The sequence below is a fragment of the Actinophytocola sp. genome, assembly GCF_036002505.1.
Classification (GTDB): domain Bacteria; phylum Actinomycetota; class Actinomycetes; order Mycobacteriales; family Pseudonocardiaceae; genus DASYTH01.
Genome location: NZ_DASYTH010000121.1, coordinates 1 through 56965 on the forward strand (window position 1 = coordinate 1; position 56965 = coordinate 56965).

A 56965-nucleotide genomic window follows, 5' to 3' on the forward strand; every position below is an offset into this window, starting at 1 on the left:
TCACCGTGACAAAGGCCCCCTTCATCGCACGACAGCCGAGCCACGTTGAGATGGAGCCGATCCAACTCTCACTGGATGCAGAACTCGTTGCCTTCGGGGTCCTGCATGACCATGCAGCGGCCGGTCGGGTCGTTCGATTCGTAGAGGACCTTGGCGCCTGCGGCCACGAGGCGTTCCGTGTGGACGGTGACGCGGTGCCAGGCCTCCGCCTTGTCCGGGGCGCCGCGGCTGACGTTGAGGTCGAGGTGCACGCGGTTCTTGGCGGTCTTGCCTTCGGGGACCTTCTGGAAGAACAGCCGGGGGCGGGTGCGCTCGGCGTCGACGAGTGCGGCGTAGTCGTACCAGCGGTCCTCGGGCAGGCCGATCTTGGCGGCGAACTCCTGCCAGTTGTCGAAGCCCGGCGGGGGCGGCTCGAGCTGGTAGTCGAGCGCGATGGCCCAGAAGTCGGCCAGCTTCTCGGGGTCGGCCGCGTCGAACGTGACCTGGATGCCGATTGCCATGGTGCGGGACTTTACGGGCCCCGGCGGCGGGTGCGCAGGTAGTCGCTGACGACGGCGGCGCCCAGGCCGTCCAGGTCGGGCGCGACGACCCGGCCGCCGCCGCGTTGGGCGATCAGGTCGACGAACTTGGCGAGGCTGGGGTCGTCGCCGAGTTTGAACACGGTGACCGAGGCGCCGAGGCGGGCCAGGGCGTCCACCTCGGCGATCGTCTTGACCAGGGTGGTGCGGCCCGGCGGGTACTGGAAAACGGCTTCACCGTCGGGTTCCAGGTGCGCGGTGGGTTCTCCGTCGGTCACCACCAGAACCACCGGGCGGGCGTCGGGGTTGCGGCGCAGGTGCCGGCCGGCGAGCAGCAGCGCGTGGTGCAGGTTGGTGCCCTGCTCCCAGACTCCTTCCAGGCCAACGAGTTCCGCCAGCTCCACGGTCCGGGCGTGCCGGCCGAAGGTGATCAGCTGCAGCGCGTCGGTGCGGAACCGGGTGGTGATCAGCTGGTGCAGCGCCAGAGCGGTGCGTTTCATCGGAACCCAGCGGTTGTCCTGCACCATGGACCACGAGGTGTCCACGCACAGGGCGACCGCCGCCCGGGTCCGCTGCTCGGTTTCGGAGATCTCGACGTCCACAACGTCGAGCTGCACCTTGCCGTCCGAAGTGGACGCCGTGCGGAGGACCGCGTTGCGCACCGTGCGGGAGACGTCCCACGGCTCGGTGTCGCCGAACTGCCACGGCCGGGTCGCCCCGGTCAGCTCCCCCGCGGCGCCGGCCAACGCGGTGTCCCGCTCGCCCCGCCGGGACCGCAGCGAGCCGACCACGTCCTTCAGCGCGGTCTGCCCGAGCCGGCGCAACGCCTTGGCGGACAACCGAAGCGAGCCGTCCTCGGCGCGCTCCAGCAGGCCCGCGTTGCGCAGCTCCCGCTCCAGCTCGGCCAGCCGCCGGGCGTCCACCCCGGCCTGGTCACCGAGATGCTGCCGCAGTGACTCGACGTCGATGTCCTCCAGCCGCGCGCCCGGGTAGGACTGCGCGAGCTGCTCGGCCAGGGCGTCCAGCTCGGCCAGCTCCTGCATGGCCGCCGCGCCCTCGCCGAACCCCAGCGGATTCTCCCCGCGGAACCGGGCCGACCCGGTCCAGTCCTCGCCCGGGCGCAGCGCCCGCAGGTTCGCGTCCAAGGTGGCGATCTGCTCCAGCATGCTCGCGTCACCGAAGGCGCTGCCCATCAGCTCGGCGAGCTCCGCGCGCTGCCCGGCGGACATCGAGTTGAGCATCCGCTGGGCCGCGGCGGCGCGGGCGGCCAGCGCGTCGATCAGCTCCTCGGTGTTGCGCGGGTTCTCCGGGAAGAACTCGCCGTGCTGGCGCATGAAATCGGCGAACTGCTGCGTGGTGTCCTCGCCGCGCAGATGCGCCAGCAGCAGATCGTTGAGGTCGGCCATCATCCGGCGGATCCGCTCGACGTCCTCGGGCCGGACCGTCTGCAGCGCCTCCTTCATCCCCTCGAACCGGGACTCCATCAGCTCCCGGCCGAGCAGGTCGCGGATCTTCTCGTAGGCCTCCCGGGCCCGCTCCGAGCGCCAGTCGTAGTCGGCCAGCTCGCGCACCGCCGCCGCGGTGCCCGGGGGCAGCGCGTCCAGCTGCGCTTCCCGGAACCGCGCCTCGTCGTCGGGATCGGGGAACAGCGCCGCGCGCTCGGCCTCCAGCGCCTCGTCCAGCAGCCGGCGCACCTCCTGCAGCGTGCCGTCGAGGTTGTTGCGCCGCTGGATCTCCCGGCGGCGCTGCCAGAGCCGCCGGGTCAGCTCGTCCAGCCCGGTCAGGTCGCCGGTGCCCCGGCGCAGCAGCTCCTCCAGCGCCGAGCGGGGCGAGCTGCCGTCCATCACGTCCCGCCCGATCTCGTCGAGCGCGGCCCGCAGATCCACCGGTGGTGCGAGCGGGTCCGGGCCGTCGTGCCAGGGCCCGTAGGCGTACCGCTCGGCGAAGGACGACGTCACGCCACCACCTCGCAAGCTCGGTGCCGGCGAACCCGGCCGCCTCGTCCCTCGGCGACGGGGCAGTGTCGGTGGTTCGCTCCGCAAGCTCCGCTCACGGCCCGTACACCGTCATGCCGTCGTCGGAGTCCTTGGCCAGCTGGCGGCCCAGGAACAGCGACTCCAGGGCCAGCTCCACGGCCGCGGCGATCCGGCCCGGCGGGTCGCTGGCCGCCACCCCGGCGCGCGCCGCGACGTCGTGCAGCACCGGCAGCTCCGGCAGCGCGGCGAGCACCTCCGCGCCCGGCACCCGCTCCCCGGTGGCCACCAGGTTCCCGTCGGCGACGGCGGCCACCAGCGGTTTGAGGTCCAGCCCGCGGAACCGCTCCCGGGCGGTCTCGGCCACGGCGCGGCGCAGGTAGTGCGCGAGGTGCTCGAGCTCCCGGCCCTCCTCACCGGACTCGAACTCCAGCTTGCCGCGCAGCACCGCGGGCACCGTCTCCAGGTCGATCGGCCGGGCCACCGGCGGGTCCTCACCGGTCAGCGCCGAGCGCCGAAGTGCTGCCGCCGCAACGGTTTCCGCGGCCGCGACGGCGAACCGCGCGGACACCCCGGAGCGCTGGTCGACGGCGCTGGACTCGCGCAGGTGCCGGACGAACCGGGCCAGCACCTCCAGCAGCGGGTCGCCCACCTCGGCCAGCAGGCACGCCTCCTGCCGGACCACGGCCACCTCGGCGGCCACCGACAGCGGGTAGTGCGTGCACACCTCGGCGCCGAACCGGTCCTTCAGCGGCGTGATGATCCGACCGCGGTTGGTGTAGTCCTCCGGGTTCGACGTGGCCACCAGCAACACGTCCAGCGGCAGCCGCAGCGTGTACCCGCGGATCTGGATGTCCCGCTCCTCCATCACGTTCAGCAGCGCCACCTGGATCCGCTCGGCCAGGTCCGGCAGCTCGTTGATCGCCACGATGCCCCGGTGCGCGCGCGGCACGAGTCCGAAGTGGATGGTCTCCGGGTCGCCCAGGGTGCGCCCCGCCGCCACCTTCACCGGGTCCACGTCGCCGATCAGGTCACCCACCGACGTGTCCGGCGTGGCCAGCTTCTCGGCGTACCGCTCGGACCGGTGCCGCCACGCCACCGGCAGCTCATCGCCCAGTTCCGCGGCCCGCCGCCGGGACTCCGGCGTGATCGGCGCCAGCGGGTGCTCACCCAGCTCGGAGCCCTCGATCACCGGCGTCCACTCGTCCAGCAGCCCGACCATCGTGCGCAGCAACCGGGTCTTGCCCTGCCCGCGCTCGCCGAGCAGCACCACGTCGTGCCCGGCCAGCAGCGCCCGTTCCAGCTGCGGCAGCACGGTATGCCCGAAGCCGACAATACCCGGCCACGGGTCCCGACCGGCCCGCAGCGCCGCCAGCAGGTTCTCCCTGATCTCGTCCTTCACCCCGCGCGGCAGGTATCCGGCCGCGCGCAGCTCCCCCGCCGTGCGCGGCAACCCGCCGGGCGGCGTCAACACCCCTGTATCGGTCACGCCCCAACGCTACGTGGCCGCGGCTCAGGTTTCGACGTTGAGCAGCTCCAGCTAGTGCTCCTGGTCATGTTCGGCATGCCGGATCTGGTCCCGGTCGGCCGCGAACCGGACATACTCGAACCCGTTGAGCGCAGCCAGGATCCCGGCCAGCACGGCGAGGCTGACGATGGCCGGCGCGTTCGCCATGAGCGGAACCAGCGCGAGCAGCACGACCGCCACGACCAGCCGCTGCCGCTTGACCGCGCCGTAGGAGCGCCAGGCGAAGCCGACGTGCGCGAGCAGGTAGAGCGCCACGCCGGCGTACATGGCCCACAGCGGCGCCCCGTACAGCTTGTCGGACAGCGTGTGCTGCGCCTCGTCGCCGACGTACTCGAGCTCCTTCTTCAACCCCAGCGCCACCAGGACGATGCCGGCGACCATCGGCAGGTGGAAGTAGGTGTACGCGGTCCGGGCCAGCGCCGCGCGGTGCTCACCCCGGGCCCGGGACAGCGCCCGCTCGGCCAGCAGCGCGGCCACGTCGAAGTACAGCCACCACAGGCTCCCCGCCACGGACAGGCCGAGCACCGCACCCACCACGATCGGCCAGGACACCGGCAGGTTCGCCACCCCGACGCCGATCGCCACCACCGACTCGCCGATGGCCACGATGACGATCAGGCCGTGCCGCTCGGCGAAGTGCTTGGCCGAGTTCAGCCGCCAGCCGCGGGCCCCGATCAGCAGCGTCCAGCCGTAGTCGAACACCACCGCCGCGATCCACAGGCCGAGCTGAGCGTCGCCCGACGTGGTGGCCGCGATGAGCAGCAGGCCGGGCGGCACCAGGCAGCTCGGCGTCCAGAGCAGCAGCTGGTGGCGCAGCCCGGCGTCCTTCTCGCTGACGGCCCAGAACGCGCCCAGGTGGATCAGCCGGAGCAGCAGGTAGCCCACCGCGAACACGGCCGGCCCCCACAGCCCGCCGGCCCAGTCGCCGAACGCCTCCGGCACGGCGAACGCGACCACGAACATCACCGCCATCGCGGCGAACATCCAGATCCGGACGAAGCCCTCGTCCGCCTTGACCACGTTGGCCAGCCATGCGTACCCGGTCCAGATCCACCAGATCACGGCGAACACCAGCATGCCGCGCAGCACCGTGCCGGCGCTGACGCGGTCGGCCATCATCGCGGTGATCTGGGTCAGCGCGAACACGAAGACCAGGTCGAAGAAGAGCTCCAGGGTCGTGGCGGCGCTGGCCTCGCGCTGCATCTCGACCCGGGACCGGCCGGGGTGCGTCATGCGCCTAGTGTCGTTCCCGCCATGAGCAGCGATCAAATCGAGCTCACCTGGGATCCGACCCTCCGCGACTGGCTGAATGGGGTGCGGGCCGGATTCCCGTTCGTCCGGTTCCTGCCGTGGGTCGCCCTCGCGTTCGCACTCGCCGGCGGGGTGCTGCTGGTCCTCGGGCACGTCCGCATGGCGCTGGTCGGGTTCGGCTACGCGGCCGTGATCATCGTGTTGCCGGCGGTCATGGCCTGGATCTCCTTCCGGATGCACCCGGGGGCGAAGACCACGATGACCGGGCGGGTGGACGAGCACTCGCTGCTGATGATGGCCGTCGACGGCACCACCTACAGCGACCTCCCCTGGGAGGTGATCACTGGCTGGGCGGAGACCCGGCGCGGGTTCGTGGTGCGGACCGGGGCCGGCAACGCGATCGCCATCTACACCGTGCCGCACCGCGCGTTCGCCGGACCCGAGCAACACCAACAGTTCCGGGAGCTGGTCGGGCGCCGGGTTGGTCCGGTGGGCAAGTGATCTCCCCATGCACGGGCGGTCACCGACGTCGCGTACCCTCAGCCACGTGTCATCTCCGAGCGCGACGTTCGTGGTGTGGTCGTCGGCGTGGTTGAGCGGGTTCGCCGCGCCCGACGACGTGTTGGACGCCTTGCAGGACTGGGCGGAGCTGCACGAGGTGGTGGCCGCCGACGCGGGCACGGCTGACACTGTGGACATTCCGGAGCGCGGCGGCGAGCCCGGGCATCTGGCCGCGCTGCTCGCCGCGCTCCGTCGCGCCGGGGCGTCCGGTGGCCGGCTGGTGCTCCCGGTGCCGGGCGACGTGCGGGGTCTCGGCCAGTCCAGCAGGTTCGCCGCGGAGGCGCTGCACACCGGTGAGGCCGTGGTGCACGGCGCGCTCGGCGTCGTGCCGGAGCTGGTCGCCGAGAGTGTGCTGCGCTGGACCGTGTTCGACCTCGGCACGCCGCCGGCCGCCGGCGGATCCGTGCAGCTGAGCGAGGCGGAGCACGAGCTGACCGGCGCGATGCGGGTGGCCGCCGGCATGCTCACCGAGCTGGGCGTGGCCAAGCACCGCGCGGGCGTCCGCGAGGAGCTGCGCGACCGGCTGGCGGCGGCGCCCAAGCTCAGCTGGCCGGAGGGCATGCCGCCGCGCGCGCTGCGGGTGCTGCAGCGCGCCACCGAGGTGTCCGCCATCCTCGACCTGGCCGGCGAGGACGAGCCGGGCGGCGCGCTGTCCGCGTCGGCCGCGGCCAAGCGCGCCCAGGCCCTGCGGCCGCTGTTCGACGCGGTCCGGATCGCCCGCTGCGCCGCCATCGACGAGGCGGTGCGCACCCTGTCCAACCAGTCGGGCCGGGTCTGACCGCTGGTGCTCGTCGAGAAGCGCCTGCAGGCGGGCATTCGGGACGGCACCATCACGGTGATGTTCCGCCGCTGGCGGGCACGGCAGGTGACGGCCGGCGAGATCTACCGGACCGCAGCCGGGCGGATCGCCGTGGACGAGGTCCGGGTCGTCGACCCGGCCAAGATCACCAAGAAGGACGCCCGCGCGGCCGGATTCTCCGCACCCGACGAAGCCCGCGCCGATCTCCGCGGTGACCCCGCGGATCCCGTGTACCTGCTCAGGATCCGTCTCGTTGACACCCCGGATCCGCGGGACGAACTCGCCCGCTCCGACCGGTTGACACCGTCCGATGTGGACGAGATAACGGCGCGCCTGGCCCGGTTGGACGCGGCCAGCGGCGAGGGCCCATGGACGGCGGCCACCCTGGCGATCATCGCCGAACGCCCGGAGGTCCGGGCGCCCGACCTCGCCGCCACGCTCGGCCGCGACACCGCACCGTTCAAACTGGACGTTCGCAAGCTCAAGAACCTGGGGCTGACGCTCAGCTTCCCGGTCGGCTACCGGCTGTCCCCGCGGGGCGCGGCCTACCTCGCGGCGGTTCGCAGCAGTCCGCCGCACACGGCGCCCCGTTGACCGTGCGCCCCGCCGCCGCGAAGTCCGACAGCTTCCGGGCCGGCACGCCCGCCGTGTGCTCCTTGATCAACTCAACCACGAGCTCGGCAAACCGCGGGTCCTGACCCGGTGTGGCCGCCCGGGCGAACTCCATGCCAAGCTCTCGCGCCCGCTCCGCCGCTTCCGTGTCGAGGTCCCACACCACCTCGAGGTGATCGCTGACGAACCCGACCGGGCACCCAACCATCGCCGACGTTCCCTTGCCGTGCAACGCTTCCACGTGGTCGACGATGTCCGGCTCCAGCCACGGGACCTGCGGTGGCCCGGACCGCGACTGCCAGACCACGTCGTAGTCCGCCACCCCCACCTCGCCCGCGACCAGCCGCGCCGCCTCCGCCACCTGCCGTGAGTACCGCCGCCGGTCACCCGCCGGCCCGCCCGACTCGTCCGCCGCCACCGGCACCGAGTGCGCCGTGAACACCAACCGGTACTCCGTGAACGCCTTCGCCGCGTCCCGCACGGCGTCCGCGAACGCCCCCACGAACAGCGGATGATCGAAGTACTGCCGCAGTTTCACCAGCTCCGGCGCACCCTCCCCCACCACGGCCCGCGCCCGTGCGATGTCCTCGTCGTACTGCCGGCAGGCCGAGTACCCCCCGTACGCGCTCGTCGCGAACACCAGCGCCCTGGTGACGCCGTCCGCAGCCATCCGCGCGACGGTGTCCTCGATCATGGGATGCCAGTTCCGGTTCCCGAAGTACACCGGCAACTCCAAACCCTGCCGCCGCAGCTCGGCCTCCGTTGCCGCGATCGCCTCCCGGTTCAACCGGTTGATCGGCGACATCCCGCCGAAGGACAGGTAGTGCCGCTCCACCTCGTCCAGCCGCTCCGCCGGCACCCCCCGCCCGCGCGTCACGTTCTCCAGAAACGGCCGCACATCCTCCGGCCGCTCCGGCCCCCCGAACGACAACCACAGCAACGCCTCCGGCCCGTCCACGACCAACCCTTCTTCACAGCCGCCCATGTCATGCACCCGACATGATGTCGCAACGCCCGGCCACGCCCGGAAAGACCCCACCACCCAGGTGTGAAGCGAGTTGTCGGTGGTGCGCGCTATTCGACGCCGAGCACGAAACCGGGATACGCCCTGCCTTGGCCAGAATGGGACCATGCCACGGATGACGGGCTCGGCACCACGTGCCAAGCTGGCACATTGCCGGGTTGATTGATCCGTTGGAGTGGAGTTCGCGCGCGGCGCGGCGGGTTCGGCGGATGGGTCTCCTAGCGTGCTCAGCATGCGAAAGAGGTGGGATTCGGCGTGCTACCGGGAGCTGGGTGCTGAGCTGCGGAAGCACCGCAGGGAGGCGGGTCTGACCGAGGCGAAGCTGGGGCGCCAACTCGGCTGGTCGGCAAGCAAGGTGGCGCGCAGCGAGTTCGGGCAGGTCAAGCTGAGCACCATCGACGTGATCACCTACCTGGCCTTCTGTGGCGTCTACGGCAAGCGCAGCGCCGAGCTGCGCGCCATGTGCCGCGAGGCCGAGGCGACATCCGGGCACTGGCTGCGCCGGCACGAGTCCGGTCTGCCCGACGCGACCCGCGCGCTGATCTACCACGACAGCACCGCGAATGCATCGACGAGCTACGAACCTGAGCTCGTGCCAGGTCTCCTGCAGACCGAGGGCTATATCCGTGTCTTGATGGAGAAACGGTGGCCGGGCTGGGATCCGAAACTGGCGGTGCGCATTCGGAAGACCCGGCAGCGGATCCTGCACGGGCCGGATCCGGCCCGTTTCAACTTCTTCGTGCATGAAAACGCGCTCCAGCTGGCTGTTGGCGACGCCACGATCATGCACGAGCAGTTGCTCGCATTGCTGCTGCTCGACGGCCTGCCGCAGGCAGGGCCGTTTCAAGATCGTTTGAGCAGCGCCTCAGGTGGTGCTACCCGAGGCCGTTGGCGTGCCGGTGGTGCTGGAGCCGCGCGACACCTCAGTGTCCACTGTGGAGTGGGTGCGACGAATGCGTCCTTTCTCACGCCGAGCGTGAGGAAAGCGTCCTTCGTCGCACGACTTCGGAGCCACTGGAATACCTGGCGTCACCACAGTCCCATCAGCAACAGCAGCCACTCGGGTGATCTTGAAACAGCCGTGCTGCCGCAGGTGGCCCTCCGGGTCGTACCAGCCGGCGCCCTAGCCACAGTTGGCGGGCCGTTTGTGCTCTTCGAGTACACGAACCACGAACCACTGGTGTACCTGGAAGCCATGACGTGCGGGCTGTTCCTCGAAGACAGTGAGTACGTCGAGGATTACCGCAACCTCGTCTCGATTATCGCGGATGTTGCCCTGGGTGAGGGACACTCTCGGGAGTACCTTGCCGCACTGGCAAGCGACTACGACCGAGAGGGAGTCGACTCCGATGCCCACGACGGCGTGGAGGAAAAGCAGCTACAGCGACAGTCCCACGGGGAACTGCGTCGAGGTGGCCATCGGCCCCGTCGCGGTCGTCCGGGTCTCCAAGAGCGCTGAGGGGCCCGTGCTGACGTTCGATGTGCCGGCCTGGCATGAGTTGATCTCACGATGCCGGCGGAGCGGCTGAACACCGGCTCCGCGTCCCGGCGCAGTCGGGTAGGCCGAAGGCCGCAATTGTCCCCGGGGCCGTATCGCACACTGTGACTTCTCCACGACGATGCGGTCATGGGAATCCTTCACATACCGGGGATCCGGCGAGTTGTCAGCTTCTGGGTGGTCGCCGCCGCGGCGGTCATTCTGGCCACGGTCCCGGCGGCGCCGGCCACCGCGGCGGAATCGGTGGTCACCTCGGTGATCGTCATCAACCCGGGCGGTCGGAGCTTCGCCGACACCGAAGAGATCAGGATCCAGATGACCGCGCAGGGCGGCACCCTGCCCTACACGTGGTCCGCGACCGGACTCAGCGGCAGCAAGCTGAGCATCAACCCGTCGACCGGCCTCATCTCCGGGCCGCTGCTCAACTGGGTCGGCAGCTGGACCGTCACCGTCACGGCGACGGCCGCGGCCGGCGGCTCCGGCAGCACGACATTCGGCATCAGCGTGTTCCGGGAGTGCCGCACCTGCTGACCTGCTACATGCCGAGGGCGTGGACGCCGCCGTCGACCCAGACCATGGAGCCGGTGGTGGCGGGGAGCCAGTCCGAAAGAAGGGCGCAGACGGAGCGGGCGACCGGGGTCGCGTCGGACGTGTCCCAGCCGAGCGGGGCGCGTTCGCCCCAGGCGTCGCGGAGCATGGTGAAGCCGGGGATCGACTTCGCCGCCATGGTGCCCAGCGGGCCGGCGGCGACGAGGTTGACCCGGATGCCTTTGGGGCCGAGCTCGCGGGCGAGGTAGCGGGTGGTCGACTCGAGGGCGGCCTTGGCGACGCCCATCCAGTTGTAGGCGGGCCAGGCCATCCGGGCGTCGAAGTCCATGCCGACGATGGAGCCGCCGCCCTTCAGCAGTGGCAGGCAGGCGACCGCGAGCGACTTCAGCGAGTACGCCGAGACGTGCACGGCGGTGGCCACGTCGTCCCAGGGCGCGTCCAGGAAGTCCTCGCCGAGGCAGGACGGCGGCGCGTAGGCGATCGAGTGCAGCACCCCGTCCAGACCGTCCACATGCGACCCGACGGCGTCCGCGAGCCCGTCGAGGTGCTCCTGCTGGGTCACGTCCAGCTCCAGCACCGGCGGCGTCTCCGGCAGCCGCGCGGCGATCCGCTCGACCAGGCTCATCCGGCCGAACCCGGTGAGCACGACGGTGGCACCCTCCTCCTGCGCGATCTTCGCGGCGTGGAACGCGATGGACGAGTCGGTGATCACGCCGGTGATGAGCAGACGCTTGCCCTCGAGCAGTCCCGCCACGATGGTCCTCCCGCTGATCTCGCTGGTCAGTGCCCCATGCCCAAGCCGCCGTCGACGGGCAGCACAGCTCCGCTGATGTACCCGGCGGCGTCCGAGGCGAGGAAGGTTACCGCGGCCGCCACCTCGTCCACCTCGCCATACCGCCCGGCCGGCACCGACTGCAGAATGATCCCCTTGCGCTCCTCCGACACGGCGTCGGACATGTCGGTACTGACGAACCCCGGCGCCACCACGTTCGCCGTGATGTTCCGCGACCCCAGCTCCCGCGTGATCGACCGCGCGATCCCGATCAACCCAGCCTTGCTCGCCGCATAGTTCACCTGCCCCGGCGACCCCATCATCCCCGTCACCGACGAGATGAAGATCATCCGCCCCCACCGCGCCCTGAGCATCCCCCGCGTAGCCCGCTTCGCCACCCGGTACGCCCCAGTCAGGTTGGCATCCACCACCCGGGTGAACTGCTCCTCCCCCATCCGCATCAACAACGTGTCATCGGTGATCCCGGCATTCGACACCAACACCTCCACCGCCCCATGCGCGTCCTCCACCTCCCTGAAGGCGGCATCCACCTGCCCGGCATCAGTGACATCGCACCGCACTCCGAACATCCCCTCAGGCGCCCCCGACCCCCGATGCGTCACCGCGACCTTGTCCCCCTGCGCCGCGAAAGCCCGAGCAATCGCCAACCCGATCCCCCGGTTACCACCCGTGACCAGCACAGATCGTCCCACGCACGCACTCCTCGCCTCACCGCTCCCCCTGCCCCGTGAGGTTAACCCGCCTCTTCGCCCACCCCCTGCACCGGGTTCAACAGCTGTGGTATTCGTCGACGATCCACAAGATCATTCGCTGCACGAACCGTCCAGCGCGTCCAGTTGCCGCAGGACGTGCTCGGCGTCGGCGCCGCGGTGCTGGACCTCATACAGCCGTAGGGCCTGCCGCCACGCCGCGCGGGCTTCGTCGTGCCGGCCGAGCGCGCAGTGCGGCTGACCGATGCCGTCGAGGATCTCGGCCTCCTTGTACACGTTGCCCTGCTCACGGCGCAGAGTGAGGGCCTCCTGGTAGTAGTCGATGGCGTCGGTGTGCCGGCCGGTGTGGTGCGCGACGTAGGCCAGGGTGTTCAGCGCGGCCGCCACCCCATTCCGGTAGCCACGCTCGCGGTGCGCGGCAAGAGCGGCTTCGCTGTTGGCGCGGGCTTGGTCGTAATGACCCAGTCGGGCGGCATACCAGGCAACCGCGTTGAGTGCTTCGGTTTCCCGCATCCGATTGTCAAGGGTTTGCAGGCAGTGCAGGGCGCGGGTGGCGTGCTTCAGCGCCCGCTCATCATCACCTTGTCGCCCGGCGGCGACTGCGAGCATCCGATGAGTGTGCGCCTCGAGTCGTTGGTCACCGACATGTTCGGCCAGGGTGAGGGCCCGGTGAAGGTGATCCAATGCGTCGCCGTGGCGGCTCGTCAGGGCGTACGCCCGGCCGAGATGGTGGTGGGCGCGGGCGCGGTCACGATCACCGAGGTGCATGGCGGCAGCAAGCCCGGACCGCCAGGCGGCGACCTCGTCGTGGAAATGTCCCCGGCGACTATGGAAGGTGAACAAGGACCAAGCCAGCTGCCACACGGCCTGGTGCCAGCCGTGTGCGGCGGCGACCTGCTGGGCGGCCAGCACTCCGGGTTGCTCGGCTTCGAACCACGCCAGGGCCGCCGCGTAGTCGGGCAACGAATCGGGCCGGCAGCCGGGCGCCGGCGGATGGAGTTGGATCACCGGGCGGTCCGGATCGAGCAACATCTCGCCGGTGTAGGCAGTGTGCAGGTAGAAATCCACCAGCCGCCGCAGCGCCGGCATCTGGTCAACCCCAGCGTGGTCGGCGGCGAAGCGGCGGATCAGGTCGTGCACCCGGTAGCGACCGCCGGTGTCCTGCCCGAGCAGGGATACCTGGTCCAGCCCACGAAGCACCGCCCTGGTCCGGGGGATGGACCAGCCGGTGAGGCTGGCGGCCGCGGGCAGGCCGATGTCCGGTCCGGGAGCGATCCCGAGCAGTCCGAACGCCCGAGCCTGGTCGGCGGTGAGCGCGCGAACCGACCACGACAGCACTGCCGGCAGGCTGGCGGTCGGGTCGTCGTCGTCCAGCGCGTCCAGCCCAACTTCGCGCAGCTCCGCGGCGAACGTGTCGAGCGGCAGGTGAGAGTGGGTGCGGGCGCGGCCGGCGACGATGCTCAACGCCAGCGGCAGCCCGCCGCAGTAGGCGACCAACTCGTCGACCGCGGTGGGTTCGGCCGCCACGCGGTCCGCGCCAAGCCTGGCGGAGAGCAGGGCGCGGGCCTCCGCGTCGGTGAGGATGTCGACCCGGAGGTGGTGGGCGCCGAGCGCGGTGATGAGCCCCGGCAGGTGATTGCGGCTGGTGACCAGCACTGTTGTGGTGGAGCTGCCCGGCAGCAGCGGGGCCACCTGCGCGGCGTCGACGGCGTTGTCCAACACGATCAGCATCCGCTTGCCGGCTACCAGACTGCGGAAGAGCGCCGCCTGGGAGTGCAGGTCGACCGGGATGTGGGCGGTGTCGACGCCGAAGGCCTCGAGGAATCCGCGGACAGCGATCTCGGGCGGCATGGGCGTGTTGTCCGCGCTGAAACCCCGCAGGTCGACGAACATCTGACCGTCGGGGAAACGGTCGAGGTGCTCGTGCGCCCACCGCAGGGCCAACCAGGTCTTGCCCATGCCGCCGGCTCCGGCGATCGCGGTGATCACCACCGTGCCTCCCGCTCCGGCCGGGGCGTTCACGGCAGCGGTCAGGATGGCGAGCTCATCGGTACGACCGATGAACCGGCCCGGCGCAGCCGGCAACTGATGCGGCACCGGTCCCGCCGGTGGTTCGGCCGTCAGCCGCGTGGGGTCGGGCGGGTACGGATGATCGGGCAGGCCGACCCATGCCGTGGTCACGGTCTCCTTCACCGCGACCGTGGCGGGGAGGAACGACGCCGGATCGATATGCACACAATGCCGGATCACCTCCTCGAAGAACCACCCCGAGGCGATCACCGCCAGCACGCCTGGCGATTCGGCGAGCGCGGTCTTCACCGCAGGGGCGTCGAGGAGCCGGAATGCCAGGTTGACCGATGCCGCCGTCACGCCGTGCTCATCGTAGGCGACCTCGCCGGCGTGCAGCGCCATCCGCAACCGGATCCGTTCTTCCGCGCCATGCGTGGTGTTGTGCTCATGGAGCTTCTCGGCCAAGGCCCGCGGCAGGACCTCTGCAAACGGCGCCTTGGGCAGCTGGGCCGGGGCCAGAATGAACACGCCGTCGCCGCGGTCCTCGTGGTCGCAATCCGCCCAGGAGATACCGGCGGCGTCGAATGCCCGCCGCACGGCGCTGTACAGACCCTCCCGGACCGCAACCTGATGATGATTGGTGCGGTGTCGATCCCCGAACCCCTCGACATCCACCAGAATGATCGTGCGGTGAACAGCTGCCCGCGGGCGTTCCATACTGCCAATTATCGGGTTGGGGCAATGCCTGTCTCAGTCTCGGTAGCCGCGCACGAAGTGGGAACTCGCGTGCTGGAACCGGGGACTCGCGGGATTCTCAGGGGATGCGTTGGCTGATGACCAGGGCGCTGCCGGCGGCCAACAGGGCGGCGAGGGTGCCGAGCATGAGCCAGGGGCGGCTGGCGTCGGCGTCTTTGGTTTCGTAGCCGATCTGTTCGCCGAGGGTGTCGTAGACCGAGCGGAGTTGTTCGGCGCTGGCGGCTTTGTAGAACTCGCCGCCGGAGAGTTTGGCGATCTCGCGCATGGAGTCGTCGTCGACCGGGACGTTCTGGGACTTGCCGTCGATGTCGACGGAGCCGGTTTCGGTGCCGTAGGAGATGGTCGAGATCGGGACCTTCTTCTCCGCCGCCGCCCGGGCCGCGGTGAACGCGCCGCGCGGGTCGTCGCCGTTGGGGGTGGGGATGGTCTGCTTGCCGTCGCTCATCAGGACGATGCGGGCCGGGGGTGGGCCGTCGGGGCCGCCGACCACCTGGGAGAAGCCGTCGATGGACTGGATCGCGGCGAAGATCGCCTCGCCGGTGGCGGTGGACTGGGCGAGCTTCAACCCGTCGATGGCCGAGGTGACCGGTACCCGGTCGGTGGTCGGGCCGACCAGGACCGTTGCGGTGCCGGCGAAGGAGATGAGGCCGAGGTTGACGCCGGGGGTGAGGCCCTGGGCGAACGACTTGGCGGCCACCTGCGCGGCGGCCAGGCGGGTCGGCTGGACGTCGCGAGCCTGCATGGACAGCGACACGTCGATCACCAGCAGGACGGTGGCCCGGTTGCGCGGCACCCGCTGCTGCGCGGTCGGTCCGGCCATCGCCGTGGTCAGCAGCATCAACGCGCCGACGAGCACGATCGCCGGCACGTGCCGCCACCGGCTGGGCTTCTTCGACATCACCTTGTCCAGCAGCTCCAGATTGGTGAACCGCATCGTGCGCTTGCGCCGCATCCGTTGCACCACAACGTATCCGGCCACCAGCGCGGCGATCACCAGGAACAGCAGGAACCACCAGGGAGCGGCGAACCGCCCCAACGACAACCCGAACATCTCAAGCAACCCCTCCCGACCACCGGCGTTTGCGGGAGACCACGAACCGGACGGTGTCGGCGATCCAGTCCGAGTCGGTGCGCAGCACGAGATGGCCGCCGCCGGCCCGGCGGACGGCACTGGCCACCTCGGCCCGGTGCTCGGCCGCCGCGGCGCCGAACTCCTTACGCAGCAAGGCGGACGCGTGCACCTCGCGCTGCCGGCCGGTCTCCGGGTCGGCCAGCACGACGGTGCCGATGTCCGGCAGGTCGATGTCCCGCGGGTCGAGTATCTCGATGGCGACCAGGTCGTGCCGGGCGGACAGCGCGCGCAGCGGGCGCTGCCAGGTGGTCGGCCCGAGGAAGTCGGAGATCACCACGGCCAGCCCGCGCCGGCGCGGCGGCCGGCGCAACTGCTCGACCGCTTCGGCGAGATCACCGCGGGTGCCCTCGGGCGCGCGCGGCGTCTCCGCCACCTGCCGCACCAGCCCGCGGGCGTGGGCCAGCCCGCCCCGCGCGGGCAGCCGGACGGTCCGCTCGCCGGTCGCGATCACCGCGCCGATCCGGTTCCCGCCGCCCCCGGTCAGGTGCGCGACCGCGGCCACCGCGGCCACCACCAGGTCCCGCTTCTCACATGCCGCGGTGCCGAAGTCCAGGCTGGCCGAGAGGTCCACGACCAGCCAGGTCTCCAGCTCCCGGTCGGCCACGGTCTCCCGGATGTGCGGCACCGTGGTGCGTGCGGTGACCGCCCAGTCCATCCGCCGCACGTCGTCGCCGGGCTGATAGGTGCGGGCCTCCCCGGGCTCCGAGCCCGGCCCCGGGACCAGCCCGAGGTGGTTTCCCTGCAGCAGCCCGTCCAGCTTGCGCCGCACGTCCAGCTCGAGCAGCCGCAGGCCGGCCTCCATCCGCTCACCCTGCAGGATCGGCGGCGCCCACCGGGGCCGTTCCGCTGTTACACCGCGTCGCTCCGCTTTGCCCTCGGCCGCTTTCCCGGTCATGGCCGGCCGGAGACCCCCACCGGCGCCGGGTGCCCGCCGCCGACCGCGGGCCGCGCCGACACCTGCGGCAGCGGCACCGTCTGCAGCACCCGGGAGATGATGTGGTCGATCGGCACGCCGTCGGCCAGCGCGTCGTAGGAGAGCACCAGCCGGTGCCGCAGCACGTCCGGCACCACGTCGACCATGTCCTGCGGCAGTACATAGTCCCGCCCGCGGACCAGCGCCAGCGCCCGCGCCGAGGCCACGATGCCGAGGCTGGCCCGCGGGGACGCGCCGTAGGCCACCCAGCCGGCGACATCGGTCAGCCCGTGCTCGCCGGGTGTGCGGGTGGCCAGCACCAGCCGCACCGTGTAGTCGACGAGCGCGTGGTGCACGAAGACCGTGGACGCCACACCCTGCAGCCGGACCAGCTCGGCGGGGCTCAGCACCTGGCTCGGCTCCGGCGGGTTCACGCCCATCCGGTAGACGATCTCCCGCTCCTCCTCGGCGGTCGGGTAGTCCACGATGATCTTGAAGAGGAACCGGTCGCGCTGCGCCTCGGGCAGCGGGTAGACGCCCTCGTTCTCGATCGGGTTCTGCGTGGCCAGCACCAGGAACGGGTCGGGCATCGGGAAGGTCTGCCCGCCGATGGACACGTGCCGCTCGGCCATCACCTCGAGCATGGCGGACTGCACCTTGGCCGGTGCCCGGTTGATCTCGTCGGCGAGCACGAAGTTGGCGACCACCGGGCCGAGCTCGACGTCGAAGCTCTCCTTGCCCTGGCGGTAGATCCGGGTGCCGAGGATGTCGGCCGGCACCAGGTCCGGAGTGAACTGCACGCGGGCGAACGAGCCGCCGACCACCTTGGCGAACGTCTCCACGGCCAGCGTCTTGGCCACGCCCGGAACGCCCTCGAGCAGCAGGTGACCTTTCGACAGCAGGCCGACGAGCATGCGCTCCACCAGCCGGTCCTGCCCGACGATCACCCGTTTGACCTCGAACACGGTCCGCTCGAGCAGCTGGGCGTCGCGCGCCGGCGTGCTGTTCTGGGGCGCGCCGCCCGCGGGCTCGGTCAACTCGAACCTCCTCATAACCGGTGCAATTCACCAACTACAGCACACCTGATCAGCGGTGTGACCGCTGTGAAGACCCCTCTCAGGGTAGGTCGTCCGGGGTGTCCACGTCCGCGGACTCCCCCGGCCCGGCGGCCACCTCGGCCAGCGGCAACGTCCCGAGAACCGCGTGCAGCGAGCGCCCGGCAGGGTCCGCCGGCAGCACCTCGCGCAGCGCCGCCACCCGCCACACCCCGATCAGCCACTGCCGCCGGCCGCCCGGATCGACCAGCACCGCGCCGGCCCGGTCCCCGACGGCCGCCCGCAATCGATCCACTGTGGACGGTCCGATGTTGGGCAGATCGGCGGCCAGCACCGCGACTTCCTTGACCCGGCTGGGAAGCACGGCGATCCCGGCGGCCAGCGCCGCCATCGGACCGGAGCCGGGCGGTTCTTCGCGGGTCCACACGACATCGACCGCCAGCTCCCGGCGCGGCCCCACGACGACCACCGGGTCGGCACCCGTGACCGCGTCCAGCGCCCGGCCCAGCAGGCTCCGCCCGCCCACCTCGAGCATCACCTTGTCCACACCGGACAGTCGAGATGCCTTGCCACCGGCCAGGATCACCGCGGCGAAGGACATGACCGCATTAGAGCACGCCGGCGCCCGGGGTACGGTGGCGCCCATGACCGACAGCGAATACCCGTGGGAGCCACCGGCCGCCGGTACCGAGGTCGAGCACCTCCTCGGCGCGCTCGACCGCCTGCGCACGACGTTCCGCTGGAAGGCCGACGACCTCGACGCGGCCGGGTTGCGGGCTCGCATCGGCGCCTCCGCGCTGACCCTCGGCGGCCTGCTCAAGCATCTGGCCGTCGTGGAGGACCACATGTTCACCACGAAGTTCCGCGGCGAACCCCTCGGCGCGCCGTGGAACACCGCCGACTGGGACAGCCCGGACTGGCCGTTCACCTCGGCCGCGGGCGACACTCCCGAACAGCTCTACGCACTGTGGGACGGCGCCGTGGAACGGTCTCGGGCCAGGCTCGACGCCGCCCTGGCCGGCGGCGGGCTCGACCAGCTCGTCCACGCGAGCTGGCCCGACGGGCGGCACGCCAGCCTGCGCCGGCTCGTCTGCGACCTGATCGAGGAGTACGGCCGGCACACCGGGCACGCCGACCTGCTCCGCGAATCCGTGGACGGCCGGGTCGGCGAGGACCCGCCCGCCGGCTGGCGCCCCCGGAGCGGGTCGTTCAGCCTCGTGCTGTGAAGGGACCCATTGGGACGCTCAACGCCCTGAAGGCGTCTTTCATAGCACTTCATCCCTAGAGCACGCGGGTCGCGTAGGGCTCGATACCGCCGTAGCGGACCGGGGCGATGCGCACCCGGGAGCCGGAGTACGGCGCCTCGACCATCTGCCCGTTGCCCAGGTACAGGGCGACGTGATGGATGGCGCCGCCGTCGGACCAGAACAGCATGTCCCCCGGCGCCATCGCGGACAGCGGCACATGCCGGCCGGCGCGGGCCTGGTAGCCGCTGTAGTGCGGGAGCCGGACGCCGACCCCGGCGAAGGCGTGGACCATCAGGCCGGAGCAGTCGAAGCCGACCTTGTTGTAGTCGCCGAACGCGTCGGCCACGCCGCCGTCCCGGATGCCCCGGGTCGGCCCGTTCGCGTCGCCCCCGCCCCAGGCGTAGGGCACCCCGAGCTGGGCCAGCGCCCGCCCGATCACGACCTTGACCCGGCCGGCCGCGGGCACGTTCACCGGCCGGCCGCCGGCCGCGGCCTGCTGGGCCAGCAGCGCGTCCTCCCGCTGCTTGGTGGCGAGCCAGTCCAGGTAGCGCTGCCGCTGGTTCTCCAGCCCGCCGACCCGGGCCTGCGCATCGGCGAGCTGACGCTCGGCGTCCTCCTTGTCGGCCAGCAGCGCCCGCGCCCGGGCCACCTGGTCACGCTGGGCCTGCCGGGCCGCCTCGGTCGCCGCGTCCGCGGCCCGCTTGGCCCGCTCGGCCTCAGCCTGTTTGGCGTTGGCCAGCTCCAGCGCGGCCCGCGCGGCGGAGTCCTTGTTGGCCTTGGCCACCTTGGCCCGCTCCAGCACGTCCAGCGCGTCGAGCTCGCTACCGCTCACCGCGTTCAGCAGCTGGGCCCGCTCCAGCAGGTCCCGCGGGCTCACCGCGCCGAGGTAGGCCGACATCGAGCCGATCATGCTGCCCTGCTTGAAGCTGCCGGCGGCGAACTCGTCGAGCCCGTGGCGGGCGTCCTCGACCACCTGGCCGGCACCGCCGGCCTCGCGGGCCGCGGCGTCGGCGTCCGCCCTGGCCTGACGCGCCGCCTCCTGCGCCGACTGCAGGTCGACCAGGGCCTTGTTGGCCTCCTCCATCTTCCGCTCGACCGCGGCCTGCAAGCTGATCAGTCGGGACTCCGCGTCGGCCACCCGGTTGGTCAACTCGCCGACCTTGCCGGCCTTGGCCTTGGCGTCCGCGCGGCTGCCGCTGAGATCGGTGTCGCTCGGGTTGGGTGGCGGCGGCGGGACCGCGACGGCGATGCCCGGCACCAGCATCAGGGCCAGCGCCACGGTCACGGCCGCGACGCCCGCGGCCCGTACTCGTCGTCCCGGCACGACGCCCCACCTCCATTGCGGGCGCTCCTACCGCCCCACGACCAGGTCACTCTGCCACTCCAATGTGGACTAGTACCACCCGTAACACTGGAAACTTCGGCAACGCACGCAACTTTCACCCCATTGAAGGCATTTGGTCACCGACAGTGGCGCCTGCGAGCATGTGCCGGTGCGTCTGCGCCGAACCGTGATCGGACCGGCCGGCGCCGCCCTGGGCGGTGCCGGTCTGGTGCTCGTCGCCGTGGGAACGTTCCTGCCCTGGTTCCGCTCCGGGCTGGTGCTGCGGGACAGCTACGAGTCGATCAGTCTCATCCGGACGATCGGCATCCTGCGGGACAGTCCACTCCGGTTCGCGCTGGACGCCTGGACCATGATCGTTCCGACGGTGACGCTCTGCGTTGCGACCTATGCGTTCGGTTTGCGCCGGACAGCCGCAACGATGGCCGCGGTGGTGGCGATAATCTGCGGAACCATCGGTGCCGTTGCAACCGTCGAAAGCGGCACCGACGAGGCTTCACTCGGCATCGCCAGCACCGGCCCCACGGTCACGCTCATCGGGGGAGCACTGGCCTTGCTCGGAGTGGTCGGCGTCTTCACCGGCCGGCGCGTACGAACGAGGACAACCGCAGGAGGGGAACCGTGACCTATCCAGGTTCTGGCGGCCCGTGGCAGCCGAACGACCCGAACCAGCAGCCGGGCTACCCGCCGCAGCCGGGATACGGGCAGCAGGGCGGCTACCCGCAGCAGCCGGGCGGGTATCCGCCGTACCAGCAGCCTGGGTATCCCCAGACCGGACCGCAGCCGACCCAGGGCTACGGCTATCCGCAGACCGGGCCGCAGCCTGCGCAAAGTTACGGGTATCCGCAGACCGGTCCCCAGCCGACCCAGCAGTACGGACAGTACGGGCAGTACGGCCCGCCGGGATTCCCGCCGCAGCAGAAGAAGAGCCGCAAGGGCGTGATCATCGGCGCGATCGTGGCGGTGGTCGCGATCGCGGCCGGCTCGGTGGTCACCGTGTGGGCGCTGAACCGCAGTGACGTCAAGGCCGGCGCGCCGAACCCGACCGCGGCCGCGGACAACCTGGTCAGCGCCATCAACAAGGGCGACCTGGCCGGGTTCTTCGCCACCCTCGCCCCGGCCGAGGCGTCCGTCCTGGTCGACCTGAACAAGGACATGACCAACGAGCTCAAGCGGCTCGAGGTGTACAAGAAGGACGCAGACCCGGCGCAGCTCCGCGGCGCGGAGATCAAGACGGCCGACCTGAAGTACGACGAGGGCGCCGCCGAGAAGGTCAACGACCACCTGACCATCACGAAGCTGGTGGGCGGCAAGCTGATCCTCGACTCCGATGTGAGCAAGCTGCCGCTGACCGAGAAGTTCCTCGACGCCGCGTTCCCGCGCGGGCTGGAGGCCAAGCCCTCGCACGAGGAGATCGACATCGCCAAGGAGACCAGGAACGGCAAGAAGCCGATCCGGATCGCCACGGTGAAGGTCGGCGACCAGTGGTACCCGAGCCTCTTCTACACGATCGCCGACTACGCCCTGCAGGACGCGGGCAAGAAGTGGCCGGCCAAGGGCATCGCCGACAAGGGCGCCGGCAACCCGAAGGACGCGGTGCAGGAGCTCGCCCAGGCCGCCGCCGACGCCGACCTCGAGCGCGTGATCGAGTTGCTCCCGCCGGACGAGATGGGCGCCCTGCACGACGCCGGCCCGGTGCTGCTGCAGATGGCCGGCCGCCCCAAGCCCCAGGACATCAAGATCACCCGGTTCGACGCCGACACCCAGGACGTCACCGGCGGCAAGAAGGTCGTCATCAAGGCACTCGAGGCCGACGCCGACGGCCACCACCTCACCGTCCGCCGGGACGGCGACTGCTACAGCTACCAGGCCGACGACGAGAGCGACAAGTTCTGCGCCGACGAGGTGGCCAAGATGCTCAACGGGAAGAAGCTGTCGGGCGAAGCCCGGGATGCGTTGGTGCACCTGGCTTCCGGCATGCTCAAGAACACCGGCATCGTCACCACCAATGTGGACGGCAAGTGGTACGTGAGCCCGCTGCGTTCGTTCACCGATGTGGAGCTGACGGTGCTCAAGAGCTTGACGGCGGACGACGTCTACGCCTTGCTCAAGCTCGCCAAGTAGCGACATGCCTCAGGTGAATCACGGCACACCCTCCTTGAACGCGAATACAGGACAAGCGTACTGTTTGGCGCACGGGGGCCTGGCTGCAAGCCCGGAACGGGTGCGCGAGACTCGAACGGGTACCCGAGAACCGACTTCCGCTCACCGGCGAGATGGAGCTGGATGTGACCGCACCAACGAGCAAGGACAGCTTCGGCGCGCGAGGCACGCTGACCGTCGGATCGGCCTCGCACGAGGTGTTCCGGCTGGGCGCGGTGCCCGGTGCGGAGCGCCTGCCGTACAGCCTGAAGATCCTTCTGGAGAACCTGCTGCGCACCGAGGACGGCGCGAACATCACCGAAGACCACGTGCGCGCGCTGGCGGGCTGGGACCCCGCCGCCGAACCCTCCGTGGAGATCCAGTTCACCCCCGGCCGCGTGGTGATGCAGGACTTCACCGGAGTGCCGTGCGTCGTCGACCTGGCCACCATGCGGGAGGCGGTCACCCAGCTCGGCGGCGACCCGGCCAAGGTCAACCCGCTGGCCCCGGCCGAGCTGGTGATCGACCACTCGGTGATCGCCGACATCTTCGGCCGGCCGGATGCCTTCGAGCGCAACGTCGACCTGGAGTACGAGCGCAACCGCGAGCGCTACCAGTTCCTGCGCTGGGGCCAGTCCGCGTTCGACGAGTTCAAGGTCGTGCCGCCGGGCACCGGGATCGTGCACCAGGTGAACATCGAGCACCTGGCCCGGGTGGTGATGACACGTGGCGGGCAGGCGTACCCGGACACGCTGGTCGGCACCGACAGCCACACCACGATGGTCAACGGGCTCGGCGTGCTGGGCTGGGGTGTCGGCGGCATCGAGGCGGAGGCGGCGATGCTCGGCCAGCCGGTGTCGATGCTCATCCCGCGCGTCGTCGGGTTCAAACTGGACGGTGAGCTGCCGCCCGGCTCCACCGCGACCGACCTGGTGCTCACGATCACCGAGTTGCTGCGCCAGCACGGTGTGGTCGGGAAGTTCGTGGAGTTCTACGGTTCCGGCGTGGCGGCCGTGCCGCTGGCCAACCGCGCGACGATCGGCAACATGAGCCCGGAGTTCGGCTCGACCTGCGCGATCTTCCCCATCGACGCGGAGACGGTGTCCTATCTGAGGTTCACCGGTCGTTCGAACGAACAGGTGGCACTGGTCGAGGCGTACGCCAAGGAGCAGGGCCTGTGGCACGACCCGGACGCCGAGCCGCGTTACTCCGAGACGCTCGAGCTCGACCTCGGCTCGGTGGTGCCCTCGATCGCCGGGCCGAAGCGCCCGCAGGACCGGATCGCCTTGTCCGAAGCCAAAACCCGGTTCCGGTCGGTGCTGCGCGACTATGTCGCCGACGACGACGTGGACGAGGAGATCGCCGAGTCGTTCCCGGCCAGCGACGCGCCCTCGCACAACGCGCGGCCGAACGGCTCGCGGCCGCGGCGGACCGTGCCGGTGACGCTGGACGACGGCACCGAGACCACCCTCGACCACGGGCATGTGGCGATCGCCGCGATCACGTCGTGCACCAACACCTCCAACCCGTCGGTGATGATCGGCGCGGCGCTGCTGGCGAAGAAGGCGGTGGAGCGCGGGCTGGAGCGCAAGCCCTGGGTGAAGACCACACTCGCGCCCGGGTCCAAAGTGGTCATGGACTACTACCAGCGCGCGGGTTTGCTGCCGTACCTGGAAAAGCTGGGCTTCCACCTGGTCGGCTACGGCTGCACGACGTGCATCGGCAACTCCGGCCCGCTGCCCGAGGCGATCTCGGCCGCGGTGTCGGCCAGCGACCTCGCGGTGGTGTCGGTGCTGTCCGGCAACCGCAACTTCGAGGGCCGGATCAACCCGGACGTCAAGATGAACTACCTGGCCAGCCCGCCGCTCGTGGTGGCCTACGCGCTGGCCGGGACCATGGACCTGGACCTGTCCACCGAGCCGCTCGGCCTCGACGCGGACGGGGACCCGGTGCACCTGGCCGACATCTGGCCGTCGCCGCAGGAGATCCAGGACGTGATCGCCTCCGCCATCTCCTCGGAGATGTTCACCACCGACTACGCCGACGTGTTCGCCGGCGACGAGCGCTGGCGCTCGCTGCCGACGCCGACCGGGTCCACGTTCGACTGGGATCCCGGCTCGACCTACGTGCGCAAGCCGCCGTACTTCGAGGGCATGGGCCTGAAGCCGGAGCCGGTCACCGACATCTCCGGCGCCCGGGTGCTGGCGCTGCTCGGCGACTCGGTCACCACCGACCACATCTCCCCCGCCGGCTCGATCAAGGCGGACTCCCCCGCGGGCGAGTACCTCACCTCGCATGGCGTGCAGCGCAAGGACTTCAACTCCTACGGCTCGCGCCGCGGCAACCACGAGGTGATGATCCGCGGCACGTTCGCCAACATCCGGCTGCGGAACCTGCTGCTGGACAACGTTCAGGGCGGCTTCACCCGGAACTTCCTCGCCGGCGGTGAGCAGACCACGATCTACGACGCCGCCATGGCCTACGCGGAAGCGGGCATGCCGCTGGTCGTGCTGGCCGGCAAGGAGTACGGCTCGGGCTCGTCGCGTGACTGGGCGGCGAAGGGCACGTCGCTGCTCGGCGTCCGCGCGGTGATCGCCGAGTCGTTCGAGCGCATCCACCGGTCGAACCTGATCGGCATGGGCGTGCTACCGCTGGAGTTCCCGGACAAGGAGTCCGCGCTTTCGTTGGGCTTGGACGGCACGGAAACCTTCGACCTCTCCGGGATCACCGCGCTGAACGACGGTGACACCCCGGCCGTCGTCGCGGTGTCCGCGAGGAGGTCCGATGGGTCCACAGTGGACTTCGACGCCCTGATCCGCATCGACACGCCCGGCGAGGCCGACTACTACCGCAACGGTGGCATCATGCAGTACGTGCTGCGGAAGATGGTTAGGGCTTACAGAGAATAACCTGAGCATTCTGGTTGGGATGGGTCGTGGTGTGGTGTCGGCCTGGTGAGGCACCTCGGGCTGGGAGGCAAGCAACGTCACGTTGCTTGCCCACCCGGGCCGAACGAAAGATCAACTGGCATGTTGATGATCTGCGGTGCCTTACTGCGTAGAACTGGCTCGCTCCGCTCGCGTGAGCGGGCCTTGACGCGGTGCCTTCCCTTCTGCGCTGCTCGTCAGTCCAGGCACCGCCGGCCCGCTCGGTCTACGACCTCTTGACCGTGCTGCGCGGCCTGATCTCTCCGGTCTCGGACCGGCAGAGTAAGGCCACCCAGGTGCGGCAGGGCCGCAGCGACAGGATCCGGCGCATGTGGACCACCGGGTTGTCCACATCGGACGGATCGCCGGCGACCGGACGGCCACCGGTAAGTCCTAGCCCTCCGGCCGGACCACCACGCCCACCGGCCGCCAGGTCGAACGAGCCGGCCACCGCCAGCTCCGTCGACACAGTGATCTACCCCACCGGCAATTCCCGCGCCGGCGAGCACCACGCCACGACAGGATGGGGTCCATGTCGATGACGCTGCTGATCGCCGGCCTGGCCCTGGCGCTCGGCGGCCTCATCCAAGGGGTGCTGGGCTTCGGGCTGGCGCTGGTGTCGGTTCCGGTGGTGGCGCTCGTGGAGCCGGCACTGCTGCCCGGGCCGATCCTGCTGGTCACCACCGTCCACTCGGTACTGACCGCGCTCCGCGAGCGCCGGCATGTGGACTGGCGCGGCGTCGGCTGGGCGATGCTCGGCCGGCTCCCCGGCACCGCGATCGGCGTGCTGGTGGTGGACTCCTTGCCACAGCGGGGTTTCTTCGTCGTGGTCGGGTCCGGCGTGCTGGCCTTCACGGTGCTCTCCATGCTGACCTGGCAGCCACGGCCCACGCCCCCGGCGCTGACCACCGCCGGGCTGGTCAGCGGCGCGTTCGGCACCTCCATGGCGATCGGCGGCCCGCCGCTCGCGCTGATCTACCAGCACGAGCACGGTGCCCGCATCCGCGCGACCCTCGCCACCTACTTCACCCTCGGCGCCGGTCTGTCCGCGGTCTCGCTGGCCGCCACGGGCCACCTGCGGGCGAGCGACGCACTGCCCGCGCTGGTCCTGGTTCCCTTCCTGCTCGCCGGTTTCGCCCTCTCCGGACCCGCCCGCCGGCTCGTCGACGGCGGCCGGATCCGGTACGCGGTCCTCGCCTTCGCCGGCATCAGCGCACTTGTGCTGATGGCCCGCAGCCTGGTCAACTAACCGCCAGCCAGGCGCCCACCCGCACCGAAGGAGCCGGAGCCACCGCACCCGCCACCACCGAACCAACATTCACATGACCACGCTCATCTGGTCCTTGCTGCTCTTCGCCACCATCGCCGTGGTAACCCCGGGCGCCAACAACCTTCTCGCCGCCGCCAGCGGAGCGCGGTTCGGGCTCCGCCGCAGTGCACCCCTGCTGGTGGGGATCTTCGTCTCCGTGCTGACGGTGGTCGCCATCTCCGCGGCCGGACTCGGCGGCGTCGTCACGTCCCTGCCAACACTGCAACTCGCGCTTCGGGTGGCCGGCACCGCCTACGTCGTCTGGCTGGCTTACCGGATCTCCCGCAGCACCCGGCCGGACACCATCGACGACGAGGCGGACACACTCCCCGGCTTCTGGGCCGGCGTGCTCATCACGACCGTGAACCCCAAAGCGTGGACCATGGCCTTCAGCGCCGCCGCGGGCTACTCGAAGATCTCCGCCAACCCGCTCATCCTGGCGGCCACACTCGGGGCCGTGTTCGCCATCGTGCTCGCACCGAACCTGATCCTGTGGTACACCGGCGGACAGTTCCTCACCCGGATTCTGAACACCGACCGGCAATGGCGGATCCTCAACGCGTTCCTGGCCCTCCTCCTCGTGGTGTCGGTAGCACCGATGTGGCTCTAGAACGGCTGCACGTCGGGCTGGCAGACCGTGCCAGGTCCGGGCAGGCGCAACTCCAGCAGGTACGTGCTGGCGATGTCGCCGGTGCAGGTGCTCCGGCCGAGAATCGTGTGCCCGAAGGCGTCCACACCGACCAGGCGGCTGTTGCCGAGCTCGCCGGCGAGTCTCTCGGAGAACGCGAACGGCGTGGCCGGGTCGTAGAAGTTTCCGAACAGCAGCACGGGATTCGGCGTGCGGCGGTGCCACGGTCCACTGTAGACATCCCGGTGCCCGAGGGGCGCGTACACGCAGCCGGCCGGGTTGGCCCAGGCGTACAGCCGGCCGAACGTGGGCAGTTGCCGCTCCCACCGGTCGGCGAGCGGGGAGATCTGGTTCGGCCGGATACGGTACGGCTCGTCGGTGCAGCTGACCGCCGGGTTCACGTCGGTGCCCGTGTAGGGCGTGTCCTGCGCCAGGTGCGGCCGGACGTCGGGCTTGCCGAGCAGGGTGCGCACGGCCCGGGTGTCCACCGGCGCCGGCGGGTGCAGCACGTCGTACAACTCCTGCAGGGCCCGCGCCATCGGGGCCAGGGCCGCCGCCTGGAACACCCCGGCGCCCACGATGGCGTCGACGAATGTTTCGAAGGTCACCACGGTGCCGTCCGGCAGCGTGATGGGGCCGACGCCGCGCAGGTGGGCGCGCAACTCGTCGTACTTCGCCCGCGGGTCACCGGCGCTGAAGGCGCAGGCGGTCCCGGCCGCTGCGCAACGCCGGAGAAACGCGTCGACGGCGAGCTCGAACCCGCCCGCGCGCTGCCGCATGTACTCCAGACCGTCGTGCGTGCGCAGGTCCGGGTCGATGTTGGCGTCCAGCACGATCGCCCGCGACCGGTCCGGGAACAGGTTCACGTAGGTCGCACCAATCATCGTGCCGTAGGACAGGCCGACGTAGTTGAGCGTCACGTCGCCCACCGCGGCACGCAGCCGGTCCAGGTCGAGGGCGACGTTCTTGGTGCTCATCTCGTCGAGCAGGGGTCCGGCGAACCGGTCACAGAAACCCCAGTAGTCCCGCAGCGCGTCGAGTGTCTGCCGCTCCTCCTGCGGGGTGAGTGGGATCAGCAGCTCCAGCCGGGCGAACACCGCGTCGGCGTCCTCCTCGGTGAGGAAGCAGCGCAGCGGGGTGCTGCGGGCGACGCCGCGCGGGTCGAACCCGATGAGGTCGAACCGGTCCGCCACGCGCTGCTGGAGGAACCGGGTTGGGATGGTCGGCAGCCGGTAGCCGCTGACCCCCGGGCCGCCCGGGTTGAGGAACAGCGAGCCGATCCGGTGCGCCTGGTCGTTGGCGGACCGGCGCATCAGGGCGAGCGTGATCGAGCCGCGGTCCGGGTGGTCGTAGTCCAGCGGCACCACGTAGGTGGTACAGCTGAACCGGAACCGCTCCTCGGGCGGCACGGTGGCGATCTCCGCCAGGGCGCACGGACCCCAGGAGATCGCCGCTGCCGGTTGGGCCGCGGCCGGCGCCGGCACGGCGAGTGTGGCCCCGATGAGGGCCGCCACGGCGGCAAGTGACCGGACTGGCACGGGAACTCCCCTTCCCGAGTGTGTGGTGAATGCGTCCTTCCGCACGCCGGGCGTGCGGAAGGACGCATTCACCGCCTTTTATGCCTGGGAACGGTCCGCGGCGTTGCGGTTCACGCCGGGGATGAACGGGAACGGCGGCACGTTCGGCGGGCAGACCGTGCCCGGGCCGGGCAGGCGCAGCTCCAGCAGGTAGTTGCTGGCGATGTTGTCGGCGCACGTGCTGAACCCGAGGATGGTGTGCCCGAACGAGTCGGCGCTGACCAGGAACCCGTTGCGCAGCTCACGCGCCATCCGCCGGGAGAACTCGTACTGCGTGGCCGGGTCGTAGAAGTTTCCGTACACCAGCACCGCGTTCGGCGTGCGGCGGTTCCACGGCCCGGTGTAGGCGTCTCGGCGGTCGAGCGGCCAGGTCGCGCAGATGGCCGGGTCGGACCAGGCCTGGTTCCGGCCGAACGTGGCCATCTCCTGCTCCCACCGGTCGGCGATCTGCGGGATCTGGTTCAGCCGGGTGCGGAACGGCTTGTCGGTGCAGTTGACCGCGGGGTACGAGTCGTCGGCCAGATACGGGGTGTCGCCCCGGCCGTCCCGCCTGGCGAGCGTGGTCTTGCTCAGCACCGTCTGCACGCTCTGGCTGGACACGGCCGCCCGCTGTGCGGCCGCCGGCGGGTGGATCACGTCGAAGAGCCCCTGGAGGGCCTCGGCGAGCGCGGCCAGCGCGGTCAGGTCGTACAGCGTGCCGGCGACCCCGTTGACGAACGAGCCGATGTCGACCACCGTGCCGTCCGGCAACGTGATCGGACCGACGTTGCGCAGGTACGTGCGCAGCTCGTCGAACTTCGCCCGCGGGCTGCCGTCGCTGAACGCGCACGCCACGCCGACCGCGTCGCAGCGCGACAGGAACGCGTCGAGCGCGATCTCGAAGCCGTTGGTGCGCTGGTGGTCGTACTCGAGACCGTCGTGCAGCCGCAGGTCCGGGTCGACGTTGCCGTCGAGGATGATCGCCCGGGAGCGCTGCGGGAACAGGTTCACGTAGGTGGCACCGAGCAGCGTGCCGTAGGAGAAGCCCAGGTAGTTGAGCTGGGCGTCACCCACCGCGGCCCGCAGCACGTCCAGGTCGCGGGCCACGTTGACGGTGCCCATCTCCTCCAGCAGCGGACCGGCGAACCGGTCGCAGAACCGGCTGTAGTCGCGCAGGGCGTCCTGCGCCGACCGCTCCTGCTGCCGGGTGATCGGCAGCAGCGGGATCCGGCCGAACACCGCGTTGGCGTCCTCCTGGGTGGCGAAGCAGCGCAGCGGGGTGCTGCGGGCGACCCCGCGCGGGTCGAACCCGATGAGGTCGAACCGGTCCAGCACCCGCTGCTGGACGATCAACCCACCGATGGTGGGCAGCCGGTACCCGCTGCCGCCCGGCCCGCCCGGGTTGAGGAACAGCGAGCCGATCCGGTTCGCCTGGTCGTTCGCGGTCCGGCGCATGAGCGCCAGGTTGATCGAGCCGCGGTTCGGGTGGTCGTAGTCAAGCGGCACCACATAGTTGGCGCAGCTGAACTTCGACTGGTCCGCCGGCGGCACGTTGGCGATGTCGCCCGGGGCGCACGGGCCCCAGGAGACCGGCGCGGCGGCCGCCGTGCTGGTGTCCGCGACGTCGGGTTGCGCCGCGGCCACACCGGCCGGCACCACGGTGCCGACAAGCGCCGCCACGAGAATGGCATGCCGAAGTAGACGTGATCTTGATCCACTAGCCACGGGAGTGCCCCTTCTCCCCGGGTGAAGCGACCTGATGTCGCTGCAGACCCGATGAGACTCACACCATCGTGGGTTTGTCGGCTACGTCCGTTCGTATGACTGGTGCCGGAGCGTGATGGGAAGGTCATCCTTCGGGAACGGCAGCGACGTGAAGCCCCACCGTGGCTCGTAGTCGGCGGGGAAGCTCCACTCGTGGTGCCGCAGCAGGGCGTCCAGCACGGTCTTCACCTCGAGCGTGCCGAAGTGCATGCCGATGCACTTGTGCACGCCGCCGCCGAACGGAAGCCAGGCGTAGCGGTGCGACTTGTCCTCACGGCGCGGCTCGTCGAACCGGGAAGGGTCGAACCGCAGCGGATCCGTCCAGTACTCGGGCATCAGGTGGTTGACCCAGGTGCCGAGCACGATCTGGGTGCCGGCCGGGAGGTAGTGGCCGAGCACCTCGGTGTCCTTGACGGTGCGCCGGACCGGGCCGGGCACCGGCGGCACCAGCCGCAGCGTCTCCTTGACCACGAGGTCGAGGGTGCGCAGCCGGTTCAGGCCGGCAAGGTCGAGCGGGGCGTCGCCGCGGGCAAGCGACTCGGCCCGGGCCCGCTCCTGCCATTCCGGGTGCCTGCCGAGGAAGTACGCGGCGGCCGTGGCGGTGATCGTCGAGGTGTCGTGTGCGGCCATGATCAGGAAGATCATGTGGTCGACCACGCCGGTGTCGGTGAACCGCTCGCCGTCCTCGGTCTGCGCCTGGCAGAGCGCGGTGAACAGGTCCTCCCCGGCGCCGGCCCGCTTGGCCGGCAGCATCCGGGTGAAGTACTCCTCCAGCACCGCGCGGCCGCGCAGGCCCGCGTGCCACTTCCCGCCCGGCACGCCGAACCGCAGGATCGCGGTGCCGGCGTGGGTGCAGGCCAGGAACGCGCGTGCCAGCCGGCGACGCTCGGCGCCGACCTCGGCGGCCATGAACACCTCGGCGGCGATGTCCAGGGAGAGCTGCTTGATCGTCGGGTAGAGCGGGAAAGCCTTGTCCCGCAGCCAGTTCCGCACGGTGTGCCCGGTCAGCTCGGTGATCGTGCCGAAGTACCCGGCCAGCCGGTCGCCGGTGAACGCCTGCTGCATGATCCGGCGGTGCGCCAGGTGCTCCTCGAAGTCCATGAGCATGAGACCGCGCCGGAAGAACGGGCCGATGAAGAACTCCCAGCCGTGGCCGAACGCCTTGTCCTTGTTGACGTACACGATCTGCATGGCGTCCGGGCCGGCGATGTGCACCATCGGCACGCCGAACATCTGCACCCAGCCGACCGGCCCGAGCTGGCGGAACTTCAGCTGCTCGAACGCCGGCCCGTAGCGCAGCGACTCGAGGACGTGCCCGAGCCAGGGCAGCCCGCGCTCACCGGGCACCGGCTTGAGCCCGCTGCCGGGCGGCGGCGCGGCGAGGTCCCGCGGCCGGTCCGGGATGTGCCGCAGCAGCCGGTCGGTGAGCCCGTCCCGGGGAATGTCGACGAACCCCCGGTACTCGCGGGTCGCGTGGGTCACGGCCATGGCAACCTCCGTCTACAGCAGGGCGTCGATCTGGGCCCGGGCCAGCGCCCGGGTCGGCTCGTCGTCGGCGGCGGGCAGCACCCCGCCCGGGGTGAGCACCAGCGAGTGCGCGATCCGCACCATGATCTCGGCTGCCTGATCCGGGTCCGCCGGGCCGAACTCGCCGGCCGCGACGCCCTGCCGGATGTGCTCGGCGAGGTAGGCACGCGCGATCGCGATCACCGGCGCGCCGTCGACGGTGATGTACGGCAGCACGTCGTGCGGCTCGGTGGCGAGCAGCCGGCTGAGCAGCGGGTGATCGCGCACGCCGGCGACCCCGCCGACGAACCCCTCGACCAGTCGCTCACGCACGGTCGGCGCGGCCGCGATCCGCCGGTCCAGCCCGTCCAGGAACCGGCGCAGCTCGTGCAGCAGCGCGGCCCGCACCAGGTCGCTCTTCTGCGGGAACCGGCGGTACACGGTCGCCCGGCCGAGCCGCGCCGCCCGGGCGATGTCGTCCATGGTGGCGCGCCGGATGCCCAGGTTCTCGAACGTCGCCACGGCGGCGTCGAGGATCTGGCGCGTGGTGCCATCGGCCTCGTCCCGGCCGCGCACCCGATCCAGCAGTGCCCGCATGTGAGACGACGATACGGATATCGTCTCACCGCCACAAGCGCTCGCCATGTTGGCCTCTGGCGTCGCCGTGTTGGCGGGTGACGTCGCCGTGTTGGCACCTCGCGCGGTTCGACGCGAGGCGGTCGGCAAACACAGCAACGTGACCGGCCAACACAACGACGTGAGGAGCCAACATATGGTCAGCCAGCGGCGCGGGAGAGGGAGACGCCGAACCTCCCCTCAGCATCGGTCCACCAGTGCTCCAGGGCGAAGCCGGCGGCGGTGAGCTCCTCGTCGACGCGTTCCCGGCGGAACTTGGCCGAGATCTCGGTGTGCAGTTCCTCGCCCGCGGCGAACTCGACCTCCATGTCGAGGCCGGCGATGCGGGCCCGCACCGGGCGGACCGCGCGCAGCCGCATCTCGATCCACTCGTTGTCCGGGTCCCAGAGCGCGACGTGGGCGAACGCGTCGAGGTCGAAGTTCGCGGACAGCTCGCGGTTGAGCACGCGCAGCACGTTGCGGTTGAACTCGGCGGTCACCCCGGCGGCGTCGTCGTAGGCGCGGACCAGCGTGCCCGCGTCCTTGACCAGGTCGGTGCCGAGCAGCAGCCACTCCCCCGGCTCGAGGACGTCGCGCACCGAGCCGAGGAACTTGGCCCGCTCGTCCGGGAGCAGGTTGCCGATCGTGCCACCGAGGAACGCGACCAGCCGCGGCGGCTCGCCGGGCAGCAGGCCGAGGTGCTCGGTGAAGTCGCCGACCACACCGTGCACGGCGGCGGACGGGTACTCGGCGTGCAGCGCGGCCGAGGCCTCCCGCAGCGCCGACTCGGACACGTCCAGCGCGACGATCTGCCGCAGGGTTCCATTGTCCCGCAACGCGTTCAGCAGCAGCCTGGTCTTCTCCGAGGACCCCGAGCCGAGCTCCACCAGGGTGTGCGCGCCGGTGACCGCGGCGATCTCGCCGGACCGCGCGGCCAGAATCTCCCGCTCCGCGCGGGTCGGGTAGTACTCCGGCAGCCGGGTGATCTCCTCGAACAGCTCGCTGCCGTTCGCGTCGTAGAACCACTTGGGCGGCAGCATCTTCGGCGACGTGGCGAGCCCGCGCCGGACGTCGGCGGCCAGCGAGCGGGCGGCGTGGTCCTCCGGCAGGTGCACCTCGATCACCGGCTCGGTCGGGATGAGCGGCCGGGTGCGCACCACCGGGCGCCCCTGGCCGTCGAGCGTCGCCGTCACCAGCGTGTGATCGTCCACAGTGGACCACCGAGCGTCGTCGTCCCACGGCTCGGAGGCCACCACCACCGCGTCCGAAGTGGACAGCACGGACAGCGAGTGCCACCATCGGGTCGCGGCCAGCACCCGGCCGTCGGTCAGCAGCAGGTTCAGCCGGGAGCCGGGCGCCGCCTCGGCCACCCGCAGCGTCACCGTGGCCACCGCCTCGGCGGCCGAGTCACCGGCCCGCAGCCGGTCGCGCACCAGCGCCCAGAGCAGCGCGCTGTCCGTCGGCGCGTCCAGCGTGATCAGAACGACCACCGGCAGCCGCTCGGCGAGGCCAGCCACGCTCTGCGGCCAGCCGGCGATCCTGCCGTTGTGGCTGAACAGCCAGGAACCGTCGGTGAACGGTGCGCACGCGGTCTCCACGCCGGGCATGCCGACGGTGGCCGAGCGCACCGCGGCCAGCACCGCGCGGCTGGAGGTCACCTCGGCCACCGAGGCGAATCCGGTGTCCGTCCACATCGGAACCGGACGCCGGTAGCGGACCGGGCCGGTGTCCTTGGCGGGGAACCAGCCGACGCCGAAACCGTCCACGTTGACCGCGCCGCCGCCGCGCATGTCGGCCGGCTCCCAGGTCTGGCGCAGCAGCGAGTGCGGCTTGTCGAACAGCAACTCGGGCAGCCGCGTCTCCGGCCCGAGATAGGCAAGATGCCGGCACATCGGCTATCCCCTCTCGTCCGGTGCGGCGTCGCGGGCGCACCGGAAGCCGGCGAAGATCTGCCGCCGGATCGGGTAGTCCCAGTTGCGGAACGTGCTCCGGCAGGCCACCGGGTCGGTGCCGAACGAGCCGCCGCGCAGCACCTTGTACTCCGGGCCGAAGAACACCTCGGAGTACTCCTTGTACGGGAACACCGCGAAGCCCGGGTACCCGGTGAAGTCGGTGCTGGTCCACTCCCACACGTCGCCGATGAGCTGGTGCACCCCCAACGGCGACACCCCGGCCGGGTAGGCCCCCACCGGCGCCGGCGACAGGTGCCGCTGCCCCAGGTTCGCCTGCTCGGGACCGGGTTCCTCGTCGCCCCAAGGGAAACGGCGGGAGCGGCCGGTGGCCGGGTCGTACCGGGCCGCCTTCTCCCACTCCGTCTCGGTGGGCAGCCGCCGGCCCGCCCAGGCCGCGTAGGCCGCCGCCTCGTGGAAGCACACGTGCACGACCGGTTCGTCCGGCGGCAGCTGCTCGACCACGCCGAACCGGGTGCGCAGCCAGCCGTCGCCGTCGCGCAGCCAGAACCGCGGCGCGGTCAGACCGGCGTGCTGCCGGTAGGCCCAGCCGTCCTCGGACCACCAGCGCGGGTCGTCATAGCCGCCGGCGGCGATGAACCGGGCGTACGCGGCGTTCGTGACCGGCGTGGTGTCGATCATGAACGCGTCGACGTGCGCGGTGTGCGCCGGCCGCTCGTTGTCCAGCGCCCACGGCTCGGTGGAGGTGCCCATGGTGAACGGGCCGCCGGGCACCAGCACCTCGGCGGCGCGTGGCGGGCCGGCCGAGCCGGGCGGCGGCGGCGCGGTGAGCACCGGGGGTCCGACCCGGAGCTGGTGGGTGGCGAGCATCGTCTCGTCGTGCTGCTGCTCGTGCTGGGCGATCATGCCGAACGCGAAGGCGTTGTCCACCAGCCGCCGGCCCTCCAGCGGCGTGCGCTCGAGCACGTCGAGCACCTTGTCCCGGACCTCGCGGACGTAGCCGCGGGCCTCGGTGGGCGAGAGCAGCGGCAGCGCCGGCCGGTTCGCCCGGGGATGCTGGAACGCGTCGTACAGCTCGTCGATGTCGCGGCGGACCGGCTCGCGGCCGCCGACGTCGCGTACCAGCCAGAGCTCCTCCTGGTTGCCGATGTGGGCGAGGTCCCACACCAGCGGCGACATCAGCTTCGAGTGCTGCCGCACCAGGTCGTCGTCGTCAACGGCGTCGGTCAGCGCGACGCTGCGGTCCCGCGCACGGCGCAGCGCCGCGGCGACCCGCTCACGAAGTGCCTCGGTCGTCTGAGCTTCGGCGATGGTCATCGGGGAGTCCCTCCGTTGCTTGTGGCCCGGTGCAGAACCCGGTCGAGGTCATGGGCGATCGGCTCGGCTACCTCCTTGGTGAGGCCGGTGTCCGGCAGTCTTTGGATGCCCAGTTCGAGCACCCGCCTGGCCACCGCGGCGACCGGGCTGTCGGCCAGCCCGTGCCGGGCCGCCGGCAGCCAGCGGCCGGCCACCGGCCGGCACAGCTCCACCACTTCGTCCACAGTGGACTGTCTGGCCATGAGCGCGGCCAGCAGCGCCACCGGCACGACCCAGTTCCCGCCCTCCTGCGCGTCCAGGTAGCGCACCTCGAGGTAGCCGTGCGGGCGGACCGGCGGGAACATCGTGGACACGTGGTACTCCAGGTCGTCCACGGTCGGCGGGTCGGGCAGCGCGCCGGCCATCCAGTCGGCGAACGTGACGCCCGGCGGCGCGTCCCAGCAGTCACCCGGCCCGCGCAGGCACAGCAGCGGCGTGTCCAGCACCCGGCGGGCCCAGTCCGCGGCCGGGTCGGCGGTGATCGCCGACGGGCTGCTGCGCACCGGGTCCACCCCGAGCACCGCGCGCAGCCGGGACGACGCCCAGCCGGTCGGATTTCCTTGCAGCTGCGGGGAGTTGGCGAACGACGCGACCAGCACCGGACCCAGCGCGGTGACCGCGGCGAACCGGCTGGCCAGCGCCTCCGGCTGGCCGGCGTCCACACACACCTGCAGGGCCGCCGTGCAGCACATCATCGTGACGCCGTGCGGACCGACCTGGGCGAAGGCACGCTCCATCGCCGCGTAGCGCGGAGTGTCCAGAACGCGTCGCGGGGATCGGTGTGGATCGGTGCCTCGGTGACCGAGTACGAGACCCTCCGCGGCCAGCAGTCGGATGAGAGAGCCGAGGTCGGCCGTGACGCTGTCGAACAGCTCGGCCAGGGTGGCTCGGGGAAGCGCGGAGATCTCGACCTGCCCCCCTGGTTCCAGCGTGAGCGGGGAACCCGCGGGGAGCGGAAGTTGCGGACTGTCAGGGACGAGCGTGCGTGGGGCGTGTGGACCAAGGGCGGCGGCCAGTTTCTCGGGATCGAGTGGCCGCCTCGGATCGTCCTCGTGATGGACGGTCCATTCCAACTCGACGCCGAGCAGCTTCGGCGGCCCGTGCTTGAAGCAGACCGACGCGACGTACGCCTCGGCCTCCACCCGGTCACGCAGGCGCCGCCGGCCAGGCTCGGCGATGCCCGGGTCACGAACTGCGGTCAGGGTCAACACCCCCTCCTTGGCTCGAATTCGAAGCTACACGCGCCCACCGACAATCACCGAACTGCGAGCGTGCGTTGGGTAGGTCAGGTGGTGTTCGACGCAGTACGGACGTACGGATTGCCCTGAATGAGGCGTCCTGACACGATCGTGAGATGCCCCGGGTAAGCCAGGACCACCTCGACGCCCGGCGCCGTCAGATCCTCGACGGCGCCCGCGCCTGCTTCGCCCGCCACGGCTACGAGGGCGCCACCGTACGGCGGCTCGAGGAGGCCACGGGCCTGTCCCGCGGCGCGATCTTCCACCACTTCCGGGACAAGGAGTCGCTGTTCCTCGCGCTCGCCGAGGACGAGGCGCACCGGATGGCCGAGGTCGTCGCCGAGCACGGCCTGGTCCAGGTCATGCGCGACCTGCTGGCCACCCTGGGCGGCGGCGAGCACCCGGCGGACTGGCTGGGCACCCGGCTGGAGGTGTCCCGGCGGCTGCGCACCGACCCGGAGTTCCGGGCGCGCTGGGCGGAACGCTCCCGCGAGCTCACCGCCGCCACCCGGCAGCGCCTGCTGCGCCAGCGCGACGCCGGCAAGCTCCGCGACGACGTGGACGTCGGCGTGCTGACCGCGTTCCTCGAGCTGGTGCTGGAGGGCCTGGTCTCGCACCTGGCCATGGGCCTGCCCGCGGACGACCTGGACCCGGTGCTGGACCTGGTCGAGGCCAGCGTCCGCCGGCACCGCCGGTCCGCGGCCACCGCCGAGGGCCTGTCCGCCAACGCGCCCTGACACCGGCCATCTACACTACTTAGGGTCCCCTTGCGACCAGTGATCTTGAGGAGTTGAGCCCGCGGTGACCGGTGCGGTCCTCAGCGTGCTCGGTCTGGTCGCGGTCGTGGCGCTGACGTTCGGCACGGCCTTGTTCGTGGCCGCCGAGTTCTCCCTCACCACGCTCGAACGAAGCCAGGTCGACCTGCACGTCGAGCGGGTCGGCGACCGCAAGGCCCGGCACATCCAGCGGGCCCACCGGACGCTCTCCTTCCAGCTCTCCGGCGCGCAGCTGGGCATCACGATCACCACGCTGATCACCGGCTACATCGCCGAGCCGGCCATCGCGCACCTGATCGAGCCGGTGCTCACCGCGGTCGGACTGCCCGGCGGCGCGGCCGTCCCCATCGCGCTCACCGTCGCCCTGCTGCTGGCCACGGCGCTGTCCATGGTGATCGGCGAGCTGCTGCCGAAGAACCTGGCCATCGCCCGGCCGCTGCAGACCGCCCGCGCGGTCGCCGGGCTGCAGGTCGGGTTCTCCTCGGTGTTCCGCTGGCTGATCAAGGGGTTGAACGGCTCGGCGAACTGGATCGTGCGCCGGCTCGGGGTCGAGCCGGCCGAGGAACTGCGCTCGGCCCGCTCCCCGGAGGAGCTCGGCTCGCTGGTCCGGTCCAGCGCCGAGCACGGCACGCTGGACGTGGGCACGGCCACCCTGCTGGACCGGTCGCTGCGGTTCGGCGACCGCACCGCCGACGAGCTGATGACTCCCCGGGTGCAGGTGGAGGCGCTGCGCGCGGACGCCACCGTGCTCGACCTCGTGGCGCTCGCCGGGCGGACCGGGTTCTCCCGGTTCCCGGTGCACGGCGGCGATCTCGACGACGTCCGCGGCGTGGTGCACGTCAAGCAGGTGTTCAGCGTGCCGACCGAGCGCCGGGCCGCGACCACCGTGGACGAGCTCGCTCTGCCGGTGCTCACGGTTCCGGAAAGCCTGGACGGGGACACGTTGCTGGAGCGGCTGCGCGGCTCGAGCCTGCAGGTGGCGCTCGTGGTCGACGAGTACGGCGGGACGGCCGGGCTGGTCACGCTCGAGGACCTGGTGGAGGAGATCGTCGGCGACGTGCGGGACGAGCACGACCGGCGGGAGACCAGCCCGGTGCGGCCGCTCGGCCAGGACAGCTGGATCGTCTCCGGGCTGCTGCGCGACGACGAGGTCGCCGAGGCCACCGGGTTCCGCATGCCCGAAGGCGACTACGAGACGCTGGCCGGGCTGGTGCTGACCCGGCTCGGCCGGATCCCCGACGCCGGCGACGAGATCCAGGTGGACGGCTGGCTGATCACGGTGCTGCGGATGGACCGCCACCGGATCGCCGAGCTCCGGGTGGCAAAGGGGGACACATGAGGCGGGCGGCTTCGCGGCCGTCATGTGTCCTGAAGGCGGCCTTCGGCACACTCAACGCCCCGAAGGCCGCCTTCAGGGCACTTCACCGAGCTTGCGAGATGCCGGCAGATGGCTGACGCGCTCGCCTTGCTGGCCACGCTGCTTCTGTTGCTGGGCAACGGGTTCTTCGTCGGCGCCGAGTTCGCGATCATCACCGCGCGGCGGGACCGGCTGGAGGGGCTGGTCGAGGACGGGCAGCGGCGGGCCCGGGTGGTGATCGAGGCCGGCCGCCAGCTGCCGCTGCTGATCGCCGGCGCCCAGCTCGGCATCACGGTGTGCTCGCTGGGGCTGGGCGCGCTGGCCGAGCCGGTGGTCGCGGGGTTGCTGGAGCGGCCGTTCGAGCGGCTGGGGATTCCCGCGGCGGTGCTGCACGGCGTGGCGTTCGCGCTGGCGTTGGCGATCGTGGTGGCGCTGCACACGGTGATCGGCGAGATGGTGCCGAAGAACCTGGCCATCGCCGGACCGGAGCGGGCGGCGATGCTGCTGGTGCCGCCGCACTACGCGTTCTGCAAGCTGGTGCGGCCGGTGCTGCGGTTGTTCACCGCCGTCGCCCAGGGGGTGCTGCGGCGGATGGGCGTGGAGCCCAAGGACGAGCTGGAGAGCGCCTACACGCCCGACGAGCTGGCCACGCTGATCGCCGAGTCGCGGCGGGAGGGGCTGCTGGAGCCGGCCGAGCACCGCCGGCTGACGAAGACCCTGTCCACCACCGGACGCACGGTGGCCGACGTGGTGGTGCCGCTGGCCTCGGTGCGGACCGTGCCGGCGAACCCGACCACCGGCGACGTGGCGGCGGCGGTGACCGACACCGGGTTCTCCCGGTTCCCGGTGCGGACCGCGGACGGCCGGCTCAACGGCTACCTGCACGTGAAGGACGTGCTCGACCTGGCCGGCGAGGATCCGTCCACTCCGGTCCCCCGGTCGCGGATCCGGGTGTTGCCGCAGCTGCCGGCGGGGAGCCGGCTCGACGACGCGCTGACGGCGTTGCGCCGGGCCCGCAGCCACCTGGCCACGGCCGTCGGTCCGGACCGGACGGTGCTGGGCGTCGTCGCGTTGGAGGATCTGGTCGAGGAGTACGTCGGCACGGTCCGCGACGGCACCCACACCGGCAACGGCCTTCCGTCCTGAGTGGACTATGCCTGCCTCGCACCGACCAACCGCACCTCAGGGGACCGTGACGGCAACCAGCCACAATCAACCTGCCATCCGCTGCGTTCCCCGGAACGCAACGACCGCATCAAAATTCCGGAGAGGCGGAGTAGCCCTAGTCGAACGTGTCGGGGTCGAGACCGGTGCGCCGGCCGGTGTTCAGCTCGGCCAGCGTCGCCAGGTCGTCCGGGGCCAGCTCGAAGTCGAAAACGTCGATGTTCTCCCGGATTCGGCTCGGTGTCACCGACTTCGGGATCGGCACGACGCCCTGCTCGAGGTGCCAGCGCAGCACGATCTGGGCCGGCGTCCGGTCGTACTTCTGGGCGAGGCCCGTGATCGTCGGGTCGCGCAGCAGCTTGCCGCGGGCCAGCGGGCTCCATGCCTGCGTGACGATGCCGTGCCGGGCGTGGAACGCGCGCAGCTCGTCCTGCGGCAGGTTCGGGTGCAGCTCGATCTGGTTCACCGCGGGGACGACGTCGGTCTGGTCGAGCAGCCGGCGCAGGTGCGAGATGTGGAAGTTGGACACGCCGATCGAGCGCGCCCGGCCGTCCGCGCGCAGCTTCTCGAACGCCTTCCAGGTCTCGACGTACCGCGGGCGCTGCGGGGTCGGCCAGTGGATCAGGTACAGGTCCAGGTAGTCCAGCCGGAGCCGGCGCAGGCTCTCGTCGAACGCCCGGAGCGCGGCGTCGTAACCCTGGTCGCTGTTCCACAGCTTGGTCGTGACGAACAGCTCCGCGCGCGGCACCGCGGCGTCGGCGACCGCGTCCCCGACGCCGGACTCGTTGCGGTACAAGGCGGCCGTGTCGATGCTGCGGTACCCGGCGGCGATCGCGGTGTGCACCACCGAGGCCACCGTCTCGTTCGGCACCTGCCACACGCCGAGGCCCAGCTGCGGCAGGCGCGCACCGTCGTTGAGCGTGACGCTGGGCACGGTGCTCATGGCCACCTCACTTCCGCGGACGAACTACCGCGATCTTGTCAGTCCGGTCTGGCATGCCGCCCTGACCCACCCGCGAGTTCGACACTCAGGACCGCGAGTTCGACGTTGGGGACCGCGAGTTCGGCGTTCGTGTCGGTACGACTCGGTTGCCGGACGATACGACTCGCGTGCTGGAACGTACGACTCGCCGCAAGGTCAGCGCAGGCCGATGAAGGTGGCCATGGCGCGGGTCTGGTAGTGGAACCAGTCGTCGCGTTCGTCGATGGTGTTGTCGATGCGGCCGAACAGTTCGAAGCTGATGGCGCCGAAGAGCTCGGTCCAGGCGATCATGCCGCGGGCCATGATGGACGGGGGGATCTTGGCTCCGATGTGGACGGACAGCACGGCGATCTCGCGGCGGAGCGGGTTGCGGACCGGGGGGGAGCCGGCCTCGGTGAGCATCCCGGCTTCGTAGGCGTCGGCGAGGATGGCGCCCAGCACCACGACCGGCCGGGTGGCGGGCCCGACGGTGTCCCGGGGGGCCGCGTAGCCGGGCACCGGGCTGCCGTAGATCAACGCGTACTCGTGCGGCTGGGCCAGGGACCATGCCCGCAGCGCGTTCGCCACCGCGTGCCACCGGGCGAGCACGTCCGAGCGGTTCGACACGTTCGCGTCCGCGGTCTCGGCTGCCTCACCCATCGAGTCGTACGCGTCGATGATCAACGCGGTGAGCAGCTCGTCGCGGCTGGGGAAGTACCGGTACAGCGCTGAGGAGACCATCCCCATGTCCCGGGACACGGCGCGCAGGGACAGGGCCGCTCCTTCGTTCGCCACGTGCCGGCGGGCCACGTTCTTGATCTCGTCGATCATCTCCGCGCGGACCCGGGCCCGGATGGAGCCGGCGGCGGGTGTCTTCTCGGTCATGAAGCAGATTGTTGCACACATTCGAGAGCACTGCTCTTGACAGCGAGCACCTGAACCGAGACTATGGATTCGAAGCGAGAGCACTGATCTCAATCGAGAGAAGGGAACACAGATGGCCCTCCACACCATCGTCGGCGCCGGTCCGGTCGGCACCGCCACCGCGACGCTGCTGGCCGAGCGCGGCGACAAGGTCCGGATCATCACCCGCCGCGGCTCCGGGCCCGAGCACCCCGCCGTCGAGCGGATCGCCGCGGACGCCACCGACGCCGACCGGCTCACCGAGCTCGCCCAGGGTGCCGTCGCGCTCTACAACTGCGTGAGCCCGCTCTACCACCGCTGGCAGACCGACTGGCCGCCACTCGGCGCCGCGCTGCTGACCGCGGCCGAGCGCAGCGGCGCCGTGCTCACCGTGACCAGCAACCTCTACGGCTACGTGCCCGAGAACGGTCTGATCACCGACACGACGCCGCTCGCCGCGACCCACTGGAAGCTTCGGTTCCGCGCGGACATGTGGCGCGAGGCGCTCGCCCGGCACGAAGCCGGCCGGATCCGGATGACCGAGGTGCGCGGCAGCGACTACCTGGAAGACAACTCGATCTTCAGCGTGGCGCTGGCCAAACCGCTGCTCGCCGGCAAGCGGGCCTACACGCCCACCCCGCTGGACGTGCCGCACAGCTGGACGGCGGTCGCGGACGTGGCCCGCACGCTGGTCACCGTGGCCGCCGACGACCGGGCCTGGGGCCGCGCCTGGCTCGTGCCGACCAACCCCCCGAAGACCGTCCGCCAACTCGCCACCCGGTTCGCCGAGGTCCGCGGCCTGCGCACGGCCAAGGTGAGCACGGTCCCCTACCCGCTGCTCTGGTCACTCGGCCTGGTCAACCCGATGATGCGCGAGCTGCGTACCACCCGCTACCAGTTCACCAAGCCGTTCATCCTCGACTCCTCGCTCACCGAGCGCACCTTCGACCTGGCCCCGACCAACCTCGACGTCACCCTCAAGCAGATCGCCTAACCGTGCTCCGCGGTGAGGGGCTCGCCCTTGAAGACCTCCGTGCGATGCCAGACGAGATGGAGCTCAGCGGGCGTGGTCGTCCCGGGTCGGGGTCGGAGCCGGCGGCCATGGAGGTCGTAGACCGCGCGGCCGGCCGGAGTTCGGGCGGTGAACGTGGTCGACACCTGGATGCCGAGGTCGAGGGTGAGCCCGAGCACGCCGAGGTCGAAGAGCTTGTGGTGCAAGGCGCACAAGGCGAGGCCGTTGTCCAGGGAGTCCGGTCCGTCGAGGGCGAACCGGCGGACGTGGGCCGCGCCGAGCCCGACCGACGCGTTCATGATCTGCCCGTCGTACCCGCAGAATGCGCACTGCCGATCCCAGGCCTGCATGATCTCGGCACGCCACGAGGCGTCCCGCCGCCGGGCCTTCGACGCGCCGCCGTCGCCCGGAACGGCCGGGCCGCTGAGCACGGCGTCGGGATCGAGACCCACCGCGGCGAGCACATCGGGAGCGACGGTGTCCGGAAAGCTGGCGGTGACCAGGCTGCGTGCGGCCAGGCTGAGCGGGTCGGGGTCGCGGGCGAGTTGCCGCTCGAGCCCGGCGTCCAGCCGGCCGACGACGCCGAGATCGGCGAGTTGCTGCTTCTGGTCGTCCGGCACGGAGTGATCCAGCGTCCAGACGCCATCTCTCCGGAGCCGGGTGAACGGGTATGCCGCACGTTGGACGGGGCCGATCCGGGAGACCGGGGCGAACTCTCCGATCAGTGCGGCAAGGCGTTCCGACGTTGCCGACCACGCCAACTCTCTCGTGCCGGTGTTGGCCCAGCGCGAGCAGGGCGAGCAGCGGCTTGTGCGGAGAACGACGACCGTTCTGCTGGTGCTGGCGCAGGGACGCGAACCGCCGCAGTACCTCGGCCGCGTCCGGATCACTCATGATCAGCTCTGGTACGCCTCGATGGGCGGGCAGGAGCAGATCAGGTTCCGGTCGCCCTTGGCGCCGTCGATGCGGCGCACCGGCGGCCAGACCTTTGTGGACGATGGGCCGAGCGGGAACGCGGCCTCGTCGCGGGTGTAGGGGTGGTCCCACTTTCCGGCGATCGAGGCGGCCGTGTGCGGGGCGTTGTGCAGGGGGTTGTCCTCGGGCGGCCACTCCCCCTGGCGCACCCGCTCGATCTCGGCGTGGATGGCGATCATGGCGTCGCAGAAGCGATCCAGCTCGGCGAGGTCCTCACTTTCGGTCGGCTCCACCATGAGCGTGCCGGCCACCGGGAAGGACATCGTGGGGGCGTGCAGGCCGTAGTCGGCGAGGCGCTTGGCCACGTCGTCGACGGTGATCCCGGTGGCCTTGGTGATCGGGCGCAGATCGAGGATGCACTCGTGCGCGACGAAGCCGCCGACGCCGGTGTAGAGCACCGGGAAGTGCTGGTTTAGCCGGCGCGCGACGTAGTTGGCCGCAGCGACGGCGGTCAGCGTGGCCCGGCGCAGTCCGTCCGCACCCATCATCCGGACATAGGCCCAGGAGATCGGCAGGATGGAGGCGCTCCCCCACGGCGCCGCGCTGATCGGGCCGACGCCGGTGGCCGGGCCGGCCTCGGGCTGCAGCGGGTGGTTGGGCAGGAACGGCGCCAGGTGCGCGCGCACCCCGATCGGCCCGACCCCGGGCCCACCGCCGCCGTGCGGAATGCAGAACGTCTTGTGCAGGTTGAGATGCGACACGTCCGCGCCGAACTTCCCGAAGCGCGCCAAGCCGATCAGCGCGTTGAGATTCGCACCGTCCACATAGACCTGTCCACCCGCGTCGTGGACCAGACCACACACCTCGCGCACGGTGTCCTCGTACACCCCGTGCGTGGACGGGTAGGTGATCATGATCGCGGCCAGGTCGGTGCGATGTTCGTCCACAGTGGACCGAAGGTGGTCGAGGTCGATGTTGCCGGCGTCGTCGCACTTCACCACGACGACCCGCATCCCGGCCATCACCGCGCTCGCCGCGTTGGTGCCGTGCGCGCTGGCCGGGATCAGGCACACGTCCCGCCGGCCCTGCCCGAGGCTGTGGTGGTAGGCGCGGATCGCCAGCAGCCCGGCGAACTCTCCCTGGCTGCCCGCGTTCGGCTGCAGGCTGACCGCGTCGTACCCGGTCAGCTCGGCCAGCCAGCGCTCGAGGTCGGCCACCACGGCGAGCATCCCGGCGGCGTCCGCGGCCGGGGCGAACGGGTGCAGCTCGGCGAACTCCGGCCAGGTGACCGGCTCCATCTCCGCGGTGGCGTTCAGCTTCATCGTGCACGACCCCAGCGGGATCATGCTCCGGTCCAGCGCGACATCCTTGTCCGACAACGCACGCAGGTACCGCAGCAGCGCCGTCTCCGACCGGTGCGCGGAGAACACCGGGTGCGTCAGGTACTCCGAGGTCCGGACCAGCCCGGCCGGCACGCTGTCCGAAGTGGACACATCGAGGAGATCCGCGTCGGCCACCACTCCGAACGCCCGCCACACCAAGGAAAGGTGCGCGCGGGTGGTCGGCTCGGCACAGGCGATCCCGACATGGTCGGCGTCGGCCAGTCGCAGGTTCACCCCGAGCTCCCGGGCCGCGGCCACCACCGCGGCCGCCCGCCCCGGCACCCGCGCCAGCACCGTGTCGAAGAAGTGCTCGTGCACCACCTCGACACCGCCCGCGCGCAGCCCGGCGGCGAGCACCGCGGCCATCCGGTGCACCCGGGTCGCGATCGCCCGCAACCCGTCCGGCCCGTGGTACACCGCGTACATCGACGCCATCACCGCGAGCAGCACCTGGGCGGTGCAGATGTTGCTGGTCGCCTTCTCCCGGCGGATGTGCTGCTCCCGGGTCTGCAGCGCCAGCCGGTAGGCCATCGCGCCGTCCGCGTCGGTGCTGACCCCGACCAGGCGCCCGGGCAGCTGCCGCTCCAGCCCCTGCCGCACGGCGAGGAAACCGGCGTGCGGCCCGCCGAAGCCGATCGGCACGCCGAACCGCTGAGTGGAGCCGACCGCCGCGTCCGCACCGATCTCGCCCGGCGGGCGCAGCAGCGTCAGCCCCAGAATGTCGGCGGCCACCACGACCTGGGCGCCCCGCTCGTGCGCGGCCGCGACCAGCGATTCATGATCACGAACGGCACCCGAGGCGCCCGGGTACGCCAGCAGCACGCCGAAGAACTCGTCGTCCGGCAGCCCGCCGGTCAGGTCCGCCACCACGACCCGGATGCCCAGCGGCTCGGCCCGGGTCTCGATCACGGCGATGGTCTGCGGGAACGTGTCCGCGTCCACCAGGAACCGGTTGGACTTCGACCGGCTGGCCCGGCGCAGCAGTGTCATCGCCTCGGCCGCGGCCGTCGACTCGTCCAGCATCGAGGCGTTGGCCACCGGCAGCCGCGTCAAGTCACCGACCATGGTCTGAAAATTGAGCAACGCCTCAAGCCGGCCCTGCGAGATCTCGGGCTGGTACGGCGTGTACGCGGTGTACCAGGCCGGGCTCTCCAGCACATTGCGGCGGATGACCGGGGGCGTGGTCGTGCCGTGGTAACCGAGGCCGATCATCTGGACCATTTGTCGGTTCCGGGCCGACAGCGCCCGCAGCTCGGCCAGCGACTCCGCCTCGGTGGCCGGCGCGGGCAGGTCGACGGTGAACCCACGGTCCCGGATCGACTCCGGCACGGCGCGCAGGGCCAGCTCGTCGAGCGACCCGACGCCGATCACGTCGAGCATCCGCGCCATTTCCGCCGGGCGCGGACCGATGTGCCGGTCGGCGAAGGGGGTGCCGTGCTCGAGTGCGGCGAGGGAAATACGGTCCCGCGTCATAGGTAGCGCCTCCGGTGTGCAAGGTCAGGCCCGCGGGCGGCCACCCGCGACCCTCCCCCTCTGTCCGTGCCCGCACGACAACGGGCGCCTGAGAGCTTCGCCCAGCACGCTGGACTTGCACCTTCGGCGGGGTCATCGACGCCGACGACCCGCTTTCCAGAGGCGTCTCACCCGACGGTCCTGATGCCTGAGAGGTTCCGGGGAGGGGTTGCTCCTTCGGCGCCGAGCTGACTCGGACTCTCCCGCGCGGGTTCCACGACTACACCGCGAAGAGTACCCGCCCGACACTCATCAACCGACGTGGCGCGCCTTACGGCGGGCGGAGAGTTCGTCCTCGGTCATCGGCTCCACGGTGCCGCCGTCGGCGCGCTCGACCGGGAACTCGTGGATGGTGCCGTTGATCTCCCGGATGGGCCCGCTGAGCGCGATGCCGAACACGCCCTGGCCGCCCTGGAGCAGGTCGACGACCTCCTCCGGTGAGGCGCACTCGTAGACCGTGGTGCCGTCGCTGAACAGCGTGATGTTGGCCAGGTCCTTCACCCCGCGGCGGCGCAGGTACTGCACGGCGACCCGGATGTTCTGCAGCGAGATGCCGGCGTCCAGCAGGCGCTTGACCACCTTGAGGACGAGCACGTCCTTGAACGAGTAGAGCCGCTGCGACCCGGAGCCCTGCGCGCTGCGGATGCTCGGCGCGACCAGGCTGGTACGCGCCCAGTAGTCGAGCTGGCGGTAGGTGATCCCGGCGATCTGGCACGCCGCCGGCCCCCGGTAGCCGAGCAGTTCGTCCTGGGACGAGTCGTCCGGGAACAACTCACCCTGCTCGCCGACCGCCCCGACCGGCCCTTGCTCGATCACGCGTGCCTCCCCGCGGTGGACCCCCAGAACCCAGAATCACATCCTGGCGATTCGCTCACCTTCGACGGTAAGTCTGCCGGACGACCCGGTCAACGCGACTCGCGGGCAAACGACCCTAAACCTCAGCTTCAGGTCCACCGTTACGCCAGACGGCCTATCGCACGTTTTACCTGTTCAGCAACCACACGCGGGGGTCCGGGGGGCGGAGCCCCGCCGGCCGGGGGTCTGGGGGCTTGGCCCCCAGAAAACACAGGTAAGGCCGCCCCAGGCGAGCGCTCTCCGCGAGCACACCTCGCCCCTCACCGCGGCCTTACGTATCGGCTCCGCGGAAGTCTTCCGGGGAGACGGAGTCGAGGAACTCGCGGAACTTCTCGACCTCGTCCTCCTGCTCGTCCGGGATGATCAACCCGGCCTCCTGGAGCACGGAGTCCTCGGCGTGGATGGGGACGCCGATGCGCAGGGCCAGCGCCACCGAGTCGCTGGGGCGGGCGGAGACGCGCACGTCGCCGTCGAACACGAGCTCGGCGAAGAACGTGCCCTCGCGGAGGTCGGTGATGCGCACCTGCTCCAGCTCCCGGCCGAGCGCGCCGATGACGTCCTTGAGCAGGTCGTGGGTCAGCGGCCGAGCGGGCCGGACTCCCTGCTGTTCCAAGGCGATCGCAGTGGCCTCGACCGAGCCGATCCAGATGGGGAGGTACCGCTCACCCTCGGTCTCGCGGAGCAACAGGATGGGCTGGTTGGCAGGCAGCTCCACCCGCACGCCCACGACCCGCATCTCGCTCATCGGGTTCGCCTCCCTCCGCCGCGTTCTCGACGATATCGCCTCATGTTTGAGGATCGCTCATCGCTGGCTTCGACGCTACCCGCCATCCGGTCACGACGCTTGCATTATCTCGAGGCGATCCCGGTCACGTCGCGGCCACGGAGCGGAGTTACCCACCGGTGACGCGCCGAAGCCCGGCCTTAACCAGCAACGTATGCAGCGTCACCGACAATGCCGCCAGCTCCCGCACCACCTCCTCCGCGCGCCCGCGCGAGTCCGGGTCCGGATGCCGGTACAGCGGCGCCACGATCTGCTCCAGCAGACCGACCTCGCGCTCGGCCGAGGCGCGGAACGCCCGCAGGTGCCGCGGCTCGATGCCGTACCGCGCCAAGGAGTTCACCGTGGTCGCCACGGTCGCGGACAGCGAGTCGTAGAAACCGGCCGGCCCCGGCCGGATCAGCCCGTACTGCTCGAGCTCGGCCAGCGTCGCGGCGTCGATGCCGGACCGCTCCAGCAGCTCCTCCCGGGTCATCCGGATCTCGGCGTGCTCGGCGAACGCCGCCGCCGTCGGCAGGCCGTGCTCGACCGGCACCGACACCAGGCCGCGCGGCGGCCGCACCGGGCCGGCACCGTCCGCCGCGTCCAGCTGCTCCTTGATCACCTTGAGCGGCAGGTAGTGGTCACGCTGGGCGGACAGCACGAACCGCAACCGTTCCACGTCGGCGAGCGTGAACTGCCGGTAGCCGGACGGGGTTCGGGCCGGGCAGACCAACCCTTCGGACTCCAGAAAGCGGATCTTGGAGATGGTGACGTCGGGAAACTGGGGCCGGAGCCGCGCCAGCACGGCCCCGATGCTCAACCCGTCGCGTTCCGGCTTCCCCGCGGCCGTCACGTCCGCGCCCTAGGAGCCCGATGCCGGACCGGTGAGGAACACCAGGCGGAACTTGCCGATCTGCACCTCGTCGCCGCCGGCCAGCACCGCCTGGTCGACCGGCTCCCGGTTGACGTAGGTGCCGTTCAGGCTGCCCACGTCGATCACCACGAACTCGCCGCCCTCGCGGCGGAACTCCGCGTGCCGCCGGGACACCGTGACGTCGTCGAGGAAGATGTCGCTGTCCGGGTGCCGCCCGGCGCTCGTGGTGTCGCGGTCGAGCAGGAACCGGGAACCGGCGTTCGGGCCGCGCTTGACCACCAGCAGTGCCGAACCCGCCGGGAGGGCGTCGACCCCGGCCACCGAGGGCTCGGGCGCGGCGGGAGCCTCGGTGCCCTCGACCTCGGCGAGGAAGTCGGCCCTGAAGACGGATGTCCGCTCCGGAGACTGCTCCGGCGGGACGCCGGGCCCGTCGTTGGTGCTCACCTGAGGTCTCCTCCTGCTGCTGACCCTTGTATCTACACTGGCGCTACGCCATCGAGCTGATAGAGAGTTACTGTGCAACGTACCCTGCGCGATCAGCCCCGCAGATGGTGCCTCCCCCCAGGCCTCAGGCCTTGTCGATGACGGCGTCGTAGGCCTCCGCGTCGAGCAGTCCGTCGAGCGCGTCCGGGTCCGTGCCGGTCAGTTCGAAGATCCACCCCGCGCCGTACGGGTCGCTGTTGATCAGCTCCGGCTGGTCGTCCAGCGCCTCGTTGACGGCGCTCACCTCCCCGGAGACCGGGGCGTAGATCTCCGAGACGCTCTTGGTGGACTCCACCTCCCCCGCCGGGGCACCGGCGTCGACCTTCTGACCCACCTCGGGCAGCTGGACGAAGACGACCTCACCGAGCTGTTCCTGGGCGTAGTCGGTGATGCCGACGCGCACCCGGCCGCCCTCCGTGGCGGCGACCCACTCGTGCTCCTCGGTGTACTTGAGATCCTCCGGTGTCACCTGCGTTTCCTTCCCGCGGGCCGATTGTCGAGCGGAAGCTTAGAGGGCCCGTCCGCGCAACGCCGACGGTGTCCAACCAGACGAGGGACATTCAAAAGCCGCGCTCAGCGAGCCTGATACGCGTCGGGTAGCTGGTCGGTCACCGGCCGACCGCTCGGGCAGGCCTCCGGCCTACCCTCGCTAGTCGGACCGAACACCGCTCGGTGACCCGCCGTCGCTAGTCGGGTTTTGAATGGCCCTCAGGGTCTGGATCACATACAGCAGTCCGGACCAGACGAACAGCAGCGAGCCCCAGATGGTGAACGCGTAGCCGACCGGCCGGGCGACGGTGGCCGCCGCGGAGGCGCCCTGGGCGAGCAGGAGCAGGGGAAACGCGTACAGCAGCGCGAAGGTGGCGGCCTTGCCGATGTAGGTGACCTCGGGCGGGGCGAAGCCGGCCCGGCGCAGCACCGCGAGGCAGCCGGCGACCAGCACGTCCCGGCCGACCAGCACGGCCGCCACCCACCACGGCACGATCCCGCGGATCACGAAGGCGACGACCGTGGCCAGCGTGTAGAGCCGGTCGGCGGCCGGGTCGAGGAGGCTCCCCAGCCGGCTGGTCTGGTTGAGCCAGCGGGCGAGCTTGCCGTCCAGCCAGTCGGTGATCCCGCTGGCGGTCAGCACCACCAGGGCCCAGCCGTCCGCCCGCGGCCCGAGCAGCAGCCACAGGAACAGTGGCACTCCGGCCAGCCGGATGACGCTGAGCAGGTTCGGCACGGTCAGCAACCGGTCGGGTCGCTCCGCACCGCGTACCTCCGCCGCCTGCGCCATGCGGCGAGACTACTTCGAGGTTCAGCTCGCCCGGCGGGTCCGGCTCCAGCCGCGGCGGTGCAGATCCTCATTGGTCAGCGAGATGGGCCGGCCCCGGTCGTCCACACCCATCCAGCGCGCCCGGCCCTGGGTGTCCTCCAGGACGTACGCGTGCCCCCTGCTCCACACCACGCTGCACGGCGCGGTGGGCAGCCCGTCGTCGGAACCCGTATCCGTGTCTTCCTGTGTGCTCATCATGTGCTTCCCCTACCTCCATGAGGGGTGTCGTTCGAATTCCCGGTGCGTTAGCGGCTATGCGATGGTGTTCCGTTTAACAGTTCACAACCGTGGCCACCGGGGAGACGCGCGTCATTTACGCGGATGACACCGGGCGGCAACCCCGGGTAACGATTGCTGTCGGGTGGGACCGTGAGGTGCTGGGTCCCGCACCCCACTTCGCCACAGGCGCACCACTAACACACCCAGTTGATCTTCGTGGTGGTGGGGAAGCAACGTGACGTTGCTTTCCCACCCAGCAAACGATCAAGTTACTTCTCTGCAGGCCCCAACCACACCGGTCACCGCGCTACCGTCCCACCAGAAGAGCCGCACCCATCACGGATGATGGGCGGGTGCTGGAGTCCACCCTGGCCGCCGTCGTGGGCCGCGAGCAGGTGCTTACCGATCCCGCGGTGCTGGCCGGCTTTGAGACGGACTGGACCGGGCGGTTCCGCGGCCGGGCCCGGCTGGTGGTCCGGCCGGCGGACGCCGGTGAGGTGGCCGGCGTGCTGCGGGCCTGCCACGACGCACGGATTCCCGTTGTGCCGCAAGGCGGGAACACCGGACTGGTGGGCGGCGGGGTGCCCCGGGACGGCGAGGTGGTGCTGAGCCTGGCCCGGTTGGACACGCTCGGGCCGGTCGACCCGGTCGCCGCTCAGGTCACGGTCGGCGCGGGCGCGACGCTGGCCGCGGTGCACCGGCACGTCGCGGCGGCCGGGCTGGAGTTCGGGGTGGACCTGGCCGCGCGGGACTCGGCCACGATCGGCGGCATGGTCAGCACCAACGCGGGTGGACTGCGGGTGCCGCGCTGGGGTTCGATGCGGGCCCAGGTGGCCGGGCTGGCGGCGGTGCTGGCCGACGGACGGGTCATCAGCCGGCTGGCCGGGCTGCCCAAGGACAGCACGGGGTACGACCTGACCGGCACGCTGGTGGGCAGCGAGGGCACGCTGGCGGTGGTGACGGCCGTGCGGCTACGGCTGGTGCCGGCCACCCGCCGGTGGACGACCGCGACCATCGCGGTGGCGGATATCGTTGCGGCACAACGGGTTCTGACCGCGGCACGGGTGGAGGTGCCGGGTCTGACGTCGGCCGAGGTGTTCTACGACGACGGGCTGCGGCTGGTCTGCGAGCACCGTGGCATCGCACCGCCGTTTCCCACGGCGTATCCGGTCTACCTGTTGCTGGACTGCGCGGGCGACGCCGACCCGCTGATCTCCGTGCTGGCCGGGTCGGCCGAGGTGCTCGACTCGGCCATCGCCGTCGACGAACCGGCCCGGCGGGCGCTGTGGGCGCATCGCGAGGGCCACACCGAGGCGGTCAACGCCCTGGGCGTGCCGCTGAAGCTGGACGTGGGCGTGCCGGCAGCCGCGGTCGCCGCCTTCGAGCGCGAGCTGCGGTCGCTCGTGGCGCCGGCCCGACTGGTCCTCTTCGGACATTTGGCCGAGGGCAACTTCCACGCCAACGTGATCGGCGCCGAGGACCCTGAGGAGCTGACCGGCGCGGTGCTCCGGGCGGTGGCCGCACACGGCGGGACGATCTCCGCCGAACACGGGGTGGGCACGGCCAAGGCGCGCTGGCTACCGCTGGTCCGCTCCCCCGTGGAGCTTTCGCTCATGGCCGAGACCAAGCGGGCCTGGGACCCCGGCGGGCTGCTCAACCCGGGCGTCCTGCTCCAGCGCTGACCCGGCGAACCAGGACGCCGCCGCCGGCGATCAGGCTGGCCACGATGGCGAACCAGAACGCCACGTGCAGCCCGTCGGAGAACGGCTGGGTGATCAGGCTCGGGAAGAAGCTGCGCCCGGTGCGGTACCCGGTCTGGTCGGGCGGCAGGTGCGTCAGCGACGGCCCGAGCAGCTGCTGGACCGGGTCGTAGCCGAGGAACGCGGCGAACAGCACGGCGACCGCGGGCAGCCCGGCGATCCGGGTGGCGTCGGCCGCCGGCACGCCGTGCGCCACCAGGCCGCTGCCCATGGCGGACGGCAGGCTCGCGGTCAACCCGACGATCATGAGGCTGAAGAAGATCCCGATGGACAGCACCATCGCCGAGTTCTGGAACGTGGCGGTCATGCCGGCGCCCGCACCGCGCGCCCCGGGCGGCAGGCTGTTCATCATCTCCGCCCGGTTGGGTGAGGTGAACATGCCCATGCCGACGTCGTTGGCCACCAGCAACAGCGCGAACAGGCCGTAGCCGAAGTCGACCGGCAGCGCGATCAGGCCGAGGAAGGTCAGCCCGGTGACGACCATGCCGCCGGTGGCGAGCAGCTTGGCGCCGTGCCGGTCGGAGAGCATTCCGGACAGTGGGGCGGAGATCAGGAGTTCGCTTGGCTAACGAACGAATGCGATGAAGGCGGCCTTTCTCGCGCTCGGCGCGAGGAAGGCCGCCTTCATCGCATTTCTCAGGTGCGCAGCTCCGGGAAGTCGTCGTCCCGGTACTCTCCGTCCACGTTGGCCTCCGGGTCGGCGTGGACCTCGTGCTCGCGGCCGCGGAGCTCGACCCGGCGGATCTTGCCGGAGATCGTCTTCGGCAGCTCGGCGAACTCGAGCCGGCGGATCCGCTTGTACGGAGCCAGGTTCTCCCGGGCGAAGGCCAGAATGGAGCGCGCCGTGTCGGCGTTCGGCTGGTGTCCGGCGGCCAGCACGACGTAGGCCTTGGGCACGGCCAGCCTGAGCGGATCGGGCGAGGGCACCACTGCGGCTTCGGCCACCGCCTCGTGCTCGATCAGCACGCTCTCCAGCTCGAACGGCGAGATCCGGTAGTCCGAGGCCTTGAACACGTCGTCGGCCCGCCCGACGTAGGTGATGTAGCCGTCCGCGTCCCGGGAGCCGACGTCACCGGTGTGGTAGTAGCCGTCCCGCATGGCCTCGGCGGTGCGCTCCTCGTCGTCGGCGTAGCCCACCATCAGGCCGACGGGACGCTCGCGCAGGTCGATGCAGATCTCACCCTCCTCGGCGGGCTGCCCGGTGGCGGGGTCGACCAGCGCGATGGTGAAGCCGGGGAGCGCGCGGCCCATGGAGCCCGGTTTCACCGGCTGGCCCGGAGTGTTGGCCACCTGCAGGGTGGTCTCGGTCTGTCCGAACCCGTCCCGGACCGTCACGCCCCATGCCTTCGCGATCTGCTCGATCACCTCGGGGTTGAGCGGCTCGCCCGCACCGACCACTTTGGCCGGTGGGGTGTTCAGCTTCGTGAGGTCGGCCTGGATCAGCATCCGCCACACCGTCGGCGGCGCGCAGAAACTGGTCACCCCGCATCGGTCCATTGTGGACATCAAAGCGTCGGCATCGAAGCGCGAGTAGTTGTGGATGAACACCGTCGCCTCGGCATTCCACGGCGCGAACACGTTGCTCCACGCGTGCTTCGCCCAGCCCGGCGAGGAGATGTTCAGGTGCACGTCGCCGGGTGCGAGGCCGATCCAGTACATCGTGGACAGATGGCCGACCGGGTACGACACGTGGGTGTGCTGCACCAGCTTCGGCCGCGCGGTCGTGCCGGACGTGAAGTACAGCAGCAGAGTGTCGTCCGCGTTGGTCACGCCGTCCGGCTCGAAACTCGCCAGGGCGCCGGCCGTGTCGGCATAGTCGAGCCAGCCTTCTGGCGGGTCGCCGACCGCGATCCTGGTGTAGTCGCCGGGGACGTCGGCGAACTTCGCGGTGTCCGCGGCGCGCGCCACCACGTGCCGGGCCTGCCCGCGGTCCACCCGGTCGCGCAGATCCGCCGCACCGAGCAGGGTGGACGCCGGGATGATCACCGCGCCCAGCTTCATCGCGGCCAGGATCGTCTCCCACAGCTCACCCTGGTTGCCCAGCATCAGGATCAGCCGGTCGCCCCGCGCCACCCCGTGCGCGCGCAACCAGTTCGCCACCCGGTTGGACCGCTCGGACAGCTCCGCGAACGTCCACGTCCGCTCCGCGCCGTCCTCCTCCACGATCCACAGCGCCAGCCGCCCCGCCGTCGGCTCCGTGGCCGCCACCACGTCGAACCAGTCCAGCGCCCAGTTGAACCGGTCCAGCACCGGCCACTCGAACCCGGCATACGCCCCGTCGTAATTCTCCTGGTGCGCCACCAGAAAATCGCGTGCCGCCCTGAACACCTCCGCCTGGCTCACGCCCACACCCTAGCCCCCGCGAGTTCCCAGTTCAGGCGCGCGAGTCCCCAACTCACGGGTCATCCACAAGCACGCCAGTTATCCACAAGCAGGGCCACGACAGCCGCCCCGCCGACACCGATGGCCCAGTGTGAATGGGTGAGCGAACTACCCGAAGGCCTGCACGGCGCATTCCGCCGAGCGGATCTCATTCAACAACTCGGCCTGCCGACCGTTCGGGCACTGGTCAGCCAGGGCCGGCTCGTGCGCTGTGGGCGACAGGTCCTCGTTGACCGAAAATCCGGGCTCGACCTGCGCACCAGAGCCGCGGCGGCACTGCTGCTCGTCGGTCCGCGAGCGGCACTGACCAGCCATACGGCGGCACTGCTGCATGGTTGCCAGGCCGCCGACGGTGGCATCATCCACGTGCTGTCCGGCTACTACCGCAAGATCCCCCGGCGGCCCGGTCTCGCGGTACATCACGGCCGCGTCGACGAGGATGACGTGCTCGAACTGGACGGTCTGCGCACCCTCCCCCTCGAGTTCGTGATCGCCGAGATGCTCTGCCGTGCCGACCGGCCGGTCGCGCTGGCCTGCGCCGACCAGGCCCTCGCAGCCGTGGAACCGCCGTTCCGGGAGCGCTTCCGGGCCCGGGTCGCGGAGCGGATCTCGGGCCGCGCCGACCCGCGCGGCACCAGGCGGGGACGCGCGCTGCTGGACATCGCCTCCGGCCTGCCGGAGTCCGCGGCGGAGAGCCGGATGCTGCTCATCCTCGCCGACGCCCAGCTTCCCTTGCCACAGCTTCAGTTCGCCGTCCGGGACCTACGCGGGCGCGAACGTTACCGGCTGGATTTCGCCTGGCCCGAGCCGAAGGTCGCGCTTGAGTACGACGGGTACGAGGCGCACGAGGGCCGCGGACCGGCCGATGCGGAGCGTGACGCCGACCTGGCGTCGCGCGGTTGGACGGTCGTCCGCGCGACATCGGCCGACCTCCGCGATCCGGCCTGGATCCTCCAGGTTCTGCGGACCGCGTTCGTCAAGCGACGGTACGTCGCATGAACTGGGAACTCGTGTGCTGGAAACGGGGACTCGCGTGCCTGAACCGGGGACTCGCGGGGGTGCCCTAGGGGTGAACCCCGAGCAAGATCCCGGGATTGCACCGGATCA

Annotated in this window: 51 protein-coding genes, 2 pseudogenes and 2 riboswitches; of the genes and pseudogenes, 18 read left to right on the forward strand and 35 right to left on the reverse strand. The window is 71.0% G+C overall.

Annotation, left to right across the window (positions count from 1 at the left end; all coding sequences use genetic code 11):
• Window positions 1-68: 68 nt before the first annotated feature.
• From VGR06_RS09870 to VGR06_RS09885, 4 genes are all read right to left on the reverse strand, one after another.
• A complete protein-coding gene (locus VGR06_RS09870; protein WP_327558690.1) occupies window positions 69-500 on the reverse strand; it encodes a VOC family protein in 432 nt (143 codons plus the stop codon).
• Window positions 501-511: 11 nt separating this feature from the next.
• Complete coding sequence (locus VGR06_RS09875; protein WP_327558691.1) at window positions 512-2476, reverse strand: VWA domain-containing protein; 1965 nt, start codon at window positions 2474-2476, stop codon at window positions 512-514.
• Window positions 2477-2567: 91 nt separating this feature from the next.
• The gene (locus tag VGR06_RS09880; protein WP_327558751.1) at window positions 2568-3962 is read right to left on the reverse strand and encodes an ATP-binding protein; all 1395 of its coding nucleotides are present in this window, start codon (window positions 3960-3962) and stop codon (window positions 2568-2570) included.
• A gap of 69 nt (window positions 3963-4031) precedes the next feature.
• Complete coding sequence (locus tag VGR06_RS09885; protein ID WP_327558692.1) at window positions 4032-5252, reverse strand: low temperature requirement protein A; 1221 nt, start codon at window positions 5250-5252, stop codon at window positions 4032-4034.
• 21 nt (window positions 5253-5273) lie between these two features.
• On the opposite strand from VGR06_RS09885, the gene VGR06_RS09890 reads away from it, so the two are divergent.
• From VGR06_RS09890 to VGR06_RS09900, 3 genes are read left to right on the forward strand one after another with little or no spacing between them, the layout of a single operon-like run.
• Window positions 5274-5771 (forward strand): YcxB family protein, encoded by a 498-nt coding sequence (locus tag VGR06_RS09890; protein WP_327558693.1) that lies wholly within the window; start codon window positions 5274-5276, stop codon window positions 5769-5771.
• A 46-nt stretch (window positions 5772-5817) separates the two neighbouring features.
• A complete protein-coding gene (locus VGR06_RS09895; RefSeq protein ID WP_327558694.1) occupies window positions 5818-6609 on the forward strand; it encodes a hypothetical protein in 792 nt (263 codons plus the stop codon).
• Window positions 6610-6615: 6 nt separating this feature from the next.
• Window positions 6616-7224: a hypothetical protein gene (locus VGR06_RS09900; protein ID WP_327558695.1), complete on the forward strand. Its 609-nt coding sequence runs from the start codon at window positions 6616-6618 to the stop codon at window positions 7222-7224.
• Here VGR06_RS09900 and VGR06_RS09905 read toward each other — a convergent pair.
• A complete protein-coding gene (locus VGR06_RS09905) occupies window positions 7133-8227 on the reverse strand; it encodes a ferrochelatase (protein WP_327558696.1) in 1095 nt (364 codons plus the stop codon). The genes VGR06_RS09900 and VGR06_RS09905 overlap by 92 nt on opposite strands.
• A gap of 271 nt (window positions 8228-8498) precedes the next feature.
• Between VGR06_RS09905 and VGR06_RS09910 the strand changes: the two genes are divergently transcribed.
• The 3 genes from VGR06_RS09910 to VGR06_RS09920 all read left to right on the forward strand — a co-directional run bounded on the left by VGR06_RS09910 (window position 8499) and on the right by VGR06_RS09920 (window position 10295).
• Window positions 8499-9725 carry a helix-turn-helix transcriptional regulator gene (locus VGR06_RS09910; protein ID WP_327558697.1) on the forward strand — a complete coding sequence of 409 codons (1227 nt, stop codon included), beginning with the start codon at window positions 8499-8501 and terminating at the stop codon, window positions 9723-9725.
• Window positions 9679-9795, forward strand: a complete 117-nt coding sequence (locus VGR06_RS09915; protein WP_327558698.1) for a hypothetical protein — start codon at window positions 9679-9681, stop codon at window positions 9793-9795. Before VGR06_RS09910 ends, VGR06_RS09915 begins: the two co-directional genes overlap by 47 nt.
• A 98-nt stretch (window positions 9796-9893) precedes the next feature.
• Entirely contained in the window at window positions 9894-10295 is a 402-nt protein-coding gene (locus VGR06_RS09920) for a putative Ig domain-containing protein (protein ID WP_327558699.1), read from the forward strand.
• 4 nt (window positions 10296-10299) lie between these two features.
• Here the strand turns inward: VGR06_RS09920 and fabI are convergent, their stop codons facing one another.
• The 7 genes from fabI to mobA form a co-directional block, all read right to left on the reverse strand.
• A complete protein-coding gene (gene fabI, locus VGR06_RS09925) occupies window positions 10300-11067 on the reverse strand; it encodes an enoyl-ACP reductase FabI (RefSeq protein ID WP_327558700.1) in 768 nt (255 codons plus the stop codon).
• 26 nt (window positions 11068-11093) lie between these two features.
• Window positions 11094-11798, reverse strand: coding sequence for a 3-oxoacyl-ACP reductase FabG (gene fabG, locus VGR06_RS09930; RefSeq protein WP_327558701.1), 705 nt, complete (start codon window positions 11796-11798; stop codon window positions 11094-11096).
• 111 nt (window positions 11799-11909) lie between these two features.
• Window positions 11910-14543, reverse strand: coding sequence for an ATP-binding protein (locus VGR06_RS09935; protein WP_327558702.1), 2634 nt, complete (start codon window positions 14541-14543; stop codon window positions 11910-11912).
• Between the two features lie 97 nt (window positions 14544-14640).
• Window positions 14641-15624, reverse strand: coding sequence for a VWA domain-containing protein (locus tag VGR06_RS09940; RefSeq protein WP_327558752.1), 984 nt, complete (start codon window positions 15622-15624; stop codon window positions 14641-14643).
• Between the two features lie 10 nt (window positions 15625-15634).
• A complete protein-coding gene (locus VGR06_RS09945) occupies window positions 15635-16609 on the reverse strand; it encodes a DUF58 domain-containing protein (RefSeq protein WP_327558703.1) in 975 nt (324 codons plus the stop codon).
• Window positions 16606-17664, reverse strand: a complete 1059-nt coding sequence (locus tag VGR06_RS09950) for a MoxR family ATPase (RefSeq protein WP_327558704.1) — start codon at window positions 17662-17664, stop codon at window positions 16606-16608. The genes VGR06_RS09945 and VGR06_RS09950 overlap by 4 nt, the downstream gene beginning before the upstream one ends.
• A 79-nt stretch (window positions 17665-17743) precedes the next feature.
• On the reverse strand, window positions 17744-18283 hold the full coding sequence (gene mobA, locus VGR06_RS09955; protein ID WP_327558753.1) for a molybdenum cofactor guanylyltransferase: 540 nt from the start codon (window positions 18281-18283) through the stop codon (window positions 17744-17746).
• A gap of 43 nt (window positions 18284-18326) precedes the next feature.
• Here mobA and VGR06_RS09960 point away from each other — a divergent pair, with 43 nt between their 5' ends.
• Window positions 18327-18908, forward strand: coding sequence for a DUF664 domain-containing protein (locus VGR06_RS09960; protein ID WP_327558705.1), 582 nt, complete (start codon window positions 18327-18329; stop codon window positions 18906-18908).
• A gap of 55 nt (window positions 18909-18963) precedes the next feature.
• Here the strand turns inward: VGR06_RS09960 and VGR06_RS09965 are convergent, their stop codons facing one another.
• Window positions 18964-20253, reverse strand: coding sequence for an NlpC/P60 family protein (locus VGR06_RS09965; RefSeq protein WP_327558706.1), 1290 nt, complete (start codon window positions 20251-20253; stop codon window positions 18964-18966).
• A gap of 169 nt (window positions 20254-20422) precedes the next feature.
• Here VGR06_RS09965 and VGR06_RS09970 point away from each other — a divergent pair, with 169 nt between their 5' ends.
• The 3 genes from VGR06_RS09970 (at window position 20423) to acnA (ending at window position 25322) form a co-directional block, all read left to right on the forward strand.
• Complete coding sequence (locus VGR06_RS09970) at window positions 20423-20896, forward strand: hypothetical protein (RefSeq protein ID WP_327558707.1); 474 nt, start codon at window positions 20423-20425, stop codon at window positions 20894-20896.
• Window positions 20893-22395 (forward strand): DUF1720 domain-containing protein, encoded by a 1503-nt coding sequence (locus VGR06_RS09975; RefSeq protein WP_327558708.1) that lies wholly within the window; start codon window positions 20893-20895, stop codon window positions 22393-22395. The genes VGR06_RS09970 and VGR06_RS09975 overlap by 4 nt, the downstream gene beginning before the upstream one ends.
• A gap of 164 nt (window positions 22396-22559) precedes the next feature.
• Entirely contained in the window at window positions 22560-25322 is a 2763-nt protein-coding gene (gene acnA / locus VGR06_RS09980; protein WP_327558709.1) for an aconitate hydratase AcnA, read from the forward strand.
• Between the two features lie 244 nt (window positions 25323-25566).
• Here the strand turns inward: acnA and VGR06_RS09985 are convergent, their stop codons facing one another.
• Window positions 25567-25809, reverse strand: a complete 243-nt coding sequence (locus tag VGR06_RS09985; RefSeq protein ID WP_327558710.1) for a hypothetical protein — start codon at window positions 25807-25809, stop codon at window positions 25567-25569.
• A gap of 63 nt (window positions 25810-25872) precedes the next feature.
• Here VGR06_RS09985 and VGR06_RS09990 point away from each other — a divergent pair, with 63 nt between their 5' ends.
• Complete coding sequence (locus tag VGR06_RS09990; protein ID WP_327558711.1) at window positions 25873-26589, forward strand: sulfite exporter TauE/SafE family protein; 717 nt, start codon at window positions 25873-25875, stop codon at window positions 26587-26589.
• A 73-nt stretch (window positions 26590-26662) separates the two neighbouring features.
• Window positions 26663-27259, forward strand: coding sequence for a LysE family translocator (locus tag VGR06_RS09995; RefSeq protein ID WP_327558712.1), 597 nt, complete (start codon window positions 26663-26665; stop codon window positions 27257-27259).
• On the opposite strand, the gene VGR06_RS10000 is transcribed toward VGR06_RS09995, so the two are convergent.
• From VGR06_RS10000 to egtA, 8 genes and pseudogenes are all read right to left on the reverse strand, one after another.
• Complete coding sequence (locus VGR06_RS10000) at window positions 27256-28815, reverse strand: alpha/beta fold hydrolase (RefSeq protein WP_327558713.1); 1560 nt, start codon at window positions 28813-28815, stop codon at window positions 27256-27258. The two genes, VGR06_RS09995 and VGR06_RS10000, sit on opposite strands and share 4 nt — an antisense overlap.
• Before the next feature lie 78 nt (window positions 28816-28893).
• On the reverse strand, window positions 28894-30513 hold the full coding sequence (locus VGR06_RS10005) for an alpha/beta hydrolase (protein WP_327558714.1): 1620 nt from the start codon (window positions 30511-30513) through the stop codon (window positions 28894-28896).
• A gap of 126 nt (window positions 30514-30639) precedes the next feature.
• Window positions 30640-32085, reverse strand: coding sequence for a cytochrome P450 (locus VGR06_RS10010; RefSeq protein ID WP_327558715.1), 1446 nt, complete (start codon window positions 32083-32085; stop codon window positions 30640-30642).
• A gap of 12 nt (window positions 32086-32097) precedes the next feature.
• Window positions 32098-32700, reverse strand: coding sequence for a TetR/AcrR family transcriptional regulator (locus VGR06_RS10015; protein WP_327558716.1), 603 nt, complete (start codon window positions 32698-32700; stop codon window positions 32098-32100).
• Window positions 32701-32879: 179 nt separating this feature from the next.
• Window positions 32880-33857, reverse strand: a complete 978-nt coding sequence (egtD, locus tag VGR06_RS10020; protein WP_414637217.1) for an L-histidine N(alpha)-methyltransferase — start codon at window positions 33855-33857, stop codon at window positions 32880-32882.
• Between the two features lie 51 nt (window positions 33858-33908).
• Window positions 33909-34610, reverse strand: a pseudogene (gene egtC, locus VGR06_RS10025) (ergothioneine biosynthesis protein EgtC); the annotation flags it as partial.
• Window positions 34611-34613: 3 nt separating this feature from the next.
• On the reverse strand, window positions 34614-35945 hold the full coding sequence (egtB, locus tag VGR06_RS10030; RefSeq protein ID WP_327558717.1) for an ergothioneine biosynthesis protein EgtB: 1332 nt from the start codon (window positions 35943-35945) through the stop codon (window positions 34614-34616).
• Window positions 35942-37186: an ergothioneine biosynthesis glutamate--cysteine ligase EgtA gene (egtA, locus tag VGR06_RS10035; RefSeq protein WP_414637218.1), complete on the reverse strand. Its 1245-nt coding sequence runs from the start codon at window positions 37184-37186 to the stop codon at window positions 35942-35944. The genes egtB and egtA overlap by 4 nt, the downstream gene beginning before the upstream one ends.
• Window positions 37187-37338: 152 nt before the next feature.
• On the opposite strand from egtA, the gene VGR06_RS10040 reads away from it, so the two are divergent.
• The 3 genes from VGR06_RS10040 (at window position 37339) to VGR06_RS10050 (ending at window position 40501) form a co-directional block, all read left to right on the forward strand.
• A complete protein-coding gene (locus tag VGR06_RS10040) occupies window positions 37339-37959 on the forward strand; it encodes a helix-turn-helix domain-containing protein (protein WP_327558718.1) in 621 nt (206 codons plus the stop codon).
• 64 nt (window positions 37960-38023) lie between these two features.
• Window positions 38024-39337, forward strand: a complete 1314-nt coding sequence (locus VGR06_RS10045; protein ID WP_327558719.1) for a hemolysin family protein — start codon at window positions 38024-38026, stop codon at window positions 39335-39337.
• Between the two features lie 108 nt (window positions 39338-39445).
• Window positions 39446-40501 carry a hemolysin family protein gene (locus VGR06_RS10050; RefSeq protein WP_327558720.1) on the forward strand — a complete coding sequence of 352 codons (1056 nt, stop codon included), beginning with the start codon at window positions 39446-39448 and terminating at the stop codon, window positions 40499-40501.
• A gap of 136 nt (window positions 40502-40637) precedes the next feature.
• Here VGR06_RS10050 and VGR06_RS10055 read toward each other — a convergent pair whose 3' ends face one another.
• Together VGR06_RS10055 and VGR06_RS10060 are read right to left on the reverse strand one after the other, a co-directional pair.
• Entirely contained in the window at window positions 40638-41462 is an 825-nt protein-coding gene (locus VGR06_RS10055) for an aldo/keto reductase (RefSeq protein ID WP_327558721.1), read from the reverse strand.
• 195 nt (window positions 41463-41657) lie between these two features.
• Window positions 41658-42365, reverse strand: coding sequence for a WHG domain-containing protein (locus VGR06_RS10060; RefSeq protein ID WP_327558722.1), 708 nt, complete (start codon window positions 42363-42365; stop codon window positions 41658-41660).
• 112 nt (window positions 42366-42477) lie between these two features.
• Between VGR06_RS10060 and VGR06_RS10065 the strand changes: the two genes are divergently transcribed.
• Window positions 42478-43377 carry an NAD-dependent epimerase gene (locus VGR06_RS10065; protein WP_327558723.1) on the forward strand — a complete coding sequence of 300 codons (900 nt, stop codon included), beginning with the start codon at window positions 42478-42480 and terminating at the stop codon, window positions 43375-43377.
• Here the strand turns inward: VGR06_RS10065 and VGR06_RS10070 are convergent.
• From VGR06_RS10070 to VGR06_RS10110, 9 genes and pseudogenes are all read right to left on the reverse strand, one after another.
• A pseudogene (locus tag VGR06_RS10070) lies at window positions 43374-44289 on the reverse strand (phosphorothioated DNA-binding restriction endonuclease). The gene VGR06_RS10065 and the pseudogene VGR06_RS10070 overlap by 4 nt on opposite strands.
• Window positions 44290-44291: 2 nt before the next feature.
• The gene (gcvP, locus tag VGR06_RS10075; RefSeq protein ID WP_327558725.1) at window positions 44292-47165 is read right to left on the reverse strand and encodes an aminomethyl-transferring glycine dehydrogenase; all 2874 of its coding nucleotides are present in this window, start codon (window positions 47163-47165) and stop codon (window positions 44292-44294) included.
• A gap of 53 nt (window positions 47166-47218) precedes the next feature.
• Window positions 47219-47330, reverse strand: a riboswitch (glycine riboswitch).
• Window positions 47331-47420: riboswitch (glycine riboswitch) on the reverse strand.
• 36 nt (window positions 47421-47456) lie between these two features.
• Window positions 47457-48020: a MerR family transcriptional regulator gene (locus VGR06_RS10080; RefSeq protein WP_327558726.1), complete on the reverse strand. Its 564-nt coding sequence runs from the start codon at window positions 48018-48020 to the stop codon at window positions 47457-47459.
• Between the two features lie 310 nt (window positions 48021-48330).
• Window positions 48331-48804, reverse strand: coding sequence for a bifunctional nuclease family protein (locus VGR06_RS10085; protein ID WP_091447592.1), 474 nt, complete (start codon window positions 48802-48804; stop codon window positions 48331-48333).
• Window positions 48805-48952: 148 nt separating this feature from the next.
• Window positions 48953-49675 (reverse strand): MerR family transcriptional regulator, encoded by a 723-nt coding sequence (locus VGR06_RS10090; RefSeq protein WP_327558727.1) that lies wholly within the window; start codon window positions 49673-49675, stop codon window positions 48953-48955.
• Window positions 49676-49684: 9 nt separating this feature from the next.
• Complete coding sequence (gene garA / locus VGR06_RS10095; RefSeq protein ID WP_327558728.1) at window positions 49685-50140, reverse strand: glycogen accumulation regulator GarA; 456 nt, start codon at window positions 50138-50140, stop codon at window positions 49685-49687.
• Between the two features lie 124 nt (window positions 50141-50264).
• Complete coding sequence (gene gcvH, locus VGR06_RS10100; RefSeq protein WP_327558729.1) at window positions 50265-50648, reverse strand: glycine cleavage system protein GcvH; 384 nt, start codon at window positions 50646-50648, stop codon at window positions 50265-50267.
• Between the two features lie 180 nt (window positions 50649-50828).
• Window positions 50829-51458 carry a CDP-alcohol phosphatidyltransferase family protein gene (locus VGR06_RS10105; RefSeq protein WP_327558730.1) on the reverse strand — a complete coding sequence of 210 codons (630 nt, stop codon included), beginning with the start codon at window positions 51456-51458 and terminating at the stop codon, window positions 50829-50831.
• Window positions 51459-51479: 21 nt separating this feature from the next.
• Entirely contained in the window at window positions 51480-51692 is a 213-nt protein-coding gene (locus tag VGR06_RS10110; protein WP_327558731.1) for a hypothetical protein, read from the reverse strand.
• 377 nt (window positions 51693-52069) lie between these two features.
• Between VGR06_RS10110 and VGR06_RS10115 the strand changes: the two genes are divergently transcribed.
• Window positions 52070-53398, forward strand: a complete 1329-nt coding sequence (locus tag VGR06_RS10115; RefSeq protein WP_327558732.1) for an FAD-binding oxidoreductase — start codon at window positions 52070-52072, stop codon at window positions 53396-53398.
• Here VGR06_RS10115 and VGR06_RS10120 read toward each other — a convergent pair.
• Both VGR06_RS10120 and VGR06_RS10125 read right to left on the reverse strand, forming a co-directional pair.
• Window positions 53370-54005, reverse strand: coding sequence for a hypothetical protein (locus VGR06_RS10120; protein ID WP_414637216.1), 636 nt, complete (start codon window positions 54003-54005; stop codon window positions 53370-53372). The two genes, VGR06_RS10115 and VGR06_RS10120, sit on opposite strands and share 29 nt — an antisense overlap.
• Before the next feature lie 107 nt (window positions 54006-54112).
• Entirely contained in the window at window positions 54113-55819 is a 1707-nt protein-coding gene (locus VGR06_RS10125) for an AMP-binding protein (protein ID WP_327558733.1), read from the reverse strand.
• A gap of 138 nt (window positions 55820-55957) precedes the next feature.
• On the opposite strand from VGR06_RS10125, the gene VGR06_RS10130 reads away from it, so the two are divergent.
• Window positions 55958-56857 (forward strand): endonuclease domain-containing protein, encoded by a 900-nt coding sequence (locus tag VGR06_RS10130; protein WP_327558734.1) that lies wholly within the window; start codon window positions 55958-55960, stop codon window positions 56855-56857.
• Window positions 56858-56965: the final 108 nt, after the last annotated feature.

Excerpts from the sequence above, each read along its gene's own strand:
- VGR06_RS09945 (WP_327558703.1), bottom strand. The coding sequence starts at position 16,609 with ATGACCGGGAAAGCGGCCGAGGGCAAAGCGGAGCGACGCGGTGTAACA.
- VGR06_RS10055 (WP_327558721.1), bottom strand. The coding sequence starts at position 41,462 with ATGAGCACCGTGCCCAGCGTCACGCTCAACGACGGTGCGCGCCTGCCG.
- VGR06_RS09920 (WP_327558699.1), top strand. The coding sequence starts at position 9,894 with ATGGGAATCCTTCACATACCGGGGATCCGGCGAGTTGTCAGCTTCTGG.
- VGR06_RS09990 (WP_327558711.1), top strand. The coding sequence starts at position 25,873 with ATGTCGATGACGCTGCTGATCGCCGGCCTGGCCCTGGCGCTCGGCGGC.
- VGR06_RS09960 (WP_327558705.1), top strand. The coding sequence starts at position 18,327 with ATGACCGACAGCGAATACCCGTGGGAGCCACCGGCCGCCGGTACCGAG.
- VGR06_RS10015 (WP_327558716.1), bottom strand. The coding sequence starts at position 32,700 with ATGCGGGCACTGCTGGATCGGGTGCGCGGCCGGGACGAGGCCGATGGC.
- VGR06_RS09935 (WP_327558702.1), bottom strand. The coding sequence starts at position 14,543 with ATGGAACGCCCGCGGGCAGCTGTTCACCGCACGATCATTCTGGTGGAT.
- VGR06_RS10105 (WP_327558730.1), bottom strand. The coding sequence starts at position 51,458 with ATGGCGCAGGCGGCGGAGGTACGCGGTGCGGAGCGACCCGACCGGTTG.
- VGR06_RS10085 (WP_091447592.1), bottom strand. The coding sequence starts at position 48,804 with ATGAGCGAGATGCGGGTCGTGGGCGTGCGGGTGGAGCTGCCTGCCAAC.
- VGR06_RS10040 (WP_327558718.1), top strand. The coding sequence starts at position 37,339 with ATGCCCCGGGTAAGCCAGGACCACCTCGACGCCCGGCGCCGTCAGATC.
- VGR06_RS10050 (WP_327558720.1), top strand. The coding sequence starts at position 39,446 with ATGGCTGACGCGCTCGCCTTGCTGGCCACGCTGCTTCTGTTGCTGGGC.
- VGR06_RS10065 (WP_327558723.1), top strand. The coding sequence starts at position 42,478 with ATGGCCCTCCACACCATCGTCGGCGCCGGTCCGGTCGGCACCGCCACC.
- mobA (WP_327558753.1), bottom strand. The coding sequence starts at position 18,283 with ATGTCCTTCGCCGCGGTGATCCTGGCCGGTGGCAAGGCATCTCGACTG.
- egtB (WP_327558717.1), bottom strand. The coding sequence starts at position 35,945 with ATGACCATCGCCGAAGCTCAGACGACCGAGGCACTTCGTGAGCGGGTC.
- VGR06_RS10060 (WP_327558722.1), bottom strand. The coding sequence starts at position 42,365 with ATGACCGAGAAGACACCCGCCGCCGGCTCCATCCGGGCCCGGGTCCGC.
- gcvP (WP_327558725.1), bottom strand. The coding sequence starts at position 47,165 with ATGACGCGGGACCGTATTTCCCTCGCCGCACTCGAGCACGGCACCCCC.
- VGR06_RS09905 (WP_327558696.1), bottom strand. The coding sequence starts at position 8,227 with ATGGGCGGCTGTGAAGAAGGGTTGGTCGTGGACGGGCCGGAGGCGTTG.
- VGR06_RS10120 (WP_414637216.1), bottom strand. The coding sequence starts at position 54,005 with ATGCTCTCCGACCGGCACGGCGCCAAGCTGCTCGCCACCGGCGGCATG.
- VGR06_RS10010 (WP_327558715.1), bottom strand. The coding sequence starts at position 32,085 with ATGGCCGTGACCCACGCGACCCGCGAGTACCGGGGGTTCGTCGACATT.
- VGR06_RS09870 (WP_327558690.1), bottom strand. The coding sequence starts at position 500 with ATGGCAATCGGCATCCAGGTCACGTTCGACGCGGCCGACCCCGAGAAG.
- VGR06_RS09890 (WP_327558693.1), top strand. The coding sequence starts at position 5,274 with ATGAGCAGCGATCAAATCGAGCTCACCTGGGATCCGACCCTCCGCGAC.
- VGR06_RS09885 (WP_327558692.1), bottom strand. The coding sequence starts at position 5,252 with ATGACGCACCCCGGCCGGTCCCGGGTCGAGATGCAGCGCGAGGCCAGC.
- VGR06_RS09910 (WP_327558697.1), top strand. The coding sequence starts at position 8,499 with ATGCGAAAGAGGTGGGATTCGGCGTGCTACCGGGAGCTGGGTGCTGAG.
- VGR06_RS09995 (WP_327558712.1), top strand. The coding sequence starts at position 26,663 with ATGACCACGCTCATCTGGTCCTTGCTGCTCTTCGCCACCATCGCCGTG.
- VGR06_RS10110 (WP_327558731.1), bottom strand. The coding sequence starts at position 51,692 with ATGAGCACACAGGAAGACACGGATACGGGTTCCGACGACGGGCTGCCC.